65 protein-coding genes and 1 pseudogene (1 of these 66 running past the window's edge) are annotated in these 54,467 nt (G+C 69.0%); 55 read left to right on the top strand and 11 right to left on the bottom strand.

Annotated elements, in window-relative coordinates; translation table 11 throughout:
- The 3 genes in view from RL72_RS06200 to RL72_RS06190 are tightly spaced (at most 46 nt apart) and all read left to right on the top strand, a layout consistent with a single transcriptional unit that may run on beyond the window.
- A protein-coding gene (locus RL72_RS06200) for a class I SAM-dependent methyltransferase (RefSeq protein WP_045249947.1) crosses the window boundary here: on the top strand, nucleotides 1-161 show its final stretch. It extends 562 nt beyond the left edge of the window; 161 of the gene's 723 nt are visible here — the last part of the coding sequence; the start codon falls outside the window, past its left edge; its stop codon occupies nucleotides 159-161.
- 46 nt (nucleotides 162-207) lie between these two features.
- Nucleotides 208-1,269, top strand: a complete 1,062-nt coding sequence (locus RL72_RS06195) for a polyprenyl synthetase family protein (RefSeq protein WP_045249946.1) — start codon at nucleotides 208-210, stop codon at nucleotides 1,267-1,269.
- Nucleotides 1,270-1,309: 40 nt separating this feature from the next.
- Entirely contained in the window at nucleotides 1,310-2,683 is a 1,374-nt protein-coding gene (locus tag RL72_RS06190) for an FAD-dependent oxidoreductase (protein ID WP_045249945.1), read from the top strand.
- A gap of 48 nt (nucleotides 2,684-2,731) precedes the next feature.
- Here the strand turns inward: RL72_RS06190 and RL72_RS06185 are convergent, their stop codons facing one another.
- The gene (locus RL72_RS06185) at nucleotides 2,732-3,166 is read right to left on the bottom strand and encodes a hypothetical protein (RefSeq protein WP_156156722.1); all 435 of its coding nucleotides are present in this window, start codon (nucleotides 3,164-3,166) and stop codon (nucleotides 2,732-2,734) included.
- Between the two features lie 77 nt (nucleotides 3,167-3,243).
- Between RL72_RS06185 and RL72_RS06180 the strand changes: the two genes are divergently transcribed.
- A complete protein-coding gene (locus RL72_RS06180; protein ID WP_045249943.1) occupies nucleotides 3,244-4,314 on the top strand; it encodes an alpha/beta hydrolase in 1,071 nt (356 codons plus the stop codon).
- A 36-nt stretch (nucleotides 4,315-4,350) separates the two neighbouring features.
- Here RL72_RS06180 and RL72_RS06175 read toward each other — a convergent pair whose 3' ends face one another.
- The 6 genes from RL72_RS06175 to RL72_RS06150 form a co-directional block, all read right to left on the bottom strand.
- Nucleotides 4,351-5,004, bottom strand: a complete 654-nt coding sequence (locus RL72_RS06175; protein ID WP_045249942.1) for a GntR family transcriptional regulator — start codon at nucleotides 5,002-5,004, stop codon at nucleotides 4,351-4,353.
- A gap of 168 nt (nucleotides 5,005-5,172) precedes the next feature.
- Entirely contained in the window at nucleotides 5,173-5,457 is a 285-nt protein-coding gene (locus RL72_RS06170; protein WP_045249941.1) for a DUF1905 domain-containing protein, read from the bottom strand.
- The gene (locus RL72_RS06165; RefSeq protein WP_045249940.1) at nucleotides 5,454-5,849 is read right to left on the bottom strand and encodes a VOC family protein; all 396 of its coding nucleotides are present in this window, start codon (nucleotides 5,847-5,849) and stop codon (nucleotides 5,454-5,456) included. Before RL72_RS06165 ends, RL72_RS06170 begins: the two co-directional genes overlap by 4 nt.
- A gap of 500 nt (nucleotides 5,850-6,349) precedes the next feature.
- A complete protein-coding gene (locus RL72_RS06160; RefSeq protein WP_156156721.1) occupies nucleotides 6,350-6,994 on the bottom strand; it encodes a hypothetical protein in 645 nt (214 codons plus the stop codon).
- Between the two features lie 613 nt (nucleotides 6,995-7,607).
- Nucleotides 7,608-8,096, bottom strand: a complete 489-nt coding sequence (locus RL72_RS06155; RefSeq protein WP_045249938.1) for a YajQ family cyclic di-GMP-binding protein — start codon at nucleotides 8,094-8,096, stop codon at nucleotides 7,608-7,610.
- A 25-nt stretch (nucleotides 8,097-8,121) separates the two neighbouring features.
- Nucleotides 8,122-9,141: a LacI family DNA-binding transcriptional regulator gene (locus RL72_RS06150; protein WP_045249937.1), complete on the bottom strand. Its 1,020-nt coding sequence runs from the start codon at nucleotides 9,139-9,141 to the stop codon at nucleotides 8,122-8,124.
- A gap of 323 nt (nucleotides 9,142-9,464) precedes the next feature.
- Between RL72_RS06150 and RL72_RS06145 the strand changes: the two genes are divergently transcribed.
- The 16 genes from RL72_RS06145 to RL72_RS19105 all read left to right on the top strand — a co-directional run bounded on the left by RL72_RS06145 (nucleotide 9,465) and on the right by RL72_RS19105 (nucleotide 26,903).
- A complete protein-coding gene (locus RL72_RS06145; RefSeq protein WP_045249936.1) occupies nucleotides 9,465-10,703 on the top strand; it encodes a sugar ABC transporter substrate-binding protein in 1,239 nt (412 codons plus the stop codon).
- 81 nt (nucleotides 10,704-10,784) lie between these two features.
- Nucleotides 10,785-12,401: an ABC transporter permease subunit gene (locus RL72_RS06140; RefSeq protein ID WP_045249935.1), complete on the top strand. Its 1,617-nt coding sequence runs from the start codon at nucleotides 10,785-10,787 to the stop codon at nucleotides 12,399-12,401.
- Between the two features lies 1 nt (nucleotide 12,402).
- Entirely contained in the window at nucleotides 12,403-13,335 is a 933-nt protein-coding gene (locus RL72_RS06135; protein WP_045249934.1) for a sugar ABC transporter permease, read from the top strand.
- Nucleotides 13,336-13,451: 116 nt separating this feature from the next.
- A complete protein-coding gene (locus RL72_RS06130) occupies nucleotides 13,452-15,344 on the top strand; it encodes a glycoside hydrolase family 13 protein (protein ID WP_045249933.1) in 1,893 nt (630 codons plus the stop codon).
- Nucleotides 15,345-15,456: 112 nt separating this feature from the next.
- Nucleotides 15,457-15,600, top strand: coding sequence for a hypothetical protein (locus tag RL72_RS19755; RefSeq protein ID WP_156156720.1), 144 nt, complete (start codon nucleotides 15,457-15,459; stop codon nucleotides 15,598-15,600).
- A 144-nt stretch (nucleotides 15,601-15,744) separates the two neighbouring features.
- Nucleotides 15,745-16,845, top strand: coding sequence for an ABC transporter (locus RL72_RS19110; RefSeq protein ID WP_156156719.1), 1,101 nt, complete (start codon nucleotides 15,745-15,747; stop codon nucleotides 16,843-16,845).
- A gap of 111 nt (nucleotides 16,846-16,956) precedes the next feature.
- Nucleotides 16,957-17,379, top strand: a complete 423-nt coding sequence (locus RL72_RS06120; RefSeq protein ID WP_091481699.1) for a DUF6121 family protein — start codon at nucleotides 16,957-16,959, stop codon at nucleotides 17,377-17,379.
- Between the two features lie 119 nt (nucleotides 17,380-17,498).
- Entirely contained in the window at nucleotides 17,499-18,146 is a 648-nt protein-coding gene (locus RL72_RS06115; protein ID WP_045249966.1) for a hypothetical protein, read from the top strand.
- A gap of 272 nt (nucleotides 18,147-18,418) precedes the next feature.
- Complete coding sequence (gene rpsL / locus RL72_RS06110; protein WP_013584051.1) at nucleotides 18,419-18,787, top strand: 30S ribosomal protein S12; 369 nt, start codon at nucleotides 18,419-18,421, stop codon at nucleotides 18,785-18,787.
- Between the two features lie 5 nt (nucleotides 18,788-18,792).
- Entirely contained in the window at nucleotides 18,793-19,263 is a 471-nt protein-coding gene (gene rpsG / locus RL72_RS06105) for a 30S ribosomal protein S7 (RefSeq protein WP_045249931.1), read from the top strand.
- A 155-nt stretch (nucleotides 19,264-19,418) separates the two neighbouring features.
- Nucleotides 19,419-21,533 carry an elongation factor G gene (gene fusA / locus RL72_RS06100; protein WP_045249930.1) on the top strand — a complete coding sequence of 705 codons (2,115 nt, stop codon included), beginning with the start codon at nucleotides 19,419-19,421 and terminating at the stop codon, nucleotides 21,531-21,533.
- 211 nt (nucleotides 21,534-21,744) lie between these two features.
- On the top strand, nucleotides 21,745-22,938 hold the full coding sequence (gene tuf / locus RL72_RS06095) for an elongation factor Tu (RefSeq protein ID WP_045249929.1): 1,194 nt from the start codon (nucleotides 21,745-21,747) through the stop codon (nucleotides 22,936-22,938).
- A gap of 207 nt (nucleotides 22,939-23,145) precedes the next feature.
- Nucleotides 23,146-23,370, top strand: coding sequence for a hypothetical protein (locus RL72_RS06090; protein WP_045249928.1), 225 nt, complete (start codon nucleotides 23,146-23,148; stop codon nucleotides 23,368-23,370).
- Between the two features lie 132 nt (nucleotides 23,371-23,502).
- Nucleotides 23,503-24,996, top strand: coding sequence for a tyrosine-protein kinase domain-containing protein (locus RL72_RS06085; protein ID WP_052674224.1), 1,494 nt, complete (start codon nucleotides 23,503-23,505; stop codon nucleotides 24,994-24,996).
- Nucleotides 24,993-25,802: a helix-turn-helix domain-containing protein gene (locus tag RL72_RS06080; protein ID WP_045249927.1), complete on the top strand. Its 810-nt coding sequence runs from the start codon at nucleotides 24,993-24,995 to the stop codon at nucleotides 25,800-25,802. Before RL72_RS06085 ends, RL72_RS06080 begins: the two co-directional genes overlap by 4 nt.
- Nucleotides 25,803-26,015: 213 nt before the next feature.
- Nucleotides 26,016-26,903, top strand: a complete 888-nt coding sequence (locus RL72_RS19105; RefSeq protein ID WP_139168342.1) for a hypothetical protein — start codon at nucleotides 26,016-26,018, stop codon at nucleotides 26,901-26,903.
- Between the two features lie 13 nt (nucleotides 26,904-26,916).
- Here the strand turns inward: RL72_RS19105 and RL72_RS06070 are convergent, their stop codons facing one another.
- The gene (locus tag RL72_RS06070; RefSeq protein ID WP_156156718.1) at nucleotides 26,917-27,801 is read right to left on the bottom strand and encodes a hypothetical protein; all 885 of its coding nucleotides are present in this window, start codon (nucleotides 27,799-27,801) and stop codon (nucleotides 26,917-26,919) included.
- An 839-nt stretch (nucleotides 27,802-28,640) separates the two neighbouring features.
- Here RL72_RS06070 and rpsJ point away from each other — a divergent pair.
- The 30 genes from rpsJ (at nucleotide 28,641) to rplQ (ending at nucleotide 45,132) form a co-directional block, all read left to right on the top strand.
- The gene (gene rpsJ, locus RL72_RS06065) at nucleotides 28,641-28,949 is read left to right on the top strand and encodes a 30S ribosomal protein S10 (protein ID WP_017201594.1); all 309 of its coding nucleotides are present in this window, start codon (nucleotides 28,641-28,643) and stop codon (nucleotides 28,947-28,949) included.
- Nucleotides 28,950-28,959: 10 nt separating this feature from the next.
- Nucleotides 28,960-29,619: a 50S ribosomal protein L3 gene (gene rplC, locus RL72_RS06060; protein WP_045249926.1), complete on the top strand. Its 660-nt coding sequence runs from the start codon at nucleotides 28,960-28,962 to the stop codon at nucleotides 29,617-29,619.
- 5 nt (nucleotides 29,620-29,624) lie between these two features.
- On the top strand, nucleotides 29,625-30,281 hold the full coding sequence (gene rplD / locus RL72_RS06055) for a 50S ribosomal protein L4 (RefSeq protein ID WP_045249925.1): 657 nt from the start codon (nucleotides 29,625-29,627) through the stop codon (nucleotides 30,279-30,281).
- A complete protein-coding gene (gene rplW / locus RL72_RS06050; protein ID WP_045249924.1) occupies nucleotides 30,278-30,595 on the top strand; it encodes a 50S ribosomal protein L23 in 318 nt (105 codons plus the stop codon). The genes rplD and rplW overlap by 4 nt, the downstream gene beginning before the upstream one ends.
- Nucleotides 30,596-30,615: 20 nt before the next feature.
- Complete coding sequence (gene rplB, locus RL72_RS06045; RefSeq protein ID WP_045249923.1) at nucleotides 30,616-31,455, top strand: 50S ribosomal protein L2; 840 nt, start codon at nucleotides 30,616-30,618, stop codon at nucleotides 31,453-31,455.
- 12 nt (nucleotides 31,456-31,467) lie between these two features.
- Nucleotides 31,468-31,749: a 30S ribosomal protein S19 gene (gene rpsS / locus RL72_RS06040; protein WP_045249922.1), complete on the top strand. Its 282-nt coding sequence runs from the start codon at nucleotides 31,468-31,470 to the stop codon at nucleotides 31,747-31,749.
- A complete protein-coding gene (rplV, locus tag RL72_RS06035) occupies nucleotides 31,749-32,147 on the top strand; it encodes a 50S ribosomal protein L22 (protein ID WP_045249921.1) in 399 nt (132 codons plus the stop codon). The genes rpsS and rplV overlap by 1 nt, the downstream gene beginning before the upstream one ends.
- A complete protein-coding gene (gene rpsC, locus RL72_RS06030) occupies nucleotides 32,147-32,899 on the top strand; it encodes a 30S ribosomal protein S3 (protein ID WP_045249920.1) in 753 nt (250 codons plus the stop codon). The genes rplV and rpsC overlap by 1 nt, the downstream gene beginning before the upstream one ends.
- A complete protein-coding gene (rplP, locus tag RL72_RS06025; protein WP_045249919.1) occupies nucleotides 32,899-33,318 on the top strand; it encodes a 50S ribosomal protein L16 in 420 nt (139 codons plus the stop codon). Before rpsC ends, rplP begins: the two co-directional genes overlap by 1 nt.
- Nucleotides 33,318-33,632, top strand: a complete 315-nt coding sequence (gene rpmC, locus RL72_RS06020; RefSeq protein ID WP_045249918.1) for a 50S ribosomal protein L29 — start codon at nucleotides 33,318-33,320, stop codon at nucleotides 33,630-33,632. Before rplP ends, rpmC begins: the two co-directional genes overlap by 1 nt.
- Nucleotides 33,632-33,949, top strand: coding sequence for a 30S ribosomal protein S17 (gene rpsQ, locus RL72_RS06015; RefSeq protein WP_052674221.1), 318 nt, complete (start codon nucleotides 33,632-33,634; stop codon nucleotides 33,947-33,949). The genes rpmC and rpsQ overlap by 1 nt, the downstream gene beginning before the upstream one ends.
- The gene (rplN, locus tag RL72_RS06010) at nucleotides 33,946-34,314 is read left to right on the top strand and encodes a 50S ribosomal protein L14 (protein WP_045249917.1); all 369 of its coding nucleotides are present in this window, start codon (nucleotides 33,946-33,948) and stop codon (nucleotides 34,312-34,314) included. Before rpsQ ends, rplN begins: the two co-directional genes overlap by 4 nt.
- Nucleotides 34,315-34,317: 3 nt before the next feature.
- Complete coding sequence (rplX, locus tag RL72_RS06005) at nucleotides 34,318-34,677, top strand: 50S ribosomal protein L24 (RefSeq protein ID WP_045249916.1); 360 nt, start codon at nucleotides 34,318-34,320, stop codon at nucleotides 34,675-34,677.
- Nucleotides 34,677-35,267, top strand: a complete 591-nt coding sequence (gene rplE / locus RL72_RS06000; protein WP_045249915.1) for a 50S ribosomal protein L5 — start codon at nucleotides 34,677-34,679, stop codon at nucleotides 35,265-35,267. Before rplX ends, rplE begins: the two co-directional genes overlap by 1 nt.
- Before the next feature lie 207 nt (nucleotides 35,268-35,474).
- Nucleotides 35,475-35,873, top strand: coding sequence for a 30S ribosomal protein S8 (rpsH, locus tag RL72_RS05995; RefSeq protein WP_045249914.1), 399 nt, complete (start codon nucleotides 35,475-35,477; stop codon nucleotides 35,871-35,873).
- A gap of 6 nt (nucleotides 35,874-35,879) precedes the next feature.
- On the top strand, nucleotides 35,880-36,416 hold the full coding sequence (gene rplF / locus RL72_RS05990) for a 50S ribosomal protein L6 (RefSeq protein ID WP_045249913.1): 537 nt from the start codon (nucleotides 35,880-35,882) through the stop codon (nucleotides 36,414-36,416).
- 2 nt (nucleotides 36,417-36,418) lie between these two features.
- Nucleotides 36,419-36,778 carry a 50S ribosomal protein L18 gene (gene rplR, locus RL72_RS05985; RefSeq protein WP_045249912.1) on the top strand — a complete coding sequence of 120 codons (360 nt, stop codon included), beginning with the start codon at nucleotides 36,419-36,421 and terminating at the stop codon, nucleotides 36,776-36,778.
- Nucleotides 36,775-37,464, top strand: a complete 690-nt coding sequence (gene rpsE / locus RL72_RS05980; protein ID WP_045249911.1) for a 30S ribosomal protein S5 — start codon at nucleotides 36,775-36,777, stop codon at nucleotides 37,462-37,464. Before rplR ends, rpsE begins: the two co-directional genes overlap by 4 nt.
- Nucleotides 37,464-37,649 (top strand): 50S ribosomal protein L30, encoded by a 186-nt coding sequence (gene rpmD, locus RL72_RS05975; protein ID WP_045249910.1) that lies wholly within the window; start codon nucleotides 37,464-37,466, stop codon nucleotides 37,647-37,649. The genes rpsE and rpmD overlap by 1 nt, the downstream gene beginning before the upstream one ends.
- Nucleotides 37,649-38,170: a 50S ribosomal protein L15 gene (gene rplO, locus RL72_RS05970; RefSeq protein WP_082072167.1), complete on the top strand. Its 522-nt coding sequence runs from the start codon at nucleotides 37,649-37,651 to the stop codon at nucleotides 38,168-38,170. The genes rpmD and rplO overlap by 1 nt, the downstream gene beginning before the upstream one ends.
- Before the next feature lie 103 nt (nucleotides 38,171-38,273).
- Nucleotides 38,274-39,596: a preprotein translocase subunit SecY gene (gene secY, locus RL72_RS05965; RefSeq protein WP_045249909.1), complete on the top strand. Its 1,323-nt coding sequence runs from the start codon at nucleotides 38,274-38,276 to the stop codon at nucleotides 39,594-39,596.
- Entirely contained in the window at nucleotides 39,593-40,207 is a 615-nt protein-coding gene (locus RL72_RS05960; RefSeq protein ID WP_045249908.1) for an adenylate kinase, read from the top strand. Before secY ends, RL72_RS05960 begins: the two co-directional genes overlap by 4 nt.
- Before the next feature lies 1 nt (nucleotide 40,208).
- Nucleotides 40,209-41,060 carry a type I methionyl aminopeptidase gene (map, locus tag RL72_RS05955; RefSeq protein WP_082072165.1) on the top strand — a complete coding sequence of 284 codons (852 nt, stop codon included), beginning with the start codon at nucleotides 40,209-40,211 and terminating at the stop codon, nucleotides 41,058-41,060.
- A 103-nt stretch (nucleotides 41,061-41,163) separates the two neighbouring features.
- Nucleotides 41,164-41,835, top strand: coding sequence for a DsbA family protein (locus RL72_RS05950; protein WP_045249907.1), 672 nt, complete (start codon nucleotides 41,164-41,166; stop codon nucleotides 41,833-41,835).
- A gap of 144 nt (nucleotides 41,836-41,979) precedes the next feature.
- A complete protein-coding gene (gene infA / locus RL72_RS05945) occupies nucleotides 41,980-42,201 on the top strand; it encodes a translation initiation factor IF-1 (RefSeq protein ID WP_018171468.1) in 222 nt (73 codons plus the stop codon).
- Between the two features lie 66 nt (nucleotides 42,202-42,267).
- A complete protein-coding gene (gene rpmJ, locus RL72_RS05940) occupies nucleotides 42,268-42,384 on the top strand; it encodes a 50S ribosomal protein L36 (RefSeq protein ID WP_005050492.1) in 117 nt (38 codons plus the stop codon).
- Nucleotides 42,385-42,548: 164 nt separating this feature from the next.
- Entirely contained in the window at nucleotides 42,549-42,923 is a 375-nt protein-coding gene (rpsM, locus tag RL72_RS05935) for a 30S ribosomal protein S13 (RefSeq protein WP_045249906.1), read from the top strand.
- Between the two features lie 27 nt (nucleotides 42,924-42,950).
- Nucleotides 42,951-43,349 carry a 30S ribosomal protein S11 gene (gene rpsK, locus RL72_RS05930; protein WP_045249905.1) on the top strand — a complete coding sequence of 133 codons (399 nt, stop codon included), beginning with the start codon at nucleotides 42,951-42,953 and terminating at the stop codon, nucleotides 43,347-43,349.
- A gap of 188 nt (nucleotides 43,350-43,537) precedes the next feature.
- Nucleotides 43,538-44,527, top strand: a complete 990-nt coding sequence (locus RL72_RS05925; protein WP_045249904.1) for a DNA-directed RNA polymerase subunit alpha — start codon at nucleotides 43,538-43,540, stop codon at nucleotides 44,525-44,527.
- Between the two features lie 68 nt (nucleotides 44,528-44,595).
- Nucleotides 44,596-45,132 (top strand): 50S ribosomal protein L17, encoded by a 537-nt coding sequence (gene rplQ / locus RL72_RS05920; RefSeq protein WP_045249903.1) that lies wholly within the window; start codon nucleotides 44,596-44,598, stop codon nucleotides 45,130-45,132.
- 197 nt (nucleotides 45,133-45,329) lie between these two features.
- On the opposite strand, the gene RL72_RS05915 is transcribed toward rplQ, so the two are convergent.
- The gene (locus tag RL72_RS05915) at nucleotides 45,330-46,847 is read right to left on the bottom strand and encodes a hypothetical protein (RefSeq protein ID WP_045249902.1); all 1,518 of its coding nucleotides are present in this window, start codon (nucleotides 46,845-46,847) and stop codon (nucleotides 45,330-45,332) included.
- Nucleotides 46,844-47,656, bottom strand: coding sequence for a glycosyltransferase family 2 protein (locus tag RL72_RS05910; RefSeq protein ID WP_045249901.1), 813 nt, complete (start codon nucleotides 47,654-47,656; stop codon nucleotides 46,844-46,846). The genes RL72_RS05915 and RL72_RS05910 overlap by 4 nt, the downstream gene beginning before the upstream one ends.
- A gap of 70 nt (nucleotides 47,657-47,726) precedes the next feature.
- Here RL72_RS05910 and RL72_RS05905 point away from each other — a divergent pair, with 70 nt between their 5' ends.
- A complete protein-coding gene (locus RL72_RS05905; protein WP_045249900.1) occupies nucleotides 47,727-48,191 on the top strand; it encodes a GtrA family protein in 465 nt (154 codons plus the stop codon).
- Between the two features lie 32 nt (nucleotides 48,192-48,223).
- On the opposite strand, the gene RL72_RS05900 is transcribed toward RL72_RS05905, so the two are convergent.
- Nucleotides 48,224-49,801, bottom strand: coding sequence for an AMP-binding protein (locus tag RL72_RS05900; RefSeq protein ID WP_045249899.1), 1,578 nt, complete (start codon nucleotides 49,799-49,801; stop codon nucleotides 48,224-48,226).
- Between the two features lie 242 nt (nucleotides 49,802-50,043).
- On the opposite strand from RL72_RS05900, the gene truA reads away from it, so the two are divergent.
- The 4 genes and pseudogenes from truA to RL72_RS05880 form a co-directional block, all read left to right on the top strand.
- A complete protein-coding gene (gene truA / locus RL72_RS05895) occupies nucleotides 50,044-50,925 on the top strand; it encodes a tRNA pseudouridine(38-40) synthase TruA (protein ID WP_045249898.1) in 882 nt (293 codons plus the stop codon).
- 80 nt (nucleotides 50,926-51,005) lie between these two features.
- Nucleotides 51,006-51,674: an endonuclease/exonuclease/phosphatase family protein gene (locus tag RL72_RS05890; protein ID WP_045249897.1), complete on the top strand. Its 669-nt coding sequence runs from the start codon at nucleotides 51,006-51,008 to the stop codon at nucleotides 51,672-51,674.
- Between the two features lie 88 nt (nucleotides 51,675-51,762).
- Nucleotides 51,763-53,073, top strand: coding sequence for a UDP-glucose dehydrogenase family protein (locus RL72_RS05885; RefSeq protein ID WP_045249896.1), 1,311 nt, complete (start codon nucleotides 51,763-51,765; stop codon nucleotides 53,071-53,073).
- A 172-nt stretch (nucleotides 53,074-53,245) separates the two neighbouring features.
- A pseudogene (locus RL72_RS05880) lies at nucleotides 53,246-54,467 on the top strand (hypothetical protein); the annotation flags it as partial.

Raw genomic sequence — 54,467 nt, 5'->3', positions numbered from 1 at the left:
ACGGCGATGCCTACGACTACCTGAACGAGTCGATCCGGGACTGGCCGGACCAGCGCACCCTGGCCGGCTGGCTGCGCGAGGCGGGCTGGATCGACGTCGCCTGGCGCAACCTGTCGTTCGGCATGGTCGCCCTGCACCGGGCTCGGAAGCCGCGGGCCTGAACCGGGCGCGCTCAACCTCCCGGCGTTCGCAGGTAGGCTGGACACCGTGACTTCGAGCTCTGCCGCCACGGGTTCGCGCCTCGCGAGCCGTCTCGGTTTCAGTGACCGTGTCTTCATCGGTCCCGCCGCGCGCAAGCTCGCCCGCGAGGTCGAAGCGGGCCTCGACCTGGTCGAGTCCGGCCTCGCCGAAGACCTGCGCGTGGCCGACGCCCTCGCCGACGCCACGAGCCGCTACCTGTACGAGGCCGGCGGCAAGAGGGTGCGCCCCGTGCTCGCGCTCCTCACCGCACAGCTCGGCGGCGGCAACCTGCCCGCCGTCATCGACATCGCCAAGGCGCTGGAGCTCACGCATCTCGGCTCGCTGTACCACGACGACGTCATGGACGGCGCGGATCGGCGTCGTGGCGTCCCCGCGGCCCATGCAGTGTGGGGCAACAACGTCGCGATCCTCACCGGCGACATCCTCTTCTCCCGGGCGCTCAAGCTCATGAGCGGGCAGGGCGACCGCGCGATCCGCCTGCAGGCCGACACGTTCGAGCGGCTCGTGCTCGGGCAGATGCACGAGACCGTGGGCCCGCAGCCCGGCGACGACCCGATCGCGTTCTACATCCAGGTGCTCGCGGACAAGACCGGATCCCTCATCGCGGCCGCGACGCAGGCCGGCGTGATCTTCTCCGGCGCTCCCGCCGAGTTCGAGGAGCCGCTGCGCGTCTACGGCGAGAAGGTCGGCGTCGCGTTCCAGCTGCTCGACGACGTGATCGACCTGTCCGCCAAGCCGGAGGACACCGGCAAGGTCCCCGGCACCGACCTGCGCGCCGGCGTGCCGACCATGCCCTCGCTCCTGCTGGGAGTGGAGACGGATCCGGAATCGGTCGCGCTCGCCGCCGAGATCGACGCGGGCGTGCAGCGGATCGCGGCCGGGGAGGATCCGTCGATCCTCGACGACGCCCTCTCGCGCCTGCGCGACCACGACGTGACCCGCAAGACGCTCGACCTGGCGCGCAGCTGGACCCAGGGCGCGATCGACGAGCTCGCCGTGCTGCCCAAGGGTCCCGTCCGCGAGGCGCTCACCCGCTTCGCGGAGACGCTCGCGGACCGCAGCAGCTGACATCGTCCGGCCCGTGCCCGGGCTGCCGAAAGGAACCACCATGACCAAGCTCAGGCTTGCCATCGTCGGCGCTGGCCCCGCCGGCATCTACGCCGCCGACCTCCTGCTCAAGGCCGAGCGTCGCTTCGACGTCTCGATCGACCTGTTCGAGCAGCTGCCCGCGCCGTACGGCCTGGTGCGCTACGGCGTCGCACCGGACCACCCGCGCATCAAGGGCATCATCACGGCGCTGCGCGACGTGCTGGACCGCGGCGACATCCGGCTCTTCGGCAACGTGAACTTCGGCACCGACATCACCCTGGACGACCTCAAGCGGCACTACAACGCCGTGATCTTCGCGACGGGCGCACGGCGCGACACCGGGATGGACATCCCGGGCGTCGACGCGATCGGATCCTACGGCGCTGCCGACTACGTCAGCTGGTTCGACGGGCACCCGGACGTGCCGCGCGAGTGGCCGCTGGACGCCGCGAGCGTCGCCGTCATCGGCAACGGCAATGTGGCCCTGGACGTGTCGCGCATGCTGGCCAAGCACGCCGAGGATCTGCTCGTCACCGAGGTCCCCGCGAACGTGTACGAGGGGCTGAAGAGCAGCGCCGTCACCGACGTGCACGTGTTCGGGCGCCGCGGCCCCGCGCAGGTGAAGTTCACCCCGCTCGAGCTGCGCGAGCTCGGCGAGCTGCGCGACGTCGACATGGTCGTCTACGACGAGGACTTCGACTACGACGACGCCTCCCGCGACGCGATCGCGAGCAACAAGCAGGTCATGGTCATCGACCGCGTGCTGCAGTCGTGGCGCAAGCGCGACTCCGTGAACAACGCGGGCGGCACCGCGTCGCGCCGCCTGCACCTGCACTTCTGGGCGCGTCCGGTCGAGGTGCGCAAGGACGAGACGGGCCGCGTCGCGGCGCTCGTCTACGAGCGCACCCGCCCCGACGGCACCGGGGGCGCGGTCGGCACCGGCGAGCTGCGCGAGGTGCCGATCCAGGCGCTGTACCGCGCCATCGGCTACTTCGGCTCGCCGCTGCCCGGCGTCCCCTTCGACAAGAAGCACGGCGTGATCCCGAACCGCGAGGGGCAGGTGCTGGCGAAGGACTCGAACCAGCGGGTGCCCGGCATCTACGCGACCGGCTGGATCAAGCGCGGCCCGGTGGGCCTGATCGGGCACACCAAGTCCGACGCGATGGAGACCGTCCGCCACCTCATCAACGACCAGGGGTCCTGGTGGCAGCCGGAGGACGCGTCGGAGGAGGCGATCCCCGCGCTGCTCGCCGAGCGCGGCGTGCGCTGGACGGATCTCGACGGCTGGCACCGCCTGGACGAGCATGAGATCGCCCTGGGGGCGCCGGAGGAGCGCGCCCGGGTCAAGGTCGTTCCGCGCGAGGACATGGTCCGCATCTCCCGCGGGGAGTGACGGATCCCGGTCGCCTCGAGCGCCTTGGCTCGGGGCGTCACGGACGGGCTACTTCTTCGGCGTGACCTCGACAGTGAAGGCGACGTGTGCACCCGAGGCGCTGTTGTCCATCGTGACTTTCGTGGTGCCGGTCGTGATCGGGGAGAGTCCCGGGTTGAACTGCGCGGATCCGTCGTCCTTGCCGGGCGTGAACGACACGATGTTCGGATCCTCGATCTTCGCGGTCCAGTGCGTGAAGTCGGCGGTGTCGCCGGTCAGCACGATGACGTTGTCGAGCGGGACCGAGACGGTGGTGCCGTCGACGGTTTTCAGATCGGCCATGATCGGCGGGAGCTGCTGCGCGCTCGGCGCGGGGGTGACCGATGCGGGCTCGGTGGTCGCGGCGGTGCCGCCCGTCCCGGAGCAGGCGGCGAGGCCGAGCGCTGCGGACGAGATGAGGATCCCGGCCAGCACGGCCCGGGAGCGGGGAAGTCGGCGGTGCATGGTTCCTCCTGGTGGGCTGTGGCCCCAGCGTAGGGGACGCGCCGCGCGCACGGCAGGGGCGCCGATACGCTGAGGTCATGACCGCCGCACCGGATCCGCAGGGATGGGTGCCCGACGTGCTCGGCGAGGAGTTCTTCCAGCTCACACTGCCGCTGCGCGCCGACGACGAGGGCGAGGTGGTCGCGACGCTGGTGCGTGCTCTCCCGGAGCGCACCGCCTGGCAGCGCCTGTTCGGCGACCGCCGCACGCTCGCCGACACCGACGTGCTCTACGTGCACGGCTGGTCGGACTACTTCTTCCAGAAGAGACTCGCGCGATTCTGGACGGGCAGAGGGGCGCGCTTCTTCGCGCTCGACCTGCGCAAATACGGGCGCAGCCTCCGTCCCGGGCAGACCCCTGGGTACATCTCGGACCTCGCCGAGTACGACGAGGACATCGCGGCGGCGCTCGCCGCGATGACCGACGGACAGGGTGCCGCGCCGCGCCGCCTGGTGCTGCTCGGCCACTCGACGGGCGGACTGACGCTGAGCCTGTGGGCGGCGCGCAACCCGGGCGTCGCGTCGGCGGTGATCCTGAACAGCCCGTGGCTGGAGTTCCAACTGCCGCGGTTCACTCGCGAGACGATCGCGCCGCTCGTGGGGCTGCAGGCCAAGAGGCGTCCGCTCGACCGGGCGCCCCAGGTGGATCTCGGCTTCTACACGCGCGCGCAGAACGAGGTCGCCGATCCCGAGGATCCGATGGACGTGGATCTCGCGTGGCGGCCGGCGCAGACCATGGCGGTGCATGCGGGCTGGCTGAACGCGATCCTGGCCGGACACGCGAGCATCGCCGCGGGCATCGACATCGGCGTTCCGGTGTGCGTGCTGCTCTCCGCGCACAGCGCCTATCCGACGTCGTGGTCCGAGGACCTGACCCGTGCGGACAGCGTGCTCGTCGTGGACGACATCGCCCGCGCCGCGCTCAAGATCGGGCACTCGATCACGATCGAATGGATCGAGGGCGCGCTGCACGACGTGTTCCTCTCGCGGCACGAGGCCCGCGAGGAGGCGTACGCCCGGCTCGGTCACTGGGTCGACGGATGGGCGGCCGCGGACTCGGCCGCGCGGGCGGCGGCGTCGCGCGAGGCAGGCGCACCGGGCGTCGACTGAGCAGCGGAACCGCCGCCGGACGGCCCGACGCGCCGCTCAGGCGACGTGGTGCATCGCGCGCAGGAAGTGCTCGGCCGCGTGACCGTCCCCGGCGAGGATCGCCTCCGCGAGTGCGGCGTGGATCTCCCGCATCTGCTCGCGCTCGGCGCCTTCCACCGTCCACGGGCGGAGGTTGCGCGACAGGGGCATGCTCGTCTGGTCGAGCACCGCGTCGAGGATCTCGTTGTCCGAGTGCCGCGAGAGGTACTGCAGGAGCTCGCTGCGCCGCGCTGCGAGGACCGTCGGGTCGTCGAGGCCTTCGTCCAGGGCGCGCGCCAGTGCGGCCGCCTGCTCCCGTTCGGTATCGGTCAGCCGCGGCACCGCGATCGCGGCGACGGCGCCGCCGAAGTATCCCGCGTACTCGAGGGTCTTCTCGGTCAGTTGCGGAGGCACCTCCGTGACCTGGGTGTACCGGCTCGGGTGCATCTCGACGAGACCGACCCGCTCCAGCCGCTGGAGCGCCTCCCGGATCGGCATCCTCGAGACGCCGAACTTCTCTGCCAGCTCCGCGTCTCTGATGCGGTGGCCGGGCGGCAGGGTGCCGTCGATGATCGACGCCCCGACCCTCTGATAGACCTCGTCGGCGAGAAGCTGTTTCGGCGCCCCCAGAAGCGCCCGGCCCACGCCGGATTGCGGACCGCGTTCGTCCATCACTACCCCCAAGTAGTTTCCCCAGAACAGCACTATCCCACTCCGACCAGTCAAACCCAAATATCGGTTCGGAGCGTCGAAGCGAACGCGCGTTCTGCGACGCTGAAACGCTGTTCCGCGACGGCAAGGGTGTTTTCCGTGCCGAACGGTCCCGCGACGATCGGCGGCTCAGCCGCGACGTCGCGTGAGGTGCACGGTCACCTCGTCGCCCTCGCCCCGCCCGATCGCCCGGCGGACGGCGGCCGAGATCGGGAGCTTGTGCGTGCCGTCTCCGAGCGCCATGAAGGCGCCGTCGAAGGGATGGCCGTCGACCGTGCCCGACACCTTCACCAGGCCGCGCGTGCCGAAGATCCGTGCCGAGTCGGGCAGCTGCACGCAGATCCACGTGTCGCCCTCCCGCACGCGACCGAGCATGGCCGTGAAGGCGATGTCCAGCGGGCCGACGGTGCTCACGACGCCGCTCCGTCCTGGGCGGGGGCGGGGCCGGTGACCGAGAAGGCGTTTCCATCGGGGTCGCGCCAGGCGAACATCGGCGGGACCCCCGGCCAGCGCAGGATCTCGTCGGCCTCCACACCCGCGGCGAGCATGGCCGCGTGCGTGGCGTCGACGTCGTCGGAGGTGAACCGGATGCCGATCGCGCCGCGATGCACCTCCGGATCCGCCGGCTCGAGCGTGAGGATCACCTGCTCGTCGCCCGGTGCGAGCTCGATCCAGCGCCCGCCGTTCGGCGTCGGGGTGTCGCGCAGCACGGCGAACCCCAGTCCGCGGTAGAACCGCAGCGCGGCGTCCTGATCGTTCACCGGGATGCTCACCGTGCGGACGCCGGTGATGTGGAAGTCGTCCATGACATGTCCCTTCGGAGGTCGTCGGTTCCGTTCACGGAGATGACGAACGAGGGGCGCTGCGATCGACAGCGCGGCCGGAGCGGTCGATTCGCGCGAGGATCCGGTGGCTCCTTCCCCCCTCGGTTGGAGCCACCGGCCGTTCGCCCTTCCCCAGAAGGCGAACGTTCGGCATCGAGAGGGGAGTCCCGATGCCCGGTCGTCGGGGAACCAGAAGGGGTGGCTCCGGACGACACGTTCTGCGCCCGGCCGACGCGGGAAGAGGGGAGTATGCGGTGCGACCGGCTGGGACAACCGGCCGCACCTACCACCCCCCCCCGTGGCGCTGCACAGCCCGGGAAAACGCTGGTCGGCATCTGGGAGCCGGGCAGCGCGGAAGCCGTGCACTGGATGAGATCACACGAGAGCGATCCGATTACGCGGGTCTCCTGCGTCTCCGGAATCTTGTCGCGAAAAGGTCGAATCGACGTCAACCGACGTCGCCTTGCGACATTCTTCCCGGCTCAGACGGTGGCGGTTCCGCTGAAGTTGACGGTGCCGGCGCCGAAGGCGACGAGGCCGGTCGCGACGCCGTGCAGATTCCACGTGAGCACCATCGGGCACTGGATCGAGAGGCCGATCCCGTACTGGAGCGTCGTCTGCACGGTGACGGTCAGCTTCGTCGGGACGTCGGTGTAGTTGCCGAAGCCGCCGACCGCGCCGCCGTTGGGCAGAGACACATTGGTGAACACGAACGCGCCCGGCATGGCGCCGACGGTCGAGATATTGCCCGCGCCTGCCCCGAGGCCGACCGCCGAATTGTAGGTCTTGCCATCGGACATCGTCAGCGTCGCCTGGGTCACGATGTAAGTGAAGGCCGGCTGGAAGATGTTCGTGAAGCTGATCCCGCACTGCGTGGCGTCCAGGCCGAAGATCGACGGGAACGCGATCGTGCCCTTGTTGCCGGCGACGACGGCCTGCGAGGTCCACGCACCGGAGATGATGCCTCCGATGATCGGGAACCCGGCCTTGATGCACGTCGGACACGCGGGCGTGGATGCAGAGGCGAGCGGCATGGCCGCGGCCGCGGCGACGACCGGGATGCTCCAAGCGGCGCCCTTGACGACAGCGCGGCGATCGATGTGCTTCACAGTCTTCGTTTCAGACATGTGTTTCCTCCCCAGGAACGGTGATGACTCGGCACGACGAATGACGCGGCTATCGCGTCGGGTATTCGCCGTGCTCGGCTCATCCTTCAGGGGGAGGGTCGACGGAGGGCGACCCCGTGACGGGGGAACGTTGAAAGTTGTCGCCAGGACGACCTTCGGGCAGATCCGCGCCTGTCGACACGCTCAACGATCAGCAGGGGTGGGCGCATGCGCGTGTGCGTCGGCGTGCGTGTGAAGCGTCGCCCGAACGGGCGTCCAAACGTGACACAGGACGCGTTGGCGCCGATACCGCGACGTCAGCGGAGACACGGCGGTTTCGTCGCTGTGGGGGAGGTGGTGGCTCCGTCGACACGGACGGAGCCACCAGCAGGGTTCGCGGTCCCCATGATGCGAACCCGCCGGCACCGGGGAATCGGATACCGGGTGCCACCGAGAACTGGGGAGTTGCCCCGGCGGCGGAGCCACCGTAGCCCCCGGCAGGACGCGGCAACCGGGCGCCTGTCGCCGGAACGCGGGAACATGTCGCAGGGGCGACGGTTCGAGCCGCCCGACGTGCCGATTCTGCGGACTCCTTGCTGACCGTGGCTCGAGATCCTCGATCAGTCGTTCTCCTCTACCGGAAGTTGATGAACTGCAGATCCAGGTCGAGGTCGGATCCCTTGAGCAGCGCGATCACGGCCTGCAGGTCGTCACGGCTCTTGGACTGCACGCGCAGTTCGTCGCCCTGGATCTGCGACTTCACCGACTTGGGGCCCTCGTCGCGGATGATCTTGCCGATCTTCTTGGCGTTCTCGGAGCTGATGCCCTCCTTGAGGGTGGACTCGAGCCGGAACTCCTTGCCGCTCGCCGTGGGCTCGCCGGACTCGAGGCTCTTCAGCGAGATGCCGCGCTTGATGAGCTTGGACTGGAACACGTCCAGCACGGCACGCGCGCGCTCGTCCGAGTTCGCCAGGATCACGATCTTCTCGCCGCTCCACGCGATCGACGCGCCGACCCCCTTGAAGTCGTAGCGCTGCTCGATCTCCTTGCGGGCCTGGTTGAGGGCGTTGTCGGCCTCCTGACGATCCACCTTGGACACGATGTCGAATGAGCTGTCAGCCATACAGGCAGTGTAACGAGCGACGGCGTCAGGCGGTTCCGTGCACGGCGCCGCCGGGGCGCGCGGTCGACGAGCGCACGACGAACCGCGGAGTGAGCGTGCGGTGCTCGGGGGCGGCTCCGGGATTGTCCAGCTGCGCCAGCAGAAGGTGCGCGGCGAGGCGGCCCTGACCGGCGGGATCCTGAGCGAGGGTCGTCAGTCCGAAGAACGCCGAGAGCTTGTGGTCGTCGATCCCGACCACGGAGAGATCGTCCGGCACCCGCAGCCCGAGGTCGCGTGCGGCCAGGATGCACCCGATCCCGATCTCGTCGCTCGCGGCGAAGATGGCGGTCGGCCGGTCGTGGGCGAGCAGCGCCTTCGCCGCCGCGTAGCCCGAGGGGATGTCGAAGTCGGCTTCCCAGAAGCCCGACTCCTCCCCGTCGAGGCCCGCGGCCCGCATGGCGGACAGCCACCCGTCGTACCGGGCGTCACCCAGCTGGAAGGCGCTGGCGATCGTGCGTCCGGCGCCGACGTACGCGATCCGGGTGTGTCCGAGCGAGAGGAGGTGCTCGGTGGCGAGCGTCGCCATCCGCGCATTGTCCACGTCGACCGCGGTGGCGCCCTCGATGTAGCCGCCGATGCTGACGACGGGCTTGCCGAGGGCGCGCAGCGCGCGGATCTCGTCGCCGGTCAGCTCGATGCTCGCGGCGATGAGGCCGTCGATGCTCGCGCGGCGCAGGGAGCTGCCGAACACCTGGTCGCGCTGTGAATCGTTGCCCTGCAGGTCGTAGAGGGTCACGTCGTAGCCCTGGCTCAGCAGCACCGATTCGATGCCTGTGAGCAGGTCGGTGAAGAACCAGCGGTCGATGAAGGGGACCATGAACCCGATGTGCCGGGTACGCCCCGACGCGAGACCCGACGCGTTGGACGAGATGACGTAGCCGAGCTCGGCGGCCGCCGCGAGGACCTTCTCCCGGGTCGCCGCCGACGCGGTCTTGCCGTTCAGCGCTCGCGACACCGTCGCCGTGGACACACCGGCGAGCCGCGCCACATCGGCGATGTCAGCCACGGGGCCTCCTGAGATTCGGGTCAAGGAAGGGTATCGGTCCGAGGCGTCGGCCGGGCAGGGGGAGCGGGCGCATGACGATCGTTCGGAACATTGTTGTAAACGCTTGCGTACTCCGCAAGTCCCGCGGCCACGCCCAGGAATCGGGGAATATCGCGCATTCGCCGTCCTGCTGTCCAGAGATGAGAGTGCAAGGGGCGTTGCACGAGGCGGATCTTCATCGCATACTGTAAACGCTTGCAATGCGCAGGCGAAGCGCGCCGCAAGCCGCGGGGGACCCGATCGTCGTCGATCCGCGCTTCCACAGCACCGAGAGAGGTACACCGATGAAGGTGAACAGGAAGAGCATCGTCGGCTTCGGCGCGGTCCTCGTGGCCGGCGCACTGGCGCTGACCGGCTGCGGCGGCAGCGCGGGCTCCGCGAGCTCGACGTCCGACAGTGCCAAGAACGCCGGGACGCTGACCGTCTGGGTCGACTCCAACCGCGCGGCCGCCATGAAGCAGGTCGCCGCCGACTTCCAGAAGGACAAGGGCATCAAGATCGACCTGGTGGTCAAGGACTTCGGCAAGATCCGCGACGACTTCACCGCTCAGGTCCCCACCGGCAAGGGCCCCGACGTCACCATCGGCGCGCACGACTGGATCGGCTCCTTCGTGAAGGACGGCCTGGTCGCGCCGATCGAGCTCGGCGACTCCGCCTCGAAGTTCGAGAAGGTCGCGATCTCCGCCGTCACCTACGACAGCAAGGTCTACGGTCTGCCCTACGCCATCGAGAACATCGCGATCCTGCGCAACACGGCGCTCGCCGACTCTACCCCCGCCACCTACGACGAGATGATCGCCAAGGGCAAGGCGGCGGGCACCAAGTACCCGTTCCTGATCGGCCTCGACGCCGCGACCGGCGACGCGTACCACACCTACCCGTTCGAGACGTCGTTCGGCGGCCAGGTCTTCGCGCAGAACGCGGACGGCAGCTACGACGCCAAGAAGCTCACGATCGGCGACGAGGCCGGGCAGAAGTTCGCCACCTGGCTCGGCGCGCAGGGCGCCGCGGGCGTGTTCAACCCCGGCCTGACCGGTGACCTCGCCAAGGCCGCGTTCAACGCCGGCGAGGCGCCCTACTTCATCAGCGGTCCGTGGAACCTGCCCGACGCCGAGAAGGCCGGGATCAAGGTCTCCGTCGATCCGATCCCCAGTGCCGGCGGCCAGGAGGCCCGTCCGTTCGCCGGCGTGCAGGCGTTCTTCGTGAACGCGAAGTCGAAGAACACCCTCGCCGCGAACGAGTTCCTCGTGAACTACCTCGCCACCCCGTCCGTGCAGACGGCGCTCTACAAGGCCGGCGGCCGTCCGCCGGCACTGACCGAGTCGTTCCAGGCCGCGCAGTCCGACCCCGCCGTCGCCGGTTTCGCCAAGGTCGGCGCGAACGCCGTGCCGATGCCCTCGGTGCCCGAGATGGGCTCCGTGTGGGACGACTGGGGCAAGTCCGAGGTCGCGATCATCAAGGGCGCGGATCCGGTCGGCACCTGGACGACCATGTCCCAGGCGATCCAGACCAAGATCGGCTGATCCTCTCGTGAACCCGGTGCGGGGAGGCGCCGTCGACGCCTCCCCGCACCCTCCCGCTGACGACGTTGTGAAGGGGTCGAGATGACGGGTCCTGCCGTGCAGGAGAAGACGGCCGTGTCCGCCGAGGAGAAGGCGCGCAGCCGCCGCCAGCGCCGAGCCGCCGCATATGCGGAGGCCGCGTCCGCGGGCTGGAAGGTGTGGGCGATCAAGATCGTCGCGCTCGGGGTGATCGACGCGCTCGCGCTCTACGCGGTGATCGCGCTCGCCGCGAGCGCGCAGTGGACGCCGGCGGTGCTCGTCGCCGTGGGCGTCGTCGCGATCAACGTCGTCTATCTGGTGCCGGGCCTCCTGCCGGCGAAGTATCTGACGCCCGGACTGGTGTTCCTGCTGATCTTCCAGATCTTCGTGGTGCTCTACTCCGGCTACGTCGCCTTCACGAACTACGGATCCGGTCACAACTCGACCAAGGACGACGCCGTGCAGGCACTGCTCCTGCAGTCCCAGACCCGCGTCGCCGACTCGCCGACGTTCTCCGTCAAGGTGCTGGAGAAGGACGGGAAGTTCTTCTTCCTCACCACCGCGCCGGACAGCCGCGAACCGGTCATCGGCGGCGCAGACCGTCCGCTCTCTGCGGAGCCGGGCATCACCGCGGACGGCGCTCCCGGGTTCACGACGCTCGACTTCGCGGGCGTCATCGCCCACCAGGACGAGATCGCCGCCCTCTCTGTGCCGCTCTCGGACGACCTCAACACGGGTTACCTCAAGACCACCGACGGATCCAAGGCGTACCTGTTCACCTCGTCCCTGAAGTGGGATCCGAAGGCCGACACCATGACGGACGCCAAGACGGGCGTCGTCTACCGCGACACCGGCCACGGCGCGTTCACGGCCGCCGACGGCAAGGCGCTGCTGCCCGGCTGGCAGGTGTGGGTCGGGGGCGAGAACTTCGTCCGCGCTTTCTCGGACCAGTCCATCCGCGGACCGTTCTTCGCGGTGCTGCTGTGGACCTTCGCGTTCGCGATCCTCTCGGTCGCGACGACGTTCATCCTCGGTCTCTTCCTCGCGATCGTCTTCAACGACCCGAGGATGCGCAGCCGCAAGTACTACCGCGTGGTGATGATCCTGCCCTACGCGTTCCCGGCGTTCCTGTCGGCCCTGGTCTGGGCCGGGCTGTTCAACAAGGACTTCGGCTTCATCAACCAGGTGGTGCTCGGCGGTGCGTCGATCCCGTGGCTCACGGACCCCTGGCTGGCCAAGGGGGCGATCCTCATCGCGAACCTGTGGCTCGGATTCCCCTACATGTTCCTCGTCACGACCGGTGCCCTGCAGTCGCTGCCCGACGACGTCGTCGAGGCCGCGCGGGTGGACGGGGCGAGCGTCTGGCAGACCTTCCGGCTCATCAAGTTCCCGCTCCTGCTCGTGGCGGTCGCCCCGCTGCTGATCGCGTCGTTCGCGTTCAACTTCAACAACTTCGGGCTGATCTACCTGCTCACCAACGGCGGTCCCCAGTTCACCGGCGCCGGCATCAACGTGGGGTCCACGGATCTGCTCATCTCGATGGTCTACAAGGTCGCCTTCGTCGGCTCCGAGCGGGACTACGGGCTCGCCAGCGCCTTCTCGATCATCATCTTCGTGCTCGTCGCCGTGATCTCCCTGATCGGGTTCCGGCAGACCAAGGTGCTGGAGGATCTGAACTGACATGACCGACATCGCATCGACCACGTCCGACGCCTCGACCGCGACCGCCGCCCTCCTCGCGCCGGCCGCGCCGCGCACGCGACGCCCGTTCGGCCGCTGGTTCCGCGAGACCGGCTGGCGGCACCTGATCGGCATCGTCATGCTCGTCTTCGCGGGCTTCCCGCTCGTCTACGTGCTGTCGGCGTCGCTGAACCCGGGCGGGACGCTCCTCAGCACCAACGGGCTGTTCTCGAAGATCAGCCTCGACAACTACGTGCAGCTGTTCCAGGATCCGTCCCGGCCGTACGGCGCATGGTTCCTCAACACGATCTTCATCGGCGTGCTGGCCTCGGTGTTCAGCGTCTTCCTGTGCGCGCTCGCCGCATATGCCTTCTCGCGCATGCGCTTCCGCGGCCGCCGGACGGGGCTCATGACCCTGCTGCTGGTGCAGATGTTCCCGCAGCTGCTCGCGATCGTGGCGATCTTCCTGCTGATGTCCGCGATCGGCGACATCTTCCCCGCCCTCGGCCTCAACTCGCAGATCGGCCTGATCCTCGTCTACCTCGGCGGCGCACTGGGGGCGAACACGTTCCTCATGTACGGCTTCTTCAACACGATCCCCGCCTCGATCGACGAGGCGGCGAAGATCGACGGTGCGGGCCATGCCCGGATCTTCTTCACGATCATCCTGCGCCTCGTGGCGCCGATCCTCGCCGTCGTCGGCCTCCTCGCGTTCATCGGCATCACGGGAGACTTCCTGATCGCGTCCACCGTGCTCATCTCCCCGGAGAAGCAGACGCTCGCCGTGGGGCTGTACCAGTACGTCTCCACGGATGCGAAGAACTACGCGGTGTTCGCGGCCGGGGCCGTCCTCGCCGCCGTCCTGCCGATGATCCTGTTCCTCTCGCTGCAGAAGTACATCGTCGGCGGCCTGACCGCCGGCAGTGTGAAGTAGCGTTCCCTCGAACGCGATCCGCGTTCCCGATCACAATCCGAGGGCTCTGTCACGGCACCGGCCGTGCAACCACGTCGCACATACGGCGGGCTGCCGCCGTCCACGAAAGGCCCGGAATGACCGACCTCCTCCCGCACCACGACGGATCCCCGCTGCACGTCTCGGACGACGCGCCCGCCCTCGGCGACGTGGTCAGGGTGCGCTTGCGCGTGCCCGACGGCTACGGCCCGCTCGTCGCGGTGCGCACCCGTTCGAACCCCGACCACGAGCCGGAGTGGACCGATGCCGAGCGCATCGGGGCCGCCGACGGGTGGGAGTGGTGGGAGGCGCCGGTGACCGTGCGCAACCCGCGCCACGGCTATCGGTTCCTGCTGCAGCACGCGGACGGCCGCGTGGAGTGGCTCAACCAGACCGGGATCCACCGGCTGGAGACGCTCGACGCCGAGGACTTCGCCCTCGTCGCCGAGGCCGCCCCGCCCGCGTGGCTGCACGGGTCGGTGATGTACCAGGTGTTCCCCGACCGCTTCGCCCGTTCGGCCCAGGCCGACCTGCATCCGACGCCGGACTGGGCGATCCCGGCCGAGTGGGACACCCCGGTCGACCCGGTCATGCCTGGGCGAGCCCAGCAGTTCTACGGCGGCGACCTGCCGGGCGTCGTGGAGCACCTCGACCATCTCGTGGAGCTCGGCGTGAACCTGCTCTACCTGACGCCGGTGTTCCCCGCCGCGTCCAACCACCGCTACGACGCCTCGAGCTTCCTCCGCATCGATCCGCTGCTGGGCGGCGACGAGGCGTACGCGCGCCTGATCGACGAGGCGCACGCCCGGGGGATCCGGGTGATCGGCGACCTCACCAGCAACCACTCCGGCGACCGTCACGAGTGGTTCCGTGCCGCCTTCGGGCATCCCGGCGCTCCCGAGGAGGAGTTCTACTACTTCACCGACGAGGACAACACCGAGTACGAGTGCTGGCTGGGCGCACGCAGCCTGCCCAAGTTCGACTGGGCGAGCGACGAGCTGCGGGAGCGCTTCATCACCGGGGAGGACTCCGCCGTCGCGCACTGGCTCAAGCCCCCGTACGGCGCCGACGGCTGGCGCGTGGACGTGGCGAACATGACCGGACGCCTGGGCGCGATCGACCTGAACGCCGATGTGCGCCGGCTCCTGCGCGACACCGTGCGCGGGATCAACCCCGAGGCGATCCTGCTCGGCGAGTCCACGAACGACGCCACGAGCGACCTGCAGGGCGACGGCTGGGACGGGGCCATGACGTACCCGTCGTTCACGCGCCCGGTGTGGGCCTGGCTCAGCGAGCCGAACGGCGCGCCGTACCTGGACGCCGAGGGGGAGGAGCGCACCGAGAGCTGGTTCTTCGGGATGCAGATCGGCGGGATCCCGCGCTACACCGCGCGGGACTTCGTCGACTCGATGACGCGCTTCACGGGCGGCATCCCCTGGCGCGTGCGACTGGGCAACATGCAGCCGTTGGACACGCACGACACCGCGCGCTTCGCGACGAACGCGGCGCCCGGGACCGTTCCGGTCGCCGTGGGGCTGTCGATGACGCTGCCCGGCCTGCCCGTGGTGTTCGCCGGCGACGAGTTCGGCCTCACCGGGGTCGACGGGGAGTCCAGCCGCACGCCGATCCCCTGGGGGTCCGAGGACCGCCCCGAGACGGCGGAGCGGATCGCGCTGTACCGGGACCTCGTCGGGATCCGCCGCGCGCACCCCGTGCTCGGCGCGGGCGGGCTGCGCTGGCTGCACGTCGACGACGAGTGCGTGGTGTTCGTGCGAGAGTCCGCGGCCGAGACCGTGCTCGTGCTTGCCGCCCGCGGGGACGCCGACGTCGCGCTCCCGCCGCGGGCCCTGGCGGGTGCCGCCGGCGCCGCGGCGCTCTTCGGCGACGCGACGCTGGCTGTCGCGGACGACGGCGCGGTGGCCCTGGCGGCGGACGGTCCGGTGTTCGCCGCGTGGGCGCTGCCCGGGGTGGCGGCGCCGGACGCGCGCTGAGAGCGCCGACCGGACGCTCGGGCGGCTGTGCGCCGGGGCGTCCGGCGACACGCGCGCGACCGGATCCGCGCGCCCTCCCGCGCTCGGCCCTCGGCGCTCGTAGGCTCGGAGCATGGCTCGGATCGGCGGTCGCAGCACGCCGCTGGCGTGGTTCGCCGGCGTCGTCTGCGCGGGCGTGGTCGCGGGCCTCGTGTACCTCGCCGCGCCCATGGGGCCGGTGATGCTGAAGTACTTCGGCGACCTGCTCTCGCACTGAGCGTGCGGGATCCGGCGAGCGTGCCCGGCTCCTCGTCGCGGAACGGCGGGTGGACCTGCATCGGCGCTTTCCGGCACGCCTCCGCCGTGCCGGCGCCCGGCGGAGCTAGCCTCGGAGCACCGCATCCCCTATGGAGGAGCTCCCATGAGTGACCACGAGGTTTCGAAGCCGGCGCAGGCGCACGACGTCGACGACGCCGTGGCCGCCGCGCCCGAAGCGGACGCCCAGGGCGCCGCCGAGACGGCGGACACCGCCCCGCGCACCGACGTCCCGGCCGCCGCGGAGGCATCCGCGTCGCACGAGCCGGTCGAGGAGACGGCCCCGGCCGCTCAGCCCGATCACGCAGCCGTCGCCCAGAGCGCCAACGAGAGCCTCGCCGAGGCGGAGCGCGCCGCGGCGGATGCCACCGCCCCCGCGCCCGAGCACGCCGCGGAGCAGAAGTCCGCCGCCGAGAAGCCGGCCGTCGACCCGGAGCTCGCCGCGTTCGAGGAGGCGGAGGCCGCCTACCCCGGCACGTTCGGGGGCACGTTCACCCCGCCGCCCGCCGTGCGCCCCGCAGAGGTCGTGGAGGAGACGGTCGCGATCGACGCCGCGACCACCCGCGTCGACACGGCCGACGACGCCCGCACCCAGGTGCTCGCGCCGCCGCCGGCCGCGGTCGCGACGGCGGCCGTCGACGCGCCTCCGATCTTCGTGCAGGCACCGGAGGCCCCCCGCGAGCGCGGCAACCGCGGCGCGATCTTCGGCATCGGTCTGCTGGCGGCGATCGCGTTCGCGATCCTCTACCTGGGCACGACGCTCGGCATCGCCGCGTTCGAGGGCAACATCTCCACGACCGACGGCTTCGTCCCGGTCCTGCTCGACCACCTGAAGTCGGCGGGTCTGTGGGTCCCGGTCGCCGCCTTCGCGATCGGCTTCTGGATCCTCGGCGGCATCATCAACCGCGGCCGCTGGGGCTTCTGGGTCGTCTTCGGCATCATCGTCGGCGCCTTCGCCTACGGCGGGCACGTGCTCGGCGCGATCGGCTCCGTGGAGTTCTGGAAGCTCGGCGGATCCGAGCTCGCCGGCCTCGCGAACGCGCAGCTGCTCTCCCCGCTCGCGATCGCCGCGTTCATCTTCGGCCGCGAGCTCACGATCTGGTTCGGCGCCTGGGCCGCGCGCACCGGCGCCCGCCGCACCGCGCAGAACGAGGAGGCGCAGCGCGAATACGAGCGCGTCCTCGAAGCCGGTCCCCAGCTGCCCTAGCCGCAGGAACCGCCCTCCGGGCAGGAGACCATCACGGACGACATCACGCCGAACCCCCGCGAGCCCCGGCCCGCGGGGGTTCGGCCTGTCCTCGCCTGGGTCATCGGAGTGGTGTCGTTCTTCGCGCTGACCATCATGGGCCTCGGCGTGCTCAGCCTGTTCGCCGAGCACGACATCATCTCGGTGCCACGACTGGGGCAGCTGCCGGGGGTGGTGGGCATGGTGCTCGCCGTGCTGGTGTTCGCGCTCGCGCTCTGGGTGGTGCTCGCCGATGCGCGTCCGTCGTTCGTCGCGACCGTCTTCCTGGCGCTCGGCGCCGCGCTCGTGCATCTCGGCGGCGTCTGGGGCGCTGCTGTGGCCGAGGGCGCAGGTGCCGTCGGCGCCACTGCCGCGGCGGGGCAGCTGGTGCTCGGGGGAGCGAGCGCGGTGATCGTGGTGGCCGCCCTGCTCGCCGGATGGGTGGCGATCGCCCTGCGCCGCACCGCGGCGCGCGCCCCGCACTGGCCGTGGGAGAAGGACGACGACGACGTGTGAGCCCCGGCCGGTCGACCTTCTCCCGGTCACGTCGGCCTGACCCGGGGGACCCCGGCATGCGCGCCGCGGATCTCGCGTGCCGTCGCCGCCCGGGCGTGTCCGCGCCGTACGCTGGTGTCGTGGAGCGCTCGCTGGAGACGCAGGTGGACCAGGCCGTCGAGGCCTGGCTCCGCTGGGTGCCCCGCTGGGAGCCGGCGACCCATCGCGGCAGGGTCGCGCCGTGCCGCCGCTGCCTGGGGTCCCCGGTGCTGTCGGCCGCAGGCATCGGCGCGAACGTCCCGCACGGCGTGCAGCACGGACTCTCGACCCGGATCAAGGCGATCGTCGACCACGCCGTCGCCGAGTACACGGCGCTGAACCTGCCGATGCTGCAGGGCGAGCTCGACCAGCAGGCCGCCCGCAACCGCGCCCGCGCCTATCGCCCGACCGAGGATCTCGAGCCCGAGTACGAGGGGATGCCGCTGGATCCCGATCCCGTGCCGGGTGCGCCGTTCCTGTTCACGCTCGCCGGCATGGCGGACGAGGACGCGGGCGAGCTGCCGCCTCTGCCGCCGCTCAGCGACGAGGCGAAGGCCGCGCTGCGCCACGAGGTCGCGCTGGCCGACGACTACGCGAACGTCGTGGGGCGGGAGATCTGCGGACTGCTGCTGCGGCATCGGCTGCGCGTGCAGGCGGCGATCAGCGAATACGTCGAGCCCCAGATCGAGGCGATGCTCGCCGAGCTCACCGAGGCGCTGGACTCGCCCTTCGACCCCGACACGCTCTGAGTCCCCGGGGCCAGGGCAGATCCGCCGGCGCGGCTCGACGGCTTCCGCGTCGCCCGGCGCGCCGCGCCGCGTCCATTTGACCGACCGTGTTACCGCGCATTACCATAGAGCGGGTATGCGTGTGTCTTGACGCGCGCGTACCGGGCGCCGGCACTCGCCGGTTCCGCCCCCACGGCATACCCACCATCTACACGCACGTCGTCCTCGGCGTGCGGGCGGGTCTGATGTGAAACCCATCACGCTGTCACCGTGCAGCACAACTAGGAGAAGCAGTGCCAACTATTCAGCAGTTGGTTCGCAAGGGCCGTTCGCCGAAGGTCTCCAAGACCAAGGCTCCCGCTCTGAAGTCGAACCCGCAGCAGGCCGGCGTGTGCACCCGTGTGTACACCACCACCCCGAAGAAGCCGAACTCGGCGATGCGCAAGGTCGCTCGTGTGAAGCTCCGCAACGGCACCGAGGTCACCGCGTACATCCCCGGTGAGGGCCACAACCTGCAGGAGCACTCGCTGGTGCTCGTGCGCGGTGGTCGTGTGAAGGACCTCCCCGGTGTCCGCTACAAGATCGTCCGTGGCGCCCTGGACACCCAGGCCGTCAAGAACCGTAAGCAGGCTCGTTCCCGCTACGGCGCGAAGAAGGGTTGAGTTAGATGCCTCGTAAGGGCCCCGCCCCCAAGCGCCCCGTCGTCAACGACCCGGTCTACGGCGCACCGATCGTCAGCCAGCTGGTCAACAAGATCCTCATCGACGGCAAGAAGTCGCTCGCTGAGGCCATCGTCTACGGCGCCCTCACCGGCGTCGAGGCGAAGAGCGGCCAGGATGCCGTCGCGACCCTGAAGAAGGCTCTCGACAACATCCGCCCGACTCTCGAGGTCAAGAGCCGCCGCGTCGGCGGTTCGACCTACCAGGTCCCGGTCGAGGTGAAGCCGCACCGCGCGAACACCCTCGCCCTCCGCTGGCTCGTGGGCTACGCCAAGAGCCGTCGTGAGAAGACCATGACCGAGCGCCTCCAGAACGAGATCCTGGACGCCTCGAACGGCCTGGGTGCCGCGGTCAAGCGCCGCGAGGACACCCACAAGATGGCCGAGTCGAACCGCGCGTTCGCGCACTACCGCTGGTAATCATCCAGTCGGGCCGGGATCGGATCGCCGGTCCCTCGGTCCCTCGGTCCCTGAGGCTCTCGAAGGGCTGAAGGGCCGAAGGATCGGGGATCCGATCCCGGCACCCCACACTTTCCTTCGTCGCATAACGACAGCAAGAAGATAAGGACACCCCCGTGGCACAAGAAGTGCTCACCGACCTGAGCAAGGTCCGCAACATCGGCATCATGGCGCACATCGATGCCGGTAAGACCACGACGACCGAGCGCATCCTGTTCTACACGGGTGTGAACCACAAGCTCGGCGAGACCCACGACGGTGCGTCGACGACCGACTGGATGGAGCAGGAGAAGGAGCGCGGCATCACGATCACGTCTGCCGCCGTGACCTGCTTCTGGAACAAGAACCAGATCAACATCATCGACACCCCCGGTCACGTGGACTTCACGGTCGAGGTGGAGCGCTCGCTCCGCGTCCTCGACGGTGCGGTCGCCGTGTTCGACGGCAAGGAGGGCGTGGAGCCCCAGTCCGAGACCGTGTGGCGTCAGGCCGACAAGTACAACGTCCCCCGCATCTGCTTCGTCAACAAGATGGACAAGCTCGGCGCGGACTTCTACTACACCGTCGACACCATCGTGAACCGCCTCGGCGCCAAGCCCCTCGTGCTGCAGCTGCCGATCGGTGCCGAGAACGACTTCGTCGGCGTCGTCGACCTCATCGAGATGCGTGCCCTGGTGTGGCCCGGCGATGCCAAGGGTGACGTGACCATGGGCGCCTCGTACGAGGTGCAGGAGATCCCGGCCGACCTCAAGGACCGCGCCGAGGAGTACCGCCAGCAGCTGCTGGAGACGGTCGCCGAGACCGACGAGGAGCTTCTCGAGAAGTTCTTCGGCGGCGAGGAGCTCACCGTCGCCGAGATCAAGGGCGCCATCCGCAAGATGGTCATCGCCAGCGAGATCTACCCGGTGCTCTGCGGCTCCGCGTTCAAGAACCGCGGTGTGCAGCCGATGCTGGACGCCGTCGTCGACTTCCTGCCGTCGCCGCTGGACATCCCGGCCATCGAGGCGCACGACCCGAAGGACGAGGAGAAGATCATCGAGCGTCACCCCGACGCGAAGGATCCCTTCTCCGCCCTGGCCTTCAAGGTCGCCGTGCACCCGTTCTTCGGTCGTCTCACCTACGTGCGCGTCTACTCGGGCGAGCTTGAGTCGGGCGCCCAGGTCATCAACTCGACCAAGGGCAAGAAGGAGCGCATCGGGAAGATCTTCCAGATGCACGCCAACAAGGAGAACCCGGTCGACAAGCTGACCGCCGGCAACATCTACGCCGTCATCGGCCTGAAGGACACCACCACCGGTGACACCCTCGCCGACCCGGCCGCCCCGGTCGTCCTCGAGTCGATGACGTTCCCGGAGCCGGTCATCGAGGTCGCCATCGAGCCGAAGACCAAGGCCGACCAGGAGAAGCTGGGCACCGCGATCCAGAAGCTCGCCGAAGAGGACCCGACGTTCCGCACGGAGCTCAACCCCGAGACCGGTCAGACGACCATCAAGGGCATGGGCGAGCTGCACCTGGACATCCTCGTGGACCGCATGAAGCGCGAGTTCAAGGTCGAGGCCAACGTCGGCAAGCCGCAGGTGGCGTACCGCGAGACGATCAAGAAGGCCGTCGAGAAGCACGACTACACCCACAAGAAGCAGACGGGTGGATCGGGCCAGTTCGCGAAGATCCAGTTCACCATCGAGCCCCTCGAGGTGACCGCGGAGCAGACCTACGAGTTCGTCAACAGCGTCACCGGTGGCCGCATCCCGCGCGAGTACATCGAGCCGACCAACCAGGGCTTCCAGGACGCCATGGCCACCGGAGCCCTCGCGGGCTACCCGATGGTCGGCGTCAAGGCGACCCTGATCGACGGCGCGTCGCACGACGTCGACTCCTCGGAGATGGCGTTCAAGATCGCCGGCTCCATGGGCTTCAAGGAGGCCGTGCGCCGCGCGAACCCCGTGCTGCTCGAGCCGCTGATGGCCGTCGAGGTCCGTACTCCCGAGGAGTACATGGGCGACGTCATCGGCGACCTGAACTCGCGTCGTGGCCAGATCCAGTCGATGGAGGACGCCCAGGGCGTCAAGGTCGTCCGCGCGTCGGTGCCGCTGTCCGAGATGTTCGGCTACATCGGCGACCTGCGCTCGAAGACCTCGGGCCGCGCCGTCTACTCGATGGAGTTCGACAGCTACGCCGAGGTCCCGAAGGCCGTCGCCGACGAGATCATCCAGAAGACCAAGGGCGAGTAAGCCCTAGGAGCCTGCGCGTCGGGATCTGATTCGGCCCTTCGAGAACCTCAGGGACCACCCTTCGAGAACCTCAGGGACCGATTCGGATCCCGCCGCCCAGGCACTCAGACAACTTCACATCGTCTCTCTACTAAACTGAGAATCAAACCCGTAGGAAAGCGGTCACAATCCAGTGCCCGGTGCCCCTACATGACGTCCTGAGGAGGACCCAGTGGCTAAGGCCAAGTTCGAGCGGACCAAGCCGCACGTGAACATCGGAACGATCGGTCACGTCGACCACGGCAAGACCACGCTCACCGCTGCGATCTCGAAGGTGCTCGCCGACAAGTTCCCGTCGGCCACCAACGTTCAGCGCGACTTCGCGTCGATCGACTCCGCTCCTGAGGAGCGTCAGCGCGGTATCACGATCAACATCTCGCACGTCGAGTACGAGACCCCGAAGCGTCACTACGCTCACGTCGACGCGCCCGGTCACGCCGACTACATCAAGAACATGATCACCGGTGCGGCTCAGATGGACGGCGCGATCCTCGTGGTCGCCGCCACCGACGGCCCGATGGCTCAGACCCGTGAGCACGTGCTGCTCGCCAAGCAGGTCGGCGTGCCGTACCTGCTCGTCGCGCTGAACAAGAGCGACATGGTCGACGACGAGGAGATCCTGGAGCTCGTCGAGCTCGAGGTCCGCGAGCTGCTGTCGTCGCAGGACTTCGATGGCGACAACGCCCCCGTCGTGCGCGTCTCGGGCCTCAAGGCTCTCGAGGGCGACGAGAAGTGGGTGCAGTCGATCGTCGAGCTCATGGAGGCTGTCGACGAGTCCATCCCGGACCCGGTGCGCGACAAGGACAAGCCGTTCCTGATGCCGATCGAGGACGTCTTCACGATCACCGGTCGTGGCACGGTCGTCACCGGTCGCGCCGAGCGTGGCACCCTCGCCATCAACTCCGAGGTCGAGATCGTCGGCATCCGCCCGACGCAGAAGACCACGGTCACGGGTATCGAGATGTTCCACAAGCAGCTCGATGAGGCGTGGGCCGGCGAGAACTGCGGTCTTCTCCTCCGTGGCACCAAGCGCGAGGACGTCGAGCGCGGCCAGGTCGTCGTGAAGCCGGGTTCGATCACCCCGCACACCGAGTTCGAGGGCACCGCGTACATCCTGTCCAAGGACGAGGGTGGCCGCCACAACCCCTTCTACACGAACTACCGTCCGCAGTTCTACTTCCGCACCACGGACGTGACCGGCGTCATCACGCTGCCCGAGGGCACCGAGATGGTCATGCCCGGTGACACCACGGACATGAAGGTCGACCTCATCCAGCCGATCGCCATGGAAGAGGGCCTCGGCTTCGCGATCCGTGAGGGTGGCCGCACCGTCGGCGCCGGCACGGTGACCAAGGTCATCAAGTAAGCATCTGCTTCTGCGCACAGGGGTCGGGCCTTCGGGCCCGGCCCCTGTGTCGTTGTCGGGCGGCGTTCGGGGGCGGGAAATCCGCCCCACGTCGATGCTGCTTCATCTGCCGACACGTGGTGCGCCAAGGGTTCCGTTCCGGGGTCCTGAGCGGCAGAATGGCGACGTGCGGGCCGACAGTCGGCTCGATCTAGGGAGGGAAACCCCATGGGTCTCGGTGACGCCATCAACGACGCGGTGAACAAGGGCAAGGAGTTCTTCGAGGAGAACAAGGACAAGGTCGAGGAGCTGCTGCACAGCGAGCAGGCCGAAGGCATCAGCGACACCGTTCTGGGTGGCGCTGCGGATCTCGCCAAGAAGGTCGCTCCCGGCGCCGCCGAGCAGATCGACGGGGTGCGCGACAACCTCGACAAGCAGGTCGGCAACGAGTGACGCCTGACGCGTCGCACTGACATCTCGCGAAGGGCGGGGAGCACGGGCTCCCCGCCCTTCGTCGTGCTCGATATACTGCGACTGTCCTGTGGGAGGACGAGCGGGTTTGTCTGATGCTGCTGGGGAGCAGATGTGAATCTCGAAGACTATGGGCGTCTCGTACGTCGGCACTGGGGCGCGATCGCGCTGAGCATCGGTCTGGGGCTGGCCGTCGCGTTCGGGGTGAGCGCGCTGATGCCGAAGGTGTACACCGCGGACGCGAGCGGGTTCGTCGTCTCGCAGAGCGGCGGATCCACGGGCATCGCCTCGCTCGGAGACGCCTACGCGAAGTCGCGCGCGAAGTCCTACGTCGAGATCGCCAAGAACCGCACGATCGCGCAGGCGGTGATCGGCCAGCTCGATCTCAAGACCACTCCGCAGACGCTCGTCAACCAGATCTCGGCATCCGTGCCGCTCGACACCGTGACGCTGCGGATCACGGCCCAGGCGGCGACGCCGCAGCAGGCGCAGGATCTGGCGAACGCCTGGATCCGCGCCCTCGCCGTCGAGGTCCAGAAGCTCGAGAGCGGGGAGGTGCTGACTGAGGGCGGAGCCGCCGCGCCGGCGGAGGGCGATCCGGCCGGTGCCGCGGTGGTCGCGCTCGTCCCCGGCGACACCGCGGTCCTGCCCAGTGCGCCGAGCTCGCCGAACCTGAGGCTGAACCTTCTCCTCGGCGCGCTCATCGGACTCGCGCTCGGCATCGCATGGGCGCTGGTGCGCAGCACGGTCGACAAGCGGATCCGCTCCGCCGCCGCGGTGGAGAGCACCTACGACGTGTCCGTGGTCGGGACCCTGCCGGTCGACGACGTCCTCGCCGGCGCCGGTCGTCGCCTGATCAGCACCTCGAGCGCACGAGCCGACAACGAGCATCTGCGACTGGCCGAGGCGCTGCGCGAGCTGCGGACGAACATCCAGTTCCTGCATGTGGACGACCCGCCGCGCGTCATCGTCCTGACCAGCCCCGTGCCCGGCGACGGCAAGTCCACCGTCGTGGCCAACCTCGCGCTGGCGATCGCCGAATCCGGACGACGGGTGGTGCTCGTCGACGGAGATCTGCGTCGGCCGACCGTCGCGGAGAGCTTCGGGGTGAGCGGGGCGGCGGGCCTCACCGATGTGCTCGTCGGCAGTGCGCAGATCGGCCAGGTCCTGCAGCGCACCGCGTGGCATCGCAACCTCTACCTGCTGACGTCGGGCACGGTCCCTCCGAACCCGAGCGAGCTCGTCGGCACACAGGTGATGCGGGACCTGCTGCGCGAGCTCAGCGAGCACGCGATCGTGCTGGTGGACGCGCCGCCGCTGCTGCCCGTGACCGATGGGGCGATTCTCGCGAACCAGGCCGATGGCGCCATCGTGGTGGTGCGGGCGGGGCGCACGCACATCGACGAGCTGGGCAAGGCGCTGTCGAACCTCGCCAAGGCCGGGGCAGTGGCACTGGGGATCGTGATCAACCGGATCCCGGTCAAGGGAATGGATCGTGCAGGCTACGGCTACTACGGCGGCGGCTACGTCGGCAAGAACGCGGGATACGTGTCCGCGAACCCGGACGCGGCGCCTCTCCACGAGGTGCTCGCCGAGGCGGAGCGATGACCGCCGTGTCGACCGGGCCGGCTACGCAGGTCGTGGAGCGCACCTTCGGGGACATCCGGATCCGCTCGACGAGGGCGACCGGGGGCGTGCTTTCGCTCACGGCGGGGGCCGGGATGCTCTCCGTGCATGGCGTGCGAAGGGGTCGCGTGGCCGTCCGGGGCGGATCGTCCCCATTCGAGATCACGCAGAACGGGGCTCTGCTGATGTCCGACAGCTCCGCGATGGCGGCGGTACTGCGCCCCAGCGACCTCGTCTCGATCACGCTCGCCCTGCCGCCAGGAGAGACGGTGTCTCCGGGGGTGCGGGTCGCGGCAGGCGGGGAGACTCTGCTCAGCGGCGTCATCGCCTTCGCCGCCGAGGTCGTGCTCGCGGTCGACCGTGAGGCGATGGGCGTTCCCCATCCGCATATCGAGCTGCTCATCCGCGACATGGTCGCTCGCCTGCTGACCGTCGAGGCGGTGCAGGAGGCGCCGAACCCGATGCGGCGTGCCCTCTCGGTGATCCTGCGGATGCACGCCGATCCGGCGCTCAGCTCGCGGCGCATCGCCGAGGCGGTGAACCTCTCGGTCCGTCAGTTGGAGAGGCAGTTCCACGCACAGGGCACGACGATCGCGCGGGAGGTGCGGCACGCGCGCCTCGATGCCGCGGTGAGGCTGCTCAGCGAGGATCCGACCGGGACGTCCAGCATCGACGAGATCGCGCACCGCGTCGGGTTCTCCGGCGGTTCGCCGCTGGCCAGGGCGATGGTGCGCGAGGGGCTGCCCGCGCCGTCGGTGGTGCGCATGGGTGTGCGTCTCGCCGGCTGACGCCCTGCGTTCGGCCGAGGCCGCCGTGGGAGTCGTGCCGAACGCGACACCTCTGCGTCCGCACGCGTCGTTTCGCGCCGGATGGCGTTGGGGGCCTGGCGACCATGCGCTGTCATGAGGGCGGGACACCAAGCGCTGGGGCGCTGAGCTCGCATCCGGATGGGACCGGATGCGGTCGAGCTCGATGTAGGCGGAAGCCATCTGGGAGACATCATGACCGAGAACGCGGGGATCGGCCGTCGAGCCGTGCTCAGGGGTGCCGCCTGGAGCGTGCCGGTGCTGGCCGCGGCGGTGGCCGTGCCGGCCTATGCGGCGAGCGGCTGCGCCGACTTCAGCGTCGGCGGGGCGGGGATCGTCGCCACGGGGTCGAACTACACCGCGACCTTCGGCGTCAACAAGGCCGGGGGTGCCCAGCCGCTGACGGGGTGGTCGCTCGTGATCACCCTGGTGCCGAAGGCGGGTGGGCCCAGCATCACCGTGCCGGCGCAGACCACGTCCGGCACCACCATCACGCGCACCAACCTGGCCAACGGCAACGTCCAGCTGGAGATCACCGGAGCCACCGGCACGACCGTCTCGTTCGGAGGCTCTTTCACCGGCGGCTACACGGGAAGCGCCGTGTGGACCAAGGGCGCCTGCCAGATCTCCAAGGGCATCGACTTCGGAGCACCGATCGTGCCGTTCAGCGGCATGAGCGCCACCCTCAACGCGGGTACGCACACCAGCGCCTACCTTGCAGGCACCGCCTCATTCACTCCGCCGGCTGGGGTGGCAGCGGTGACGAACGCGACGCTGACCTTCAGCGTTCAGCAGAAGCCGAACAAGCACGTTCTGATCGGCAGCGGACCGACAGCGGCCACGGTCGTCTCGGGGGCGGGATGGAGTTTCACCAGCGCCAGTTCATCGGGCGACACGGTCACCTACGTCTTCACCTTCACGGGCAGCACGTCCGCGGGCTCGACCAGCAGCCTGAGCTTCCGGCTCAACGGGTCGGGCTCGATCGGCAATGGGGATTTCCCGGTCACGATCGGCGGCACCCGGACCCTGTCTGGAACACAATTCGTCACGGTGACGCCCACCGTGACGACCGCAAACTGGTAGCCGGTTCTGTGGCTCATAGAGTCCGTCCCGCCTGGCGCAGCGCCTCGCGCACGCGGCGTGCGGGTTCGCCGGGGCGGCGCAGGTGCTCGGCGGTGATCCGGACCACTCGCCAGCCCGCGGCGGTGTACGCCTGATACTTGTCGATGTCCTTCGCCCATCGTCGACGGTCGGTGCGGTGGTAGTCGCCCTCGTACTCGACCGCGACCTGATGGTCGGGGTAGGCGATCTCGCTGCAGCCGAGGAACTCGCCGCGGGAGGAGACGTCGACGTCGAGGGCCGGTGCGGGCAGGCCCGTGCCGGTGGTGAGTGCGAGCCGCAACGCGGTCTCCTGGGGTGACGCCGACCCGATGCGGATCAGCGTGCGCGCCTCCCTGAGCTTCCGGATCCCGATCCGGCGACCGGCGCGGATCACCGCGTCGAGATCCTCGAATGTGGCCAACGGTGCGTGGAGCACTCGCCCGAACGGTCCGGGGATCCGCGGGATCCGCACGATCGCGTCGCCGACCGCCACGAGCGCATCGATGCCGAGGCGGTCTGCGAGAGACGCCCACGTGGCTGCGGGCGTGGAGATCGGAATACCGTCGAGCAGCGTCACCGGCTCCAACGATGCGAGAGTCTGGTGTCCACGCACGCGGGGTCCTCGGGGTGCGCGGCCGGGTGCGGGCATCGTGGCCTCGATCAGCACGCGTTCGCCCTCGGGGAGTGAGGGGCTTCCTCGCATCGGGAAGGCGTGCGTCGGGAGGGGGATCCGGTAGCGTGCGGCAGCCGTGGAGCGGCTGAGGTGAACGCCCGGCGGCAGGCAGAGCGCATAGGCGTGCGACAGACGCCGCACCGACTCGGCGATCGGATCGGTGAACGGATCCCCGTCGTCCATGTCCTCGTACGCTCGAGCGGTCATTCGGATGCCGGGGAACGGCGTCACGAGATCCGAGCCCCGCAATCGTGAGGCGGACAGGCCCGCCGCGAGCCCTTCGGCCCGCGTGAAGGCGTCTCCGAGGGAGGAGGGGAGTGGATCCGGGTAGCGCATGTCAGCCAGGATGCGTCCCACCGCTCCACCCCCGAGGGCCGATCGCGGGAACCGTGCACAACGAGATCGACGGTATCCCTGTGTAGGAGATGTCTCGCGGCTCGCTGGTCGTGGATTGTGGCTCTGGCGCCCCCTAATCCGCAAACGGCGACCAGCGAACAGGGGGGATGGGAGGAGCCCCGCGGCAGCGCCGCCTCGCTGGTCGCGGATTGCGGGTTCGGGCGCTGGAGAACCGCAAATGGCGACCGGTGAGCGAAGGGGCCGGGCGGCGCCGCCCGCGACACGCCGTACACGCCGTCGACGACACGCCCGAGTTTGCGACACGCCCGGGCTGCACGTAGACTATTGAGGTTCCACATTCCGGCGTGCGTTCCGACGTGCGCCGGATCACTGCCAGGGCAGTGCACAGACGGCGCCCTTCCTCCGGGAAGCGGCTGCAGGGATCTGGGCCGCGGGCAGCAGAACACACAACCGACACCTCCTCACCGAGGCCCCGTCATGTGCGGGGGTCGGCTTCCGCGAGTCGCGAGGCTCCGGGCTGACAGCAGAACAGTGGTGCGCCCCTTCGACAGGCTCGCGGAGTGGATCCTCGGATCCGCGACACGAGCAAGGAGGAGGAGTGCGAAGGCGCAGAACGCGCCGTCGCGCGTCCAATGCCCCCGGATCACCCGGTCCGGGCAGGTACGACGCTTAATGAGAGAGAGCAGACAATGGCGGGACAGAAGATCCGCATTCGCCTGAAGTCGTATGACCACGAGGTCATCGACACGTCGGCCCGCAAGATCGTCGACACCGTGACCCGTGCGGGCGCGACCGTCGTCGGCCCGGTGCCGCTTCCGACCGAGAAGAACGTCGTGTGCGTCATCCGGTCGCCCCACAAGTACAAGGACAGCCGCGAGCACTTCGAGATGCGCACCCACAAGCGTCTGATCGACATCGTCGACCCGACGCCGAAGGCCGTTGACTCGCTCATGCGTCTCGACCTTCCTGCTGACGTCAACATCGAGATCAAGCTGTAAGGGGATCACGATGGTCGACATCAACGCAAAGATTTCCAAGGGCCTGCTCGGCACCAAGCTCGGCATGACCCAGGTCTGGAACGAGAACGGCAAGCTGATCCCGGTCACCGTGATCGAGCTGGCCCCGAACGTGGTCACCCAGATCCGCACCCCCGAGAAGGACGGCTACAACGCCGTGCAGATCGCGGCCGGTCAGATCGACCCGCGCAAGGTCACGCAGCCCCTCGCCAAGCACTTCGAGGCCGCCGGGGTCACCCCGCGCCGCCACGTCACCGAGATCCGCACCGCGGACGCCGGCGACTACACGCTCGGCCAGGAGCTCACCGTTGAGGGCACCTTCGAGGCCGGCCAGCTGGTCGACGTCGTCGGCACCAGCAAGGGCAAGGGCTTCGCCGGTGTCATGAAGCGCCACAACTTCAAGGGCGTCTCCGCTTCGCACGGTGCGCACCGCAACCACCGCAAGCCCGGTTCCATCGGTGCTTCCTCGACCCCGAGCCGTGTCTTCAAGGGCATGCGCATGGCCGGTCGTATGGGTGGCGAGCGCGTGACCGTCCTCAACCTCACGGTGCACGCCGTCGACGCCGAGAAGGGTCTGCTGCTCGTCAAGGGCGCCGTCCCCGGTGCTCGCGGTCGCATCGTCTACGTCCGCAACGCAGTGAAGGGTGCCTGAGTCCCATGGCTGACACCACTCTGACGCTCGACGTGTTCGCCGGCGGCAAGAAGACCGGTACGGTCGACGCCCCCGCCGCGATCTTCGACGCCAAGACCAACGTTCCGCTGATCCACCAGGTCGTCGTCGCGCAGCTCGCCGCGGCACGCCAGGGCACCCACTCGACCAAGCGTCGCGGTGAGGTCTCCGGTGCCGGTCGCAAGCCCTTCAAGCAGAAGGGCACGGGTAACGCCCGCCAGGGCTCCATCCGCGCGCCGCACATGACCGGCGGTGGCATCGTCCACGGCCCGAAGCCGCGCGACTACTCGCAGCGCACCCCCAAGAAGATGATCGCCGCCGCCCTCACCGGTGCGCTGAGCGACCGCTTCCGCGGTGAGCGCCTGCACGTCGTCGAGTCCTTCGGCATCGAGGGCAAGCCGTCCACCAAGACGGCTGCCGCCTATCTGAAGGCGCTCCCGGGCAAGAAGGTCCTCGTGGTCATCGACCGCGGCGACGACACCAACGCCCTGAGCGTCCGCAATCTGGCCGACGTGCACGTGCTGTACTTCGACCAGCTCAACGCCTACGACGTGGTCAACTCCGACGACATCGTCTTCACCAAGGCGGCCTTCGACGCGTTCGTCGCGCTGAAGTCCGGCGCAACCGAGGAGGTCTCCGCATGAGCGACAACATCCTCGCCGCGGCTGCCAACAAGGACCCGCGCGACATCATCCTGAAGCCGGTCGTCTCCGAGAAGAGCTACGGCCTGATCGACGAGGGCAAGTACACCTTCCTGGTGGACCCCCGTGCCTCCAAGACCGAGATCAAGCTCGCCATCGAGAAGATCTTCGACGTCAAGGTCGCGAGCGTCAACACGATCAACCGCGTCGGCAAGGCTCGTCGCACCCGCTTCGGCACCGGCAAGCGCAAGGACACCAAGCGCGCCATCGTCGCCCTGAAGTCGGGCACCATCGACATCTTCACGGCAGTGAACTGACCGGGGGATAAGGACAGAACATGGCTATTCGCAAGTACAAGCCCACGACCCCGGGTCGCCGCGGCTCGTCGGTGGCCGACTTCGCCGAGATCACCCGATCGACGCCGGAGAAGTCGCTGCTGCGCCCGCTCAGCAAGACCGGTGGCCGCAACAACCAGGGCCGCATCACGACCCGTCACATCGGTGGTGGCCACAAGCGCCAGTACCGCGTCATCGACTTCCGTCGCAATGACAAGGACGGCGTCAACGCCAAGGTCGCTCACATCGAGTACGACCCCAACCGCACCGCGCGCATCGCGCTGCTGCACTACTTCGACGGCGAGAAGCGCTACATCCTCGCGCCGAACAAGCTGAAGCAGGGCGACGTCATCGAGTCGGGTGCTGCCGCGGACATCAAGCCGGGCAACAACCTGCCGCTGAAGAACATCCCGACGGGTACCGTCATCCACGCGATCGAGCTCCGCCCCGGCGGCGGCGCGAAGATCGCCCGCTCGGCCGGCGTCTCCGTGCGCCTGGTCGCGAAGGACGGCCCCTACGCGCAGCTGCGCATGCCCTCGGGCGAGATCCGCAACGTTGACGCGCGCTGCCGTGCGACGATCGGCGAGGTCGGCAACGCCGAGCAGTCCAACATCAACTGGGGTAAGGCCGGCCGCAAGCGCTGGAAGGGCGTTCGCCCGACCGTCCGCGGTGTCGCGATGAACCCGGTCGACCACCCGCACGGTGGTGGTGAGGGCAAGACGTCCGGTGGTCGTCACCCCGTCACCCCCTGGGGCCAGGCTGAGGGTCGCACCCGTCACGCCAACAAGGAAAGCGACAAGTACATCGTGCGTCGCCGTAACGCTGGCAAGAAGCGCAAGTAGGAGTAAGAGAAGATGCCTCGCAGTCTTAAGAAGGGCCCCTTCGTCGACGAGCACCTGCTTCGCAAGGTGATCGGTCAGAACGAAGCCGGCACGAAGAACGTCATCAAGACCTGGTCGCGTCGGTCGATGATCATCCCCGCCATGCTGGGACACACCATCGCCGTGCACGACGGACGCAAGCACATCCCCGTGTTCGTGTCCGAGACCATGGTCGGTCACAAGCTGGGCGAGTTCGCGCCCACCCGCACCTTCCGCGGCCACGAGAAGGACGACAAGAAGGGGCGGCGCCGCTAATGGTCGAATCCATCGCACGCGTGAAGCACATCCGCGTGACCCCGCAGAAGGCTCGTCGTGTCGTCGCCCTCATCAAGGGCAAGCAGGCGCAGGAAGCCCTCGCCATCCTGAAGTTCGCGCAGCAGAGCGCCTCCGAGCCGATCTACAAGCTCGTGCACTCCGCCATCGCCAACGCTCAGGTGAAGGCCGATCGCGACGGCGAGTTCCTCGATGAGCAGGACCTGTACGTCAAGAACGCCTTCGTGGACGAGGGGACGACGCTCAAGCGTTTCCAGCCCCGCGCCCAGGGCCGCGCGTTCCAGATCAAGAAGCGCACGAGCCACATCACGGTCGTGCTGGCCACCCCTGCCCTTCGAGAGTCTCAGGGACCGGCCAACGAGAAGAAGGCGAGCAAGTAATGGGACAGAAGGTAAACCCGTACGGCTTCCGCCTCGGCATCACCACGGACCACGTGTCCCGGTGGTTCTCTGACTCGACCAAGCCGGGTCAGCGCTACGCCGACTACGTCGCCGAGGACATCAAGATCCGCAAGCTCCTCCAGACGCAGCTCGACCGCGCCGGCGTGAGCAACATCGAGATCGAGCGCACCCGCGACCGCGTGCGTGTGGACATCCACACCGCTCGTCCGGGCATCGTCATCGGCCGCCGCGGCGCCGAGGCGGAGCGCATCCGTGGCGACCTCGAGAAGCTCACGGGCAAGCAGATCCAGCTGAACATCCTCGAGGTGAAGAACCCCGAGGCCGACGCTCAGCTCGTCGCCCAGGGCATCGCCGAGCAGCTCTCTGCTCGCGTGGCCTTCCGTCGCGCCATGCGCAAGGGCCTCCAGGGTGCCCAGCGCGCCGGCGCCAAGGGTATCCGGATCCAGGTCTCGGGCCGCCTCGGCGGCGCGGAGATGAGCCGGTCGGAGTTCTACCGCGAGGGTCGTGTGCCGCTGCACACGCTGCGCGCGAACATCGACTACGGCTTCTACGAGGCCAAGACCACCTTCGGCCGCATCGGCGTGAAGGTCTGGATCTACAAGGGCGACCTCACCAACAAGGAGCTTGCTCGCGAGCAGGCCAACGCACCGAAGTCCCGTCGTGACGACCGTGGCGACCGTCGCCGTGGCCCGCGCAACGAGGCTCCCGTCGCAGAAGGAGCGTCTGCCTGATGCTTATCCCTCGTAAGGTCAAGTACCGCAAGCAGCATCACCCCAAGCGTGATGGTGCGGCCACCGGCGGCACGAAGGTCTCCTTCGGCGAGTTCGGCATCCAGGCCCTTACCCCCGCTTACGTGACCAACCGTCAGATCGAGTCCGCTCGTATCGCGATGACCCGTCACATCAAGCGTGGTGGAAAGGTGTGGATCAACATCTACCCCGACCGTCCGCTCACGAAGAAGCCCGCCGAGACCCGCATGGGTTCCGGTAAGGGTTCGCCCGAGTGGTGGGTCGCCAACGTCAAGCCCGGCCGCGTCCTCTTCGAGGTCGCCGGTGTCAACGAGCAGCTCGCCCGTGAGGCACTGCAGCGGGCAATCCACAAGCTGCCGCTCAAGGCACGCATCATCAAGCGCGAGGAGGGCGACGCGTAATGGCGATCGGCACCAAGGAGCTCGGTGTGACCGAGCTCGACACGTTCGAAGACCAGCGCCTCGTCGAGGAGCTGCGCAAGGCCAAGGAGGAGCTGTTCAACCTCCGTTTCCAGTCGGCCACCGGCCAGCTGGAGAGCCACGGCCGCATTCGCGCTGTGAAGCGCGACATCGCGCGCCTCTACACCGTGATCCGTGAGCGTGAGCTCGGCATCCGTGCGACGCCGGCTCCGGTCGAGGCTCCGGCCAAGAAGGCGTCCAAGGCAAAGGCGAAGAAGGCCGACGAGGCTGAAGCGCCGAAGGAGGAGGCCGAGTAATGGCTGAGAAGAAGGCTGCTGCCGCCGAGGCCGAGGTCGTCTCGCACGACGTGCGCGACGCCGACGCCCGTGGCTACCGCAAGTCGCGCCGCGGCTACGTCGTCAGCGACAAGATGGACAAGACCATCGTCGTCGAGGTCGAGGACCGCGTGAAGCACCCGCTGTACGGCAAGGTCATCCGTCGTACGACGAAGGTCAAGGCGCACGACGAGAACAACACCGCCGGCATCGGCGACCTCGTTCTCATCAACGAGACCCGCCCGCTGAGCGCCACCAAGCGCTGGCGTCTGGTGGAGATCCTGGAGAAGGCAAAGTGATCCAGACCGAGTCCCGACTCAAGGTCGCCGACAACACCGGCGCCAAGGAGCTGCTCACCATCCGCGTGCTCGGCGGCTCCAGCCGCCGCTACGCGGGCCTGGGCGACATCATCGTCGCCACGGTGAAGGACGCGATCCCCGGTGGGAACGTGAAGAAGGGTGACGTCGTCAAGGCCGTCATCGTCCGCACCGTCAAGCAGACCCGCCGTCCCGACGGCTCGTACATCAAGTTCGACGAGAACGCCGCCGTGATCCTGAAGAACGACGGGGAGCCCCGCGGCACCCGCATCTTCGGTCCGGTCGGCCGTGAGCTCCGTGACAAGAAGTTCATGAAGATCGTCTCGCTCGCCCCGGAGGTGCTGTAACTCATGGCGAACATCAAGAAGGGTGACCTGGTCCAGGTCATCTCCGGCCGCAAGCAGGAAAAGGGCGGCGACCGCGGCAAGCAGGGCAAGGTCCTCGAGGTCCTCGTCGAGCAGAACCGCGTGATCGTGGAGGGCGTGAACTACGCCACCAAGCACACCCGCGTCGGTCAGACGCAGCGCGGCACCAAGACGGGCGGCATCGAGACCATCGAGGCCCCCATCCACATCTCGAACGTCGCCCTGGTCGACCCCGAGACGAAGAAGCCGACCAAGGTCGGTCACCGCGTCGAGGAGCAGGTCAAGGACGGCGTGAAGCGCACGGTCCGCGTGCGCTACGCGAAGAAGAGCGGTAAGGACCTCTGATGGCGGCTGCTGACGCCGCGGGCGCTGTCAAGGTGCAGCCCCGCCTGAAGGCGAAGTACAACAACGAGATCAAGAAGGCTCTGCAGGACGAGTTCGGCTACGAGAACGTCATGCAGATCCCCGGCCTGGTCAAGGTCGTCGTCAACACCGGTGTCGGTGAGGCGGCTCGCGACTCCAAGGTGATCGATGGTGCGGTCGACGACCTCACCAAGATCACCGGCCAGAAGCCGATCGTCACGAAGGCCCGCAAGTCCATCGCGCAGTTCAAGCTGCGCGAGGGTCAGCCCATCGGCGCACACGTCACCCTCCGCGGTGACCGCGCCTGGGAGTTCGTGGACCGCCTCGTGAACCTCGCACTGCCCCGTATCCGCGACTTCCGCGGTCTCTCGGACAAGCAGTTCGACGGCAACGGCAACTACACCTTCGGTCTCACGGAGCAGAGCGTGTTCCACGAGATCGATCAGGACAAGATCGACCGCGTCCGCGGCTTCGACATCACGGTCGTCACCACGGCGAAGAACGACGACGAGGGCCGCGCGCTCCTGCGCCACCTCGGTTTCCCGTTCAAGTCGAACGACGCCCAGGCGTAAGTCATGTTCTGAAGACCGGGTCCCGGGGGTTTCCTCGGGATCCGGTCTTCAGACCGTTTCGGCTCCGCGGCTCCGCCGCCTCGCTCAACGATCGTTCCGCTGTCTGCGCGGCAGTCCGCGGTGACGTACAATTGAAAATTGCGTGCTCATCGCAGGCCGTCTGCCGTGTAACGGCAGCCGGAACCTCATGAACGAAAGAAGACAACTATGACGATGACAGACCCGGTCGCAGATCTGCTGACCCGTCTGCGCAACGCGAACTCGGCGCACCACGACTCCGTGACCCTGCCGTCGAGCAAGCTGAAGACCCACATCGCCGAGATCCTCCAGCAGGAGGGCTACATCGCCGGTTGGGAGGTCTCCGACGCCCGTGTCGGCAAGAACCTCACGATCGCGCTGAAGTACGGCCCGAACCGCGAGCGGTCGATCGCCGGCATCAAGCGGGTGTCCAAGCCCGGTCTCCGCGTCTACGCGAAGTCGACCGAGCTGCCCAAGGTCCTCGGCGGCCTCGGCGTCGCGATCCTGTCCACCTCCTCGGGGCTCCTCACGGACCGCCAGGCAGAGCAGAAGGGCGTGGGCGGAGAAGTTCTCGCCTACGTGTGGTGATCTGAAATGTCGCGTATTGGACGACTTCCCATCGAGATCCCCGCGGGCGTGACCGTTTCGGTCGACGGTCGTGCGGTGACGGTGAAGGGGCCGAAGGGCGAGCTCTCGCTCACCGTGGCCTCCCCCATCGAGGTGTCGGTCGAGGAGAACCAGGTTCTCGTCACCCGTCCGGACGACGAGCGCGCTTCGCGTTCGCTGCACGGTCTGACCCGCACCCTCATCAGCAATGACATCATCGGCGTGACCCAGGGCTACTCCAAGGGCCTCGAGGTCGTCGGCACCGGTTACCGCGTGCAGCAGAAGGGCAGCTCGGTCGAGTTCGCCCTCGGCTTCTCGCACCCGGTCCTGATCGACCCGCCCGCCGGTATCACCCTGACGGTCGAGGGCACCAACAAGCTCACCGTCAGCGGCATCAGCAAGCAGGCCGTCGGCGAGGCGGCTGCGAACATCCGCAAGATCCGCAAGCCCGAGCCGTACAAGGGCAAGGGTGTGCGTTACGCCGGCGAGGTCGTGCGTCGCAAGGCCGGAAAGAGTGGTAAGTAACCATGGCTATCAAGACGAAGTCCGACGCCCGCTCGCGTCGTCACGCCCGCCTTCGCAAGAAGATCCAGGGCACCGAGGCGCGTCCGCGCCTGGTCGTCACCCGTTCGGCCCGCCACGTCTTCGTGCAGCTGGTCGACGACAGCAAGGGCCACACCGTGGCCAGCGCCTCCACCCTCGAGACCGACCTGCGTGCGTTCGACGGTGACAAGACCGCCAAGGCCCGCAAGGTCGGCGAGCTCGTCGCCGAGCGCGCGAAGGCCGCCGGTGTCTCGGAGGCCGTGTTCGACCGTGGTGGCAACCGGTACGCCGGTCGCGTCGCGGCCATCGCCGATGGCGCCCGTGAAGGGGGGCTGGCACTGTGAGTGACATCAAGGAGAACGAAGTGACCGAGACGGCTCCTGCCGCTGAGAACGCGGCCGGTTCCGAGGCTCCGCAGCGCGACGAGCGCCGCGGCGGCCGTGGTGGCCGCGACCGCGGCCAGGGCGGTCGTGACCGCAACTCCCGCGACCGTGGGGACAACCAGTTCCTCGAGCGCGTGGTGACCATCAACCGCGTGTCGAAGGTCGTCAAGGGCGGCCGTCGCTTCAGCTTCACCGCGCTCGTCGTGGTGGGTGACGGCAACGGTCTCGTGGGCGTCGGCTACGGCAAGGCCCGCGAGGTCCCCCTCGCCATCTCGAAGGGTGTCGAGGAGGCCAAGCGCAACTTCTTCCGCGTGCCGCGCTCCGCGAGCACCATCCCGCACCCGGTGCAGGGCGAGGCCGCTGCCGGCGTCGTGCTGCTGCGTCCGGCTGCGGCCGGTACCGGTGTTATCGCCGGTGGTCCCGTCCGCGCCGTGCTCGAGTGCGCCGGTATCCACGACGTGCTGTCGAAGTCGCTCGGCTCGTCGAACACGATCAACATCGTGCACGCGACGGTGGAGGCCCTGAAGCAGCTCGAGGAGCCCCGTGCGGTCGCCGCGCGTCGTGGCCTCGAGTTCGACCAGGTCGCCCCGGCGCGTCTCGTCCGCGCAGAGGCTGACGCCATCGCTGCGCAGAAGGCAGGTGCCTGATGGCTGCGCGCCTCAAGGTCACGCAGGTCAAGTCCAAGGTGAGCGAGAAGCAGAACCAGCGCGACACGCTGCGTTCGCTCGGCCTCAAGCGGATCGGCGACTCGGTCGTCCGTCCCGACGATGCCCAGACCCGCGGCTACGTCCGCGCGGTCGCTCACCTCGTCAAGGTTGAGGAGATCGACTAATGGCTGAGAAGAAGGAAGCGGCCACCAAGACCGCCGCCAAGAAGCCGGCCGCCAAGAAGGCCGAGGAGACCACGGTCTCCCGTCCCGGCGTCCTGAAGGTGCACCACCTGCGTCCGGTCCCCGGCGCCAACACCGCCAAGACCCGCGTGGGTCGCGGTGAGGGCTCCAAGGGCAAGACCGCTGGTCGCGGCACCAAGGGCACCAAGGCCCGCAACACCGTTCGCGTCGGTTTCGAGGGTGGGCAGATGCCGCTGCACATGCGCACCCCGAAGCTGCGCGGCTTCAAGAACCCGTTCCGCGTGGAGTACCAGGTCGTGAACCTGGAGAAGCTCGCCGAGCTCTACCCGAAGGGCGGGGACGTCACCGTCGCCGACCTCGTGGCCAAGGGCGCGGTCCGCAAGAACGAGAAGGTCAAGGTCCTGGGCAACGGCGACATCGCCGTGGCGCTGACCGTGTCGGTCGACAAGGTCTCGAGCTCCGCGGAGCAGAAGATCGTCGCCGCCGGCGGATCCGTCAAGTAACACGCGTCGAGAGGGGCCGGAGATTTCTCCGGCCCCTCTTGCGTTACCCTGGGTAATTGACTGTCCCTCGTCGGGCGTCATCCCTTTTCAGGAAGGCAAGCTTTTGTTCAGCGCCATCGCGCGGATCTTCCGCACGCCGGATCTTCGTCGCAAGATCGGCTTCACGATCGCGATCATCGCGATCTACCGCCTCGGATCCACCGTGCCCGCTCCGTTCGTGAGCTTCCCGAACGTCTCCGAGTGCCTCGCTCAGAACAGCGGCACCGAGGGCCTGCTCGGGCTCGTCAACCTCTTCTCCGGCGGCGCGCTGCTGAAGCTCTCCATCTTCGCGCTCGGCGTCATGCCGTACATCACGGCGTCGATCATCACGCAGCTGCTGCGCGTGGTCATCCCGCACTTCGAGGCGCTGCACAAGGAGGGCCAGGCCGGCCAGGCCAAGCTCACGCAGTACACGCGCTACGTGACGATCGCCCTCGCGCTGCTGCAGTCCACGACCCTCGTCACCGTCGCCCGCACGGGCCAGCTGTTCGGGCAGACCGGCGTGGCCGCCTGCAACCAGCTGCTGACCAACGACGTGTGGTGGGCGCAGCTGCTGCTCATCGTGACGCTGACGGCCGGCACGGGCCTGATCATGTGGTTCGCCGAGCTCGTCACCGAGAAGGGCATCGGCAACGGTATGTCGCTGCTCATCTTCACCTCGATCGCCGCGACCTTCCCCGGTGCCATGTGGGCGATCTGGCAGACGAAGGGCTTCGAGGTCTTCCTTCTCGTGCTCCTCATCGGAATCCTCGTGATGACGCTCGTCGTCTTCATCGAGCAGTCCCAGCGCAGGATCCCGGTGCAGTATGCCAAGCGGATGGTCGGCCGCCGCACCTACGGCGGAACCAACACCTACATCCCGATCAAGGTGAACATGGCGGGCGTGATCCCGGTCATCTTCGCCTCGTCGCTGCTGTACATCCCGATGCTGATCGCGCAGTTCAACATCCCGCAGAACGGCAAGACGCCGCCGGCATGGGCGACCTGGATCATGACGTACTTCGTCAAGGGCGATCACCCGCTCTACATGGTCGTGTACTTCCTGCTGATCATCGGCTTCACGTACTTCTACGTCGCGATCACCTTCAACCCGACCGAGGTCGCCGACAACATGAAGAAGTACGGCGGCTTCATCCCGGGCATCCGTGCGGGTCGCCCGACGGCCGAGTACCTCGACTACGTGCTCACGCGCATCACACTTCCCGGATCGCTCTACCTCGGTCTGATCGCGCTCATCCCGCTGATCGCCCTGGCCACGGTCGGCGCGAATCAGAACTTCCCGTTCGGCGGCGCCTCGATCCTGATCATCGTCGGCGTCGGCCTGGAGACGGTCAAGCAGATCGACGCGCAGCTGCAGCAGCGACACTACGAAGGGCTCCTACGATGACGGCATCCGCAACCTCCACCGCACGCCTGCTGATCGTGGGCCCGCAGGGCTCCGGCAAGGGCACGCAGGGAGTGCGGATCGCCGCGGCCTACGACATCCCCGTCGTCTCGACCGGTGACATCTTCCGCGCCAACATCAAGGAGGGCACGCCCCTCGGCAAGCAGGTCACGGCCATCCTCGACGCCGGCGACCTGGTGTCGGACGAGCTGACCGGGGCGCTCGTGCGCGACCGCCTGTCGCAGCCGGACGCCGCCTCGGGCTTCCTGCTGGACGGCTACCCGCGCAACGCGGCGCAGGTCTCGGACCTGGATGGCTTCCTGGGGGAGCAGGGCGCCGCCCTCGACGCGGTGATCCTGCTCGACGTGCCGCGCGAGGAGAGCATCGCCCGCCTCACGCTGCGCGCCACGGAGCAGGGTCGCACCGACGACACCCCCGAGGCCATCGCGCACCGCCTCGACATCTATGAGGCGCAGACAGCCCCGATCCTCGACGCCTACGGAGCGCGCGGCATCGTCGACACGATCGACGGCGTCGGCAGCCTCGACGAGATCACTGAGCGCATCTTCGCGGCGCTGGCGCTGCGCGGTCTCGTGCGCACGGCTGCGGTCTGACGTGGCGTTCCGCCGCTCCATCTACAAGAGCCGCGCCCAGCTCGAGGCGATGGTCGAGCCCGGGCTCATCACGGCCGCAGCCCTCGCCGCCGTGCGCGAGGCCGTGCGTCCCGGCATCACGACCGGCGAGCTCGACGCGATCGCCGACCGCGTGATCGCCGACCGCGGAGCGGAGTCGAACTTCAAGCTCGTGCGGGGCTACCGGCACACCACCTGCATCTCGGTCAACGACCAGGTCGTGCACGGGATCCCCGGATCCCGCGTGCTGGAGCCCGGTGACATCGTCTCGATCGACTGCGGCGCGCAGTACCACGGGTGGAACGGCGACAGCGCGATCACGGTCATCGTGCCGGGCTCGACCGACACTCAGGTCGAGGACGCACGGCGGACGCTGTCGGAGGTGACCGAGGGGTCGATGTGGGCGGGAATCGCCGCCATGGCGTCGGCCTCGCATCTCGGCGACATCAGTGCGGCGATCGAGGACCACATCCTCGCCGCGGGGCCCTCCGTCGTCTCCGGCAAGCCCTACGGGATCCTGCGCGAGTACGTCGGCCACGGCATCGGCCGCAAGATGCACGAGGCGCCGAGCCTGTTCAACTACCGCACGCCCGACCGCGGCGCCGAGGTGCGCCCGGGTCTCGTGCTCGCGATCGAGCCCATGGTCACCGCGGGATCGGACAAGACCTACGTCGAGGACGACGACTGGACCGTCACCACGACGGACGGATCCGACGGATCGCACTGGGAGCACAGCGTCGCTCTGCACGACGGCGGCATCTGGGTGCTCACGGCGGCCGACGGGGGAGCGGCGGGCCTCGCGCCCTTCGGCATCACTCCCGCGCCTCTCGCCTGAGCCGCGGATCCGTCTCCCACGGACCTCAAAGGCTTCTCGCGGCACAATGGGAAGACATAGCTGAGCGGATCCGCCGGACGGGTCTGGACAAGGAGACACACACATGGCCGCTGCCAAGGGCAGGACCAACGGGTTCGCCATCGGAATCACCGCTGCCGTCGTCGCCGTGCTCATCGCACTGGTCGGCGTCGTCGTCTGGCTGAACAACAAGGCCACGGACGCCGGTCCCGCGCCCAAGAGCTCGATCGTCAACTCCGAGACCGGAGCGGTGACCACGGGCAGCGGCAAGGACAAGGTCGCCCTGTACGTCGACTTCCAGTGCCCGATCTGCAAGAGCTTCGAGACTCAGTACGGCTCGCAGCTGCAGGCGCTCGCGAAGGAGGACAAGATCACGCTCGAGTACCACCCGATCGCGATCCTCGACCGCTACTCGCAGGGCACCAACTACTCGTCGCGCGCCGCGTCCGCCGCCTACGCGGTCGCGCAGGAGAACCCGGACAAGTTCCTCGACTACCTGAACATCCTGTTCGAGAACCAGCCGACCGAGAACACCCCAGGCCTCACCGACCAGCAGCTGATCGACTACGCGAAGCAGGTCGGCGCCGACAAGGCGGAGGCCACGATCAAGGCGAACACGTTCTTCAAGTTCCCGACCGCGCAGGCCTCCGCCCACAAGATCAAGGGCACGCCGACGATCGAGATCAATGGCGAGCGTCTCGACACGAGCAAGCAGGCGGACGTCGCCAAGCTGCAGAAGATCGTCGACCAGAAGTAATCCCGCCGTATTTTGCGGATCGGCGGATCCGGACTACCATAGATCTTTGGTGCTTTGCGCCTTGGTCCGGCGTGTCCGGATCCGCAGGCACCACACCACCCAACCACCGCAGATCGACCGGTCTGCACAAGCGTCAGCGAGGCTATGGCTAAGAAAGACGGTGTCATCGAGATCGAGGGCGTCGTGTCCGAGGCGCTGCCCAACGCGATGTTCCGCGTTGAGCTCTCCAACGGACACAAGGTCCTTGCAACGATCTCCGGAAAGATGCGGCAGAACTACATCCGCATCATCCCCGAGGATCGCGTCGTCGTGGAGCTCTCGCCCTACGACCTCACGCGCGGTCGCATCGTCTACCGCTACCGCTAGGCCGGTCGAGAAGTAACACCCCAGGCGTCCGCGCCTGCCCGGTGAAGACAGCGATAAGGAAGCAACATGAAGGTCAACCCCAGCGTCAAGCCGATCTGCGACCACTGCAAGGTGATTCGCCGCCACGGCCGCGTCATGGTGATCTGCAAGAGCAACCCGCGCCACAAGCAGCGCCAGGGCTGAGCCTTCGGGCCCCGGCCCGGTCTCTCGCGATCTCACAACTCAACATCTGACAGGCAGGATCAGACGCTTCGACAGGCTCAGCGGCCGCGAGAAGCTGACACCTCGGGCGGAGGCCCGGGCACCGATCCTGCTCCACACCTCCACAACACTCCAGGAGTTACCGCATGGCACGTCTTGCCGGCGTCGACATCCCGCGCGACAAGCGCGTGGTGATCGCCCTCACGTACATTTACGGCATCGGCCGTACCCGTTCGGTCGAGATCCTCAAGGCCACCGAGATCGACGAGTCGATCCGCGTCAAGGACCTCTCCGACGACCAGCTCGTCGCGCTCCGCGACTACATCGAAGGCACCTACAAGGTGGAGGGTGACCTCCGCCGCGAGGTCGCCGCCGACATCCGCCGCAAGGTCGAGATCGGCTCCTACGAGGGCCTTCGTCACCGCCGTGGCCTGCCGGTCCGCGGTCAGCGCACCAAGACCAACGCGCGTACCCGCAAGGGCCCGAAGCGCACCGTCGCCGGCAAGAAGAAGGCCCGCTAAGCGGCCAGGGAATAGGAGAACACTTTCATGGCTGCACCCAAGGCCGCCGCGCGCAAGCCGCGCCGCAAGGAGAAGAAGAACATCGCGCTGGGCCAGGCCCACATCAAGTCGACGTTCAACAACACCATCGTCTCGATCACCGACCCGTCCGGCGCTGTCATCAGCTGGGCCTCGTCCGGTGGCGTGGGCTTCAAGGGCTCGCGCAAGTCGACGCCGTACGCCGCCGGCATGGCCGCGGAGTCCGCTGCCCGCCAGGCGCAGGAGCACGGCGTCAAGAAGGTCGACGTCTTCGTGAAGGGTCCGGGCTCCGGCCGCGAGACCGCGATCCGCTCGCTGCAGGCCGCCGGCCTCGAGGTGGGCTCGATCCAGGATGTGACGCCGCAGGCGCACAACGGTTGCCGCCCGCCGAAGCGCCGCCGCGTCTGACGCTCTCTGTCCTCGGTCCCTGAGCTTGTCGAAGGGCCCGAGGACAGGCGTGTGGATCCGGTCCTCACTTCCATCGGTCCCTGAGCCGATCGAAGGGCAGCGGCCGGATCCTCACCCGCGTTCTTCCACAACTCAAGACCTCACCCACACGTGTCATATAGCGGGCACGTGATCGAAAGGAACACACAGTGCTCATCGCACAGCGTCCCACTCTCACCGAGGAAAAGATCTCCGAGAACCGCAGCCGGTTCGTCATCGAGCCGCTCGAGCCCGGTTTCGGTTACACGATCGGCAACGCGCTGCGTCGCAGCCTGCTCTCGTCGATCCCCGGCGCGGCCGTCACGAGCGTCCGCATCGACGGCGTCCTCCACGAGTTCAGCACCATTCCCGGTGTGAAGGAGGATGTCACCGAGATCATCCTCAACATCAAGCAGCTGGTCGTCTCCTCTGAGCGCGACGAGCCCATCACCGCCTACCTGCGCAAGACGGGCGCCGGCGAGGTCACCGCGGCGGACATCTCCGCTCCGGCCGGCGTCGAGGTGCACAACCCCGAGCTGGTCATCGCGACCCTCAACGACACCGCCAAGTTCGAGCTCGAGCTCACCATCGAGCGTGGCCGCGGCTACGTGTCGGCGGCGCAGAACCGCAGCGAGTACGCCGAGGCGGGCCAGATCCCGATCGACTCGATCTACTCGCCCGTGCTGAAGGTCAGCTACCGCGTCGACGCCACCCGCGCCGGCGAGCGTACCGACTTCGACAAGCTCGTGCTGGACGTCGAGACCAAGAACTCGATCATCCCGCGCGACGCCGTCGCTTCGGCCGGTCGCACGCTGACCGAGCTGTTCGGTCTCGCCCGCGAGCTGAACGTCGAGGCCGAGGGCATCGAGATCGGCCCCGCGCCGGTCGAGGCCGTCCTCTCGAACGAGCTGTCGATGCCGATCGAGGACCTCGATCTGTCCGTCCGCTCGTACAACTGCCTCAAGCGCGAAGGCATCAACACGGTGTCCGAGCTCGTCGCCCTGTCGGAGACGCAGCTCATGAACATCCGCAATTTCGGACAGAAGTCGGTGGACGAGGTGCGCGACAAGCTCGTCTCGCTCGGCCTGTCGCTGAAGGACTCGGTGCCCGGTTTCGACGGCGCCCACTTCTACGGCGGCTCCGAAGACGAGTCCTTCTGACCCACCCGTTCTGCCGGCTGGCAGAGGCCAGCTGACCCGAACCTTTCCGATCCAGGAGCTAGAGAACAATGCCCAAGCCCACCAAGGGTCCCCGCCTCGGAGGCGGCCCCGCACACGAGCGTCTGCTGCTTGCGAACCTGGCTGCCCAGCTGTTCGTGCACAAGTCGATCAAGACCACCGAGACCAAGGCCAAGCGCCTGCGTCCGCTGGCCGAGCGCCTCGTCACCTTCGGCAAGCGCGGCGACCTGCACGCGCGTCGTCGCGTGCTGTCCGTGCTGCGCAACAAGGAGGCGACGCACGTGCTGTTCGCCGAGATCGCGCCGCTGGTCGCCGAGCGTGAGGGCGGCTACACCCGCATCACCAAGGTCGGCAACCGCAAGGGCGACAACGCGCCCATGGCCGTGATCGAGCTCGTGCTCGAGCCCGTCGCCCCGAAGGTGAAGAAGGCCGCCGCGAAGCCCGCCAAGGCGGAGAAGGCCGCCCCCGCCGAGGAGGTCGTGGAGGAGGTCGTCGAGACCCCTGCCGCCGAGGCCGAGGTCGTCGAGGAGGCTCCCGTCGCCGACGAGACCGCCGCTGACGCCGCCGCGGAGGAGAAGGCCGAGTAAGGCCGTCCGCTCGTTCGAAGCCCGTCGTCCCCTTGTGGGACGGCGGGCTTCGTCGTTGCCGCAGGGGACCGTTCCGCCTGCTCGGTGGTCGCCCTTTGCGGGCTTGCGGTGCCGAAAGCCGCACGCTGCGACCAGCGAGCAGGAGGACCCCGCGGCGTCAGCGGCGAGGGTCCAGAGGGTCAGACCCGAAGAGGGCGTCAGGGCGCTGGGCAGATCACCATGCCGCCGGCCGCGGTCAGGGGGGATCCGGTGCGGCAGGATCCGTACGCGAGGGTCATCGTGCGGCTCATCGCGGGCGCGTCGTAAAGGCCGACGTGCGCGCCGGTCAGCACCACGGAGGACACGGGCCCGCCCCAGGGTTCCGCGGCCAGCCACTCCACGTCGTTGTCGCGTACCCAGGCGGCCAGGGGCGCGACCGCGGCGCGCTGCTGGGCGAGCGTCTCGGCGGCCGGCGCACGCAGTGCCCGGCCGGCGTCGCTGACGCCTCCTGTCGCCACGACGCCGCCGAGCAGGGCGAGGGCCGCGACGGACAGGATCCGTACGGGCGCCTGCGAGTTCGAGGGGCCGCGACGCCGCCACAGCGCGACCGCCGCGCGCACGGCGACGGCGGCGAGGACCGGGGCGAAGGCGAAGACGCCCACCGCGGGGTGCCGCACCCACAGTGGCAGGTGCGAGGCCTGCGCCCACCACGCGACGAAGGCGAGCAGACCCACGGCGGATCCGAAACCCCACGCGAGGAGCTGCGGGTCGCGGTCCCACCAGCGCGGGGCGGAGCCGGGGTTCGTGTCGGAGCGACGGTGCCGCACCGGCACGGCGGCCACGATCACGACGGCTGCCGCCAGGAGGATCGCGGCGACGGTCAGCCACCAGGGGACGAACCACGATCCGGCGAGCGTGCCCAGCTTCTGCGTCGCGGTCGTCGGCTCGGTGTGCTGGCCTCCGCTCAGCAGGAAGCCGCCCATCGCCCGCACGTGCCGTGCGTACCCGCCGATGCCGAGGGAGACGAGGGCGATGAGCTCCATCAGCACCGTCGGCGCGGCCGCCAGAGCGAGCGGAAGCAGCGAGCGGCGGAGGGTCGCCGTGAAGCGCCGCCGGAACGGCGCCGCCGGCGTCAACAGGAACAACGCCACGGCGAACGCCGGGAGCGCCAAGAGCGCGATCAGCTTCGCCTGCATGGCGAGCCCGAGCAGCAGGCCCGCGAGCCATGCACGGCGCGGGAGCACGATCAGCGCCCATACGAGGAGAGCGGCGGCAGCGGTCTCGCCCAGCAGATCGGCGGGACCCTGGATCGGGGAGACGCTCTCGGCGGTGTTGAACGCGAGAGGCAGGGCGGCGGCGACCAGTGCGCCGAAGCGCCCGGAGATGCGGCGCCCGATCACCGCGCAGCCGACGACCAGGAGCACCCAGTAGGCGAGCGGGACCAGTCGGGCGCCGATCACCGGATCCGCCCCGAGCGCGAGGATCCCGGCCACCGGGATCAGCACCACGGGACCGGTCGAGATCCGGGGATCGAAGGGCGTGAGGGTGGAGCCGGACAGGGTGCCGTCGCTGGTGTAGCCGAGCCCGGCGAGCAGATTGCGGGGCACTGTGAGGTTGAACGCCTCGTCCTCCCAGAACCGCAGCACGGTCAGGCTGTGCCACATCACGATCGCATTCGCGACGACGAGCAGCGCGAGCAGGATCCAGAATCCGGTTCCGGTGAGGCGACGGATCATGCGGATGCGGTTCCCTCGTCTGCGCGCACCGGATCCGGTCGTTCGAGCGACAGCGCCCGCAACGGGGCGCCCGGACGGAGGGACCACGTCCACGCCTCGCGCAGCGCGTCCATCGCGAAGCGGACCAGTTTGCTCGGGGGCAGCGAGGGTCGCGCGACACGGCCCCACATCGTGCCGGTGCTCGAGGAGCCGCGCCGGGGGATGCTCCGCACCCGCAGGTAGCGGACGTCAAGCCTCGCGCGCACCTCGGCGAGGGAGAAGTGCACGTGCGGCACGAGGGCGTCGGAGGGCACCGCATTCACCAGGAGGCGCAGCGCCTCGGGGCGGTACACGCGCAGGGGCGTGTTCACGTCGGGCACGCCCCTGCCCACGAACGTCGCGATGAGCAGGCGCACGCACGCGGTCAGCACCCGCCGGTACCAGGCGTCGGTGCGGGAGTGGCGCACGCCGTGCACCACGTCGGCACCGGAGGCGGCGAGAGCGCGCACGGCGGCCGCGATCTCGGCGCCGAGGAACTGGCCGTCGCCGTCGACGTGCACGATCGCGTCGGGGGAGAGGGCGAGGCCCCCGCGGTAGGCGGCGAGGGCAGTGGGACCGTGTCCGCGGTTCACCGGCTGCGTCTGCACGTCCACGTCGGCGATGCCGGCGAGTGCGGCCGCGGTGCCGTCGGTCGAGCGGTCGTCCGCGATCACGAAGGTCACGCGCTCGGCGAGCGGGCCGACGGAGGCGCGGATCTCATCGATGAAGCCGGCGATGCCCTCGGCCTCGTTGTAGGCCGGCATCACGACGGCCAGGTGGGCGTACTGCACTCGAACCTCAGGTCTCGGAGACGGGGAGACGTCCAGGCTGCGTCGTCCTCCCGGGTATTCTAGTAGCGCTATGGATCGCCGCTCCCGGTTGCGCCGTCTGGCGGGAGTCGGCACCCGCTTCCTGATCGTCGGCGGCATCAGCACCCTCATCGAGGTCGGCGCCTTCAACCTCTTCGTCTACGTCTTCGGCTGGGATCTCGTCTTCGGCAAGATCGGGGCCAGTCTCGTCGCGCTGATCAACGCCTACTTCGGCAACAGGGAGTGGGCGTTCCGCGATCGGAACCGCCGCGGGCGCGCCGCCGAGATCGTGCTGTTCCTCGTGGTCAACCTCGTGTGCACCCTGCTCGGTGCCGGGATCGTCTGGTTGGGCGCAGAGGTCGTCGAGGGCATCACCGGTCACGCCCCCGGACCGGCGCTGGTGAACGTCGTCAACCTGGGCAGCATCGCGGTGATCGTCGTGGTGCGTTTCCTGCTGTACCACTACGTCGTGTTCCGGCACACGCCGAAGGACGACGTCGACGACGCTTCGGCCTGAGCGGACAGGGAGATGTGCGGGCGACGGGCCGGTCAGCTCGTCCGCGCCCGGAGATCCTTGCGGAGGATCTTGCCCGAGGCCGACTTCGGAATCGCGTCGATGAACTCGACCATCCGCACCTTCTCGTGCGGTGCGACGTGCGCGGCGACGTGCGCCTGGACGCCCGCGGCGTCGAGCTCCGATCCGGGCTGCAGCACCACGAAGGCCTTCGGCACCTCCTGGCCGTCCTCGTCCGGCGCGCCGATCACGGCGGCGTCGGCGATGGCCGGGTGCTCCAGGAGCACGGCCTCGAGGACGGCCGGGGCAACCTGGTAGCCCTTGTACTTGATGAGCTCCTTGAGGCGGTCGACGATGCGGAACACGCCGCCGGCCGTGGCGGTGGCGACGTCGCCCGTGTGCAGCCAGCCGTCGGCGTCGAGCATGTCGGCGGTCGCGTCGGGACGGTTCAGGTAGCCCTTCATGACCTGCGGGCCGCGGATCAGCAGCTCTCCGGGCTCGCTCGCGCCGTCGGCGGGGATCACCACGTCGGATCCGTCCTCCGCGAGCAGTCGCGCCTCCGTGTTGGGAATGAGCAGACCCACCGAGGAGAGGTCGATGTCCTCGCGCTCGACCGGGATCGTGTGCGTCACCGGGCTGGTCTCGGTCATGCCGTAGCCCTGCCGCACGAGGCAGTCGAGCCGGCCGGCGACGGCGTGGGCGAGTGCTCCGTCCAGGGGCGCGGCGCCGGAGAAGACGACCTTCACCGAGCTCATGTCGTATTGAGCGACCAGCGGGTGCTTGGCGAGGGCGACGGCGATGGGAGGCGCGATGAACAGCCAGCTGGTGCGCTGCTCCGCGATGATGCGCAGGAACTCGACGAGGTCGAACTTCGGCATCGTGACGAGGGTCGCGCGCAGGCGCACGGCCAGGTTGAGCAGCACCGTCATGCCGTAGATGTGGAAGAACGGCAGGACGGCGAGGATCCGGTCGTCATCGTTCAGGTCGATCGAGATCGTGCTCTGTGCGACGTTGGCGACGAGGTTGCGATGCGTGAGCATGACGCCCTTGGGCCGGCCGGTGGTGCCGGATGAGTACGGGAGCACCGCGACGTGCGTGGCGGGGTCGAAGGTCACGGCGGGCGCATGGTGTCCCTCGGAGAGCAGATCCCGCAGCGACGGGTGCCCCTCGGCGCCGTCGAGCACGATCAGCTGGTCGGCGGGCAGGCCGAGCTGTTCCGCGGCGGCTTGCGCCTGGGGGAGGAGCGGGCTGACCGTGATGAGCCAGAACGCCGAGGCGTCGCGCAGCTGGTTGGCGATCTCATCGGCGGTGTACAGCGCGTTGATGGTGGTGGCCGTGGCGCCGGCGCGCAGGATCCCGTGGAAAACGGTCGCGAACGCGGGGACGTTCGGGCAGAGCAGGCCCACGGCGTCGCCCACGCCGATGCCGCGGGCGGCGAGCGCTCCTGCGAAGAGATCGATCTGGCCGATCAGCTGACGGTAGGTGGTCTCCGCGCCCGACATCCCGTCGACCAGGGCGACGCGGTCGAGGTCGTGCTCGGAGATGTCGCCGAAGAGGTACTCGTGGATCGGGACCACGGGGATCTCGACGTCGGGGAACGTGCTGCTGACCATGGGATCTCCTTCGATCTCGGTCCGTCTCGATGCCGCTGCGCCGCCGGCTCGGGTGCCGGCGCCGGTCACTTGGGATTCAGTGTCGCACAAATAGAGACTGAGTCCCAGAGTGATTCCGGATCGGCCCGACGCCGGGACGGATTGTGGGAAACCCTACTCCGAGGCGGGGGCGATGCCGAGCGCGCAGCCCGCCGGTGCGGGCCCGGTGCGGGGCCGAGAAGCGCGGTCGGTACCCTTGATCCGTGCGCATCCGTCTCGACATCGCCTACGACGGCACCCATTTCCGGGGCTGGGCGAAGCAGCCAGGGCTGCGGACCGTGCAGGGGACCATCGAGGCGGCGCTCGCCCGGATCGTCGGTCCGTCGGCGGAGTCCGCCGCGGGGGATCCGCAGGCATCCGGTCCGCGCCTCGTCGTCGCCGGGCGCACCGACGCGGGCGTGCACGCCACCGGGCAGGTCGCGCACGTCGACCTCGACGCGCAGCAGTGGGCGCGTGTGGCGACGCGCAACGGCCGGGCCGCGCTCGATCCGGCGGCGTCGCTGGCTTCGCGGATCCGCGGCGTGCTCGGGCAGTATCCCGATGCCACCGTGTCGCGGACGTCGCTCGCACCGGAGGGGTTCGACGCCCGCTTCTCCGCCGTCTGGCGCCGGTACCGGTATCGGCTGGCCGACGCGCGGGCCGGATACGACCCCCTGCTGCGCCACGACACCACCACCGTCCGCGCGGTCCTCGACGAGGGCGCCATGGACGCCGCCGCGCAGACGCTGATCGGACTGCACGACTTCGCCGCGTACTGCAAGCCGCGCGAGGAGGGCACCACGATCCGCACCCTGCTCGACTACCGCTGGTCGCGGGATACGTCCGGCGTGCTGGTCGCCGAGGTCAAGGCCGACGCGTTCTGCCACAGCATGGTGCGGGCGCTCGTGGGAGCCTGCGCCGCCGTGGGGGAGGGGCGCCTCGAGGTCGCCGATCTGGCGCGGCTGCGGGACGACCTCACCCGCACCAGCGCCTTCAAGGTGCTCGCCGCGCGCGGCCTCACACTCACCGAGGTGGGGTATCCCGCGGACGAGCTGCTGGCGGCCCGCGCCGAGCAGACGCGCAACCGCCGCGATCACGACGACTGACGCGGATCCGGATCTGCAACATCCGATGAACTCCGGCTGCCGCTCAGCCTCGCGCAAGAGCGCGCGGGTACGGTGGGGGCGTGCGGATCATCTCCTACAACCTGCGCAAGCATCGTGCGGCGCATGAGCTCGACGCCCTCGTCGACGCCCATGACCCCGACGTGCTGTGCCTGCAGGAGGGCGACACCGCGTCGCTGCCGGAGCGGGCCGGAGGTCTCGTGCTGGCGCACACCACGCAGCGCAACCGGCTGGGACTGGCCATCTACTACCGCGAGAGCACGTACCGTCTCGTCGACATGGCGGCGGTCGCGGTGAAGAAGTCGCTGCACGACCACGTGCTGCGCCCCGCGCACGAGCGTCTGCTCGGCGTGCGGCTCCGCGACATCGACGCCGGCCGCGACTTCCTCGTCGCGTCGCTGCACGCGGCGCCGCTCACGGCGCGCAACGCCCTGCGGCGCGACCAGATCCGGGCGGCGCTCTCCGAGCTGTCCGAGCTCGGGTGGGGCCTGCCGCAGCTCATCGTCGGCGACTTCAACTATCCGGTGTTCAAGGAGCGGCTCAGCGAGCACATGCGCGACGTCGGCTACGAGCTCGTGATGAGCGACCAGCATACGTACACGCGATACCGCGTCTTCCGCGGGTTCTACGACTTCGCGGCGGCCTCCGGATTCGTGGTCGAGTCGGTGCGCACGCTGCCGCAGGGGGAGTCGGACCACCTGCCCATCCTGGTGACCGCGACGCCCCGGTAGACCGCCCGCCCCAAGCGTTCACCCGGTCGTCGCCGACGCGACGCCTGCCGGTCGTGTGGTGGTGAGACTCGCGCGGTGTGGTGTCCTCATGCGGATGTCTGTGATCGGCTGCGGGTACCTCGGAGCGGTCCACGCGGCGGCGATGGCGTCGATCGGCCACGAGGTGACGGGGATCGACACGAATCCCGACCGGATCGCGGCGCTCGCGGCGGGGAAGGCACCGTTCTTCGAACCCGGTCTGGACGAGCTGCTGGCCGCGGGGGTCGCCAGCGGGCGGCTGACCTTCAGCGCCGACATCGCCGACGCGGCCGGATCCGTCCTGCACTTCCTGGCCGTGGGCACCCCGCAGCAGTCCGACGGATCCGCCGCCGACCTGCGCTTCGTGCACGGGGCCCTCGATGCGCTGCTGCCGCAGCTGCGGCCGGGAGACGTGGTCGCGGGCAAGTCCACCGTGCCCGTGGGGACCGCTGCGGGCCTCACCGAACGCGTGGAGGGCGCCGGGGCGACCCTGGTCTGGAACCCGGAGTTCCTGCGCGAGGGCTGGGCCGTGCGGGATACGCTGCACCCCGACCGCCTCGTGGTCGGGGCGGCGGCGGACGACTCGGGTCGGCGCGCGGTCGAGGTGCTGCGCGAGGCGTACGCCGACGCGATCGCGGAGGGCAGTCCGTTCCTGGTGACCGATCTGGCCACGGCCGAGCTCGTCAAGGGCGCCGCGAACGCGTTCCTCGCCACGAAGATCTCGTTCATCAATGCGATGGCGGAGATCGCCGAGGCGGCGGGGGCCGACGTCACCCGGCTCGCCGACGCGATCGGGTACGACGACCGGATCGGACGACGCTTCCTCGGCGCCGGGATCGGCTTCGGCGGGGGATGCCTGCCCAAGGACATCCGCGCGTTCGCCGCGCGCGCGGAGGAGCTCGGGCGTGGGGCATCGGTCGGATTCCTCCGCGAGGTCGACGCGATCAACCTGCGCCGCAGGGAGCACGCGGTGCGCCTCGTGCTCGAGGCGTTCGGCGGGAGCGTCGTCGGGAAGAGGATCACCATGCTCGGAGCTGCGTTCAAGCCGCACAGCGACGACGTGCGGGACTCGCCGGCGCTCGAGGTCGCGATCCGGCTGCGCGGCATGGGCGCGAAGGTACGGGTGACGGATCCGGAGGCCCTCGGCAATGCCGCCGCCGTGCACCCGCAGCTGAAGTACGTCGCGGATCGGGACAAGGCCCTCAAGGGCGCGGATGCGGTGGTGCTCGTCACGGAATGGGACCTGTACCGCCGCGAGCTCTCTCCCGAGCATGCGTCCACGCTGGCCCGGGGCAGGATCATCGTCGACGGGCGCAACTGCCTGGATCCGCAGGCGTGGCGCGCGGCGGGCTGGACCTACGTCGGGATGGGCAGGCCGTAGCGCCGTCGCGCACGCCGAAGCTCGCGGATGCGGGGCGCGGCGCCGGGGCGTTTCAGGGCACGCGGGGCGACACCGCGAGGTGCTGTGCGCGACTCCGCGAACGCCATGGCGAGGCAGGTCGTGGTTTCCCGATAAAGTCGAGTACCGCGTCGACCTGGGAAGGGCGGGACGAATGCCCGACGATGACGTGCCCCGGGACAGGGCCGGCACCGAAGGGGCTGCGCACGGCGACGGCCCGCAGCCCGACGACCAGCACGCCTTCGATCTCGCGTCGCTGTTCGATCACCATGAGGAGGACGTCTCGGCGGCGCCGCTGGAGGATTTCAGCGCCCTCTTCGCGGGACCGGGCGATGTCGCGCGCACCGAGAAGGGCTCGCCCGCATCTGAGGAACCCGAGACCACGGATCCCCAGGGGCCGGGGACGGACGCCGACGCGCCCGTCATGCCCGCGCCCGGCGAGCACCGGGACCCCGACGATGACCTCGACCTGCATCTGCAGGCCCCGACGGCGCTGATCGACACCGCCGAGGGCCACCTCTTCGACGATGCCGCGACCGAGGCTCATCCCTACACGCACTCGTTCCCTGCGCCCGTGCCGGCCCGGCCGGAGCCGCAGCACGCCGCGCCGCGATACGGCCTGGGGCGCCCTCAGGCCATCGCGATGGCGGCAGGCCTGGTCGTCACCGCGCTGGGCGTCGGCTGGGCGCTTGCGACGCCCGGCGCACCCGTGCCGGTCGCGGTCTCCGCGACCCCGACCTCGAGCGTGGATCCGGCGCGGATCTCCAAGGTCAACGCAGCCGTCGACTCCCTCGAGAGTGCTGTGAAGGCCGCGCAGACGAGCGCAGAGTCCTTCGCCTCGCCGCTCGCGGCGATGGCGGGATCCAGCGACGAATCGGCCCGGCTCGCCGCCGAGGCCGCGCGCCAGGCGTACACGGCGGCGCTCGCCGCGGTGAAGGTGCCCAAGTCTGCGGGGAAGTCCGCGACGAACGTCCAGCTCGATCAGCTCGAGCGCGAGGTCGCGTCGCGCGAGGCGTCGCTGACGGCCGCGACCGCCGGATTCCGCGGTGCCATCACGACGTTCCGGCAGTCGGTGCCCGGATATGCCGCGACCGCGGTCGCCGACAACCCCGACGCGGCCGAGCCCTTCCGAACCGCCGCCACGGAGACGGCGGCGGCGGTCGCCGCATCGGATCCGTTCGGAGCGATGTCCTTCGCCCCATGGGATGCCTGGCGCAGCGCGCTGGCCGCCCTCATCGCGGATCAGGCGCGCGCGGTGGCGGAGTCCGACTCGAGCGGTTCCGGCGGCGGCACGGGTGACACGGGCACGGGCACCGGCGGCGGCGCCACGACCGCGCCGACGCAACCGCCGCCGGTGACGACGGAGCCCCCGCCCG

Source organism: Microbacterium azadirachtae, from assembly GCF_000956545.1.
Taxonomy (GTDB): Bacteria; Actinomycetota; Actinomycetes; order Actinomycetales; family Microbacteriaceae; genus Microbacterium; species Microbacterium azadirachtae.
The sequence above is the reverse complement of the archived record's forward strand: the minus strand, read 5'-3'. Positions and strand labels throughout refer to the sequence as shown.

What these genes read in the sequence shown, in the direction of transcription:
- RL72_RS06190 (WP_045249945.1), top strand. Translation starts at nt 1,310, where the DNA reads ATGACCAAGCTCAGGCTTGCCATCGTCGGCGCTGGCCCCGCCGGCATC.
- RL72_RS06185 (WP_156156722.1), bottom strand. Translation starts at nt 3,166, where the DNA reads ATGCACCGCCGACTTCCCCGCTCCCGGGCCGTGCTGGCCGGGATCCTC.
- RL72_RS06180 (WP_045249943.1), top strand. Translation starts at nt 3,244, where the DNA reads ATGACCGCCGCACCGGATCCGCAGGGATGGGTGCCCGACGTGCTCGGC.
- RL72_RS06175 (WP_045249942.1), bottom strand. Translation starts at nt 5,004, where the DNA reads ATGGACGAACGCGGTCCGCAATCCGGCGTGGGCCGGGCGCTTCTGGGG.
- RL72_RS06165 (WP_045249940.1), bottom strand. Translation starts at nt 5,849, where the DNA reads ATGGACGACTTCCACATCACCGGCGTCCGCACGGTGAGCATCCCGGTG.
- RL72_RS06160 (WP_156156721.1), bottom strand. Translation starts at nt 6,994, where the DNA reads ATGTCTGAAACGAAGACTGTGAAGCACATCGATCGCCGCGCTGTCGTC.
- RL72_RS06155 (WP_045249938.1), bottom strand. Translation starts at nt 8,096, where the DNA reads ATGGCTGACAGCTCATTCGACATCGTGTCCAAGGTGGATCGTCAGGAG.
- RL72_RS06145 (WP_045249936.1), top strand. Translation starts at nt 9,465, where the DNA reads ATGAAGGTGAACAGGAAGAGCATCGTCGGCTTCGGCGCGGTCCTCGTG.
- RL72_RS06140 (WP_045249935.1), top strand. Translation starts at nt 10,785, where the DNA reads ATGACGGGTCCTGCCGTGCAGGAGAAGACGGCCGTGTCCGCCGAGGAG.
- RL72_RS06135 (WP_045249934.1), top strand. Translation starts at nt 12,403, where the DNA reads ATGACCGACATCGCATCGACCACGTCCGACGCCTCGACCGCGACCGCC.
- RL72_RS06130 (WP_045249933.1), top strand. Translation starts at nt 13,452, where the DNA reads ATGACCGACCTCCTCCCGCACCACGACGGATCCCCGCTGCACGTCTCG.
- RL72_RS19755 (WP_156156720.1), top strand. Translation starts at nt 15,457, where the DNA reads ATGGCTCGGATCGGCGGTCGCAGCACGCCGCTGGCGTGGTTCGCCGGC.
- RL72_RS19110 (WP_156156719.1), top strand. Translation starts at nt 15,745, where the DNA reads ATGAGTGACCACGAGGTTTCGAAGCCGGCGCAGGCGCACGACGTCGAC.
- rpsG (WP_045249931.1), top strand. Translation starts at nt 18,793, where the DNA reads ATGCCTCGTAAGGGCCCCGCCCCCAAGCGCCCCGTCGTCAACGACCCG.
- RL72_RS06090 (WP_045249928.1), top strand. Translation starts at nt 23,146, where the DNA reads ATGGGTCTCGGTGACGCCATCAACGACGCGGTGAACAAGGGCAAGGAG.
- RL72_RS06080 (WP_045249927.1), top strand. Translation starts at nt 24,993, where the DNA reads ATGACCGCCGTGTCGACCGGGCCGGCTACGCAGGTCGTGGAGCGCACC.
- RL72_RS19105 (WP_139168342.1), top strand. Translation starts at nt 26,016, where the DNA reads ATGACCGAGAACGCGGGGATCGGCCGTCGAGCCGTGCTCAGGGGTGCC.
- RL72_RS06070 (WP_156156718.1), bottom strand. Translation starts at nt 27,801, where the DNA reads ATGACCGCTCGAGCGTACGAGGACATGGACGACGGGGATCCGTTCACC.
- rpsJ (WP_017201594.1), top strand. Translation starts at nt 28,641, where the DNA reads ATGGCGGGACAGAAGATCCGCATTCGCCTGAAGTCGTATGACCACGAG.
- rplC (WP_045249926.1), top strand. Translation starts at nt 28,960, where the DNA reads ATGGTCGACATCAACGCAAAGATTTCCAAGGGCCTGCTCGGCACCAAG.
- rplD (WP_045249925.1), top strand. Translation starts at nt 29,625, where the DNA reads ATGGCTGACACCACTCTGACGCTCGACGTGTTCGCCGGCGGCAAGAAG.
- rplW (WP_045249924.1), top strand. Translation starts at nt 30,278, where the DNA reads ATGAGCGACAACATCCTCGCCGCGGCTGCCAACAAGGACCCGCGCGAC.
- rplB (WP_045249923.1), top strand. Translation starts at nt 30,616, where the DNA reads ATGGCTATTCGCAAGTACAAGCCCACGACCCCGGGTCGCCGCGGCTCG.
- rpsS (WP_045249922.1), top strand. Translation starts at nt 31,468, where the DNA reads ATGCCTCGCAGTCTTAAGAAGGGCCCCTTCGTCGACGAGCACCTGCTT.
- rplV (WP_045249921.1), top strand. Translation starts at nt 31,749, where the DNA reads ATGGTCGAATCCATCGCACGCGTGAAGCACATCCGCGTGACCCCGCAG.
- rpsC (WP_045249920.1), top strand. Translation starts at nt 32,147, where the DNA reads ATGGGACAGAAGGTAAACCCGTACGGCTTCCGCCTCGGCATCACCACG.
- rplP (WP_045249919.1), top strand. Translation starts at nt 32,899, where the DNA reads ATGCTTATCCCTCGTAAGGTCAAGTACCGCAAGCAGCATCACCCCAAG.
- rpmC (WP_045249918.1), top strand. Translation starts at nt 33,318, where the DNA reads ATGGCGATCGGCACCAAGGAGCTCGGTGTGACCGAGCTCGACACGTTC.
- rpsQ (WP_052674221.1), top strand. Translation starts at nt 33,632, where the DNA reads ATGGCTGAGAAGAAGGCTGCTGCCGCCGAGGCCGAGGTCGTCTCGCAC.
- rplX (WP_045249916.1), top strand. Translation starts at nt 34,318, where the DNA reads ATGGCGAACATCAAGAAGGGTGACCTGGTCCAGGTCATCTCCGGCCGC.
- rplE (WP_045249915.1), top strand. Translation starts at nt 34,677, where the DNA reads ATGGCGGCTGCTGACGCCGCGGGCGCTGTCAAGGTGCAGCCCCGCCTG.
- rpsH (WP_045249914.1), top strand. Translation starts at nt 35,475, where the DNA reads ATGACGATGACAGACCCGGTCGCAGATCTGCTGACCCGTCTGCGCAAC.
- rplF (WP_045249913.1), top strand. Translation starts at nt 35,880, where the DNA reads ATGTCGCGTATTGGACGACTTCCCATCGAGATCCCCGCGGGCGTGACC.
- rplR (WP_045249912.1), top strand. Translation starts at nt 36,419, where the DNA reads ATGGCTATCAAGACGAAGTCCGACGCCCGCTCGCGTCGTCACGCCCGC.
- rpmD (WP_045249910.1), top strand. Translation starts at nt 37,464, where the DNA reads ATGGCTGCGCGCCTCAAGGTCACGCAGGTCAAGTCCAAGGTGAGCGAG.
- rplO (WP_082072167.1), top strand. Translation starts at nt 37,649, where the DNA reads ATGGCTGAGAAGAAGGAAGCGGCCACCAAGACCGCCGCCAAGAAGCCG.
- RL72_RS05960 (WP_045249908.1), top strand. Translation starts at nt 39,593, where the DNA reads ATGACGGCATCCGCAACCTCCACCGCACGCCTGCTGATCGTGGGCCCG.
- RL72_RS05950 (WP_045249907.1), top strand. Translation starts at nt 41,164, where the DNA reads ATGGCCGCTGCCAAGGGCAGGACCAACGGGTTCGCCATCGGAATCACC.
- infA (WP_018171468.1), top strand. Translation starts at nt 41,980, where the DNA reads ATGGCTAAGAAAGACGGTGTCATCGAGATCGAGGGCGTCGTGTCCGAG.
- rpmJ (WP_005050492.1), top strand. Translation starts at nt 42,268, where the DNA reads ATGAAGGTCAACCCCAGCGTCAAGCCGATCTGCGACCACTGCAAGGTG.
- rpsM (WP_045249906.1), top strand. Translation starts at nt 42,549, where the DNA reads ATGGCACGTCTTGCCGGCGTCGACATCCCGCGCGACAAGCGCGTGGTG.
- rpsK (WP_045249905.1), top strand. Translation starts at nt 42,951, where the DNA reads ATGGCTGCACCCAAGGCCGCCGCGCGCAAGCCGCGCCGCAAGGAGAAG.
- rplQ (WP_045249903.1), top strand. Translation starts at nt 44,596, where the DNA reads ATGCCCAAGCCCACCAAGGGTCCCCGCCTCGGAGGCGGCCCCGCACAC.
- RL72_RS05915 (WP_045249902.1), bottom strand. Translation starts at nt 46,847, where the DNA reads ATGATCCGTCGCCTCACCGGAACCGGATTCTGGATCCTGCTCGCGCTG.
- RL72_RS05905 (WP_045249900.1), top strand. Translation starts at nt 47,727, where the DNA reads ATGGATCGCCGCTCCCGGTTGCGCCGTCTGGCGGGAGTCGGCACCCGC.
- RL72_RS05900 (WP_045249899.1), bottom strand. Translation starts at nt 49,801, where the DNA reads ATGGTCAGCAGCACGTTCCCCGACGTCGAGATCCCCGTGGTCCCGATC.
- RL72_RS05885 (WP_045249896.1), top strand. Translation starts at nt 51,763, where the DNA reads ATGCGGATGTCTGTGATCGGCTGCGGGTACCTCGGAGCGGTCCACGCG.